The 55,487-nt window shown below is 51.0% G+C and carries 55 protein-coding genes and 2 tRNA genes (1 of these 57 cut by a window edge); 28 read left to right on the top strand and 29 right to left on the bottom strand.

Annotated features, from left to right (window positions below; genetic code table 11):
* From HMPREF2700_RS10050 to HMPREF2700_RS10030, 5 genes are all read left to right on the top strand, one after another.
* Positions 1-1,183: the 3' portion of an MFS transporter gene (locus tag HMPREF2700_RS10050; RefSeq protein ID WP_070591874.1), read on the top strand. It extends 242 nt beyond the left edge of the window; 1,183 of the gene's 1,425 nt are visible here — the last part of the coding sequence; its start codon lies beyond the left edge, outside the window; it ends in the stop codon at positions 1,181-1,183.
* A 221-nt stretch (positions 1,184-1,404) separates the two neighbouring features.
* The gene (locus tag HMPREF2700_RS10045) at positions 1,405-2,373 is read left to right on the top strand and encodes an SEL1-like repeat protein (protein WP_070591872.1); all 969 of its coding nucleotides are present in this window, start codon (positions 1,405-1,407) and stop codon (positions 2,371-2,373) included.
* Positions 2,374-2,580: 207 nt separating this feature from the next.
* Positions 2,581-5,868 (top strand): DUF2339 domain-containing protein, encoded by a 3,288-nt coding sequence (locus HMPREF2700_RS10040; RefSeq protein WP_141745853.1) that lies wholly within the window; start codon positions 2,581-2,583, stop codon positions 5,866-5,868.
* Positions 5,869-6,128: 260 nt separating this feature from the next.
* Positions 6,129-6,509 (top strand): putative zinc-binding protein, encoded by a 381-nt coding sequence (locus tag HMPREF2700_RS10035; protein ID WP_003748129.1) that lies wholly within the window; start codon positions 6,129-6,131, stop codon positions 6,507-6,509.
* Positions 6,510-6,996: 487 nt separating this feature from the next.
* Positions 6,997-7,797 carry a sulfite exporter TauE/SafE family protein gene (locus HMPREF2700_RS10030; RefSeq protein WP_003748132.1) on the top strand — a complete coding sequence of 267 codons (801 nt, stop codon included), beginning with the start codon at positions 6,997-6,999 and terminating at the stop codon, positions 7,795-7,797.
* A 68-nt stretch (positions 7,798-7,865) separates the two neighbouring features.
* Here HMPREF2700_RS10030 and uvrD read toward each other — a convergent pair whose 3' ends face one another.
* Both uvrD and gap read right to left on the bottom strand, forming a co-directional pair.
* Positions 7,866-10,073 (bottom strand): DNA helicase II, encoded by a 2,208-nt coding sequence (gene uvrD / locus HMPREF2700_RS10025; RefSeq protein ID WP_070591869.1) that lies wholly within the window; start codon positions 10,071-10,073, stop codon positions 7,866-7,868.
* Positions 10,074-10,173: 100 nt separating this feature from the next.
* Positions 10,174-11,202, bottom strand: coding sequence for a type I glyceraldehyde-3-phosphate dehydrogenase (gap, locus tag HMPREF2700_RS10020; protein ID WP_003682614.1), 1,029 nt, complete (start codon positions 11,200-11,202; stop codon positions 10,174-10,176).
* Between the two features lie 776 nt (positions 11,203-11,978).
* On the opposite strand from gap, the gene HMPREF2700_RS10015 reads away from it, so the two are divergent.
* Together HMPREF2700_RS10015 and HMPREF2700_RS11540 are read left to right on the top strand one after the other, a co-directional pair.
* Positions 11,979-13,514 carry a sodium-dependent transporter gene (locus HMPREF2700_RS10015; protein ID WP_083303988.1) on the top strand — a complete coding sequence of 512 codons (1,536 nt, stop codon included), beginning with the start codon at positions 11,979-11,981 and terminating at the stop codon, positions 13,512-13,514.
* The gene (locus HMPREF2700_RS11540; protein ID WP_036472778.1) at positions 13,514-13,606 is read left to right on the top strand and encodes a methionine/alanine import family NSS transporter small subunit; all 93 of its coding nucleotides are present in this window, start codon (positions 13,514-13,516) and stop codon (positions 13,604-13,606) included. Before HMPREF2700_RS10015 ends, HMPREF2700_RS11540 begins: the two co-directional genes overlap by 1 nt.
* Positions 13,607-13,685: 79 nt before the next feature.
* Here HMPREF2700_RS11540 and HMPREF2700_RS10010 read toward each other — a convergent pair whose 3' ends face one another.
* Entirely contained in the window at positions 13,686-14,381 is a 696-nt protein-coding gene (locus HMPREF2700_RS10010; RefSeq protein WP_070591864.1) for an LrgB family protein, read from the bottom strand.
* Positions 14,382-14,396: 15 nt separating this feature from the next.
* The gene (locus tag HMPREF2700_RS10005) at positions 14,397-14,870 is read right to left on the bottom strand and encodes a CidA/LrgA family protein (RefSeq protein ID WP_070591862.1); all 474 of its coding nucleotides are present in this window, start codon (positions 14,868-14,870) and stop codon (positions 14,397-14,399) included.
* A 14-nt stretch (positions 14,871-14,884) separates the two neighbouring features.
* Here HMPREF2700_RS10005 and HMPREF2700_RS10000 point away from each other — a divergent pair, with 14 nt between their 5' ends.
* The 3 genes from HMPREF2700_RS10000 to HMPREF2700_RS11845 all read left to right on the top strand — a co-directional run bounded on the left by HMPREF2700_RS10000 (position 14,885) and on the right by HMPREF2700_RS11845 (position 17,832).
* Positions 14,885-15,778, top strand: coding sequence for a LysR family transcriptional regulator (locus tag HMPREF2700_RS10000; RefSeq protein ID WP_070591860.1), 894 nt, complete (start codon positions 14,885-14,887; stop codon positions 15,776-15,778).
* A gap of 242 nt (positions 15,779-16,020) precedes the next feature.
* Positions 16,021-17,493: a magnesium transporter gene (gene mgtE / locus HMPREF2700_RS09995; RefSeq protein ID WP_070591858.1), complete on the top strand. Its 1,473-nt coding sequence runs from the start codon at positions 16,021-16,023 to the stop codon at positions 17,491-17,493.
* A gap of 174 nt (positions 17,494-17,667) precedes the next feature.
* The gene (locus HMPREF2700_RS11845; RefSeq protein WP_168162743.1) at positions 17,668-17,832 is read left to right on the top strand and encodes a hypothetical protein; all 165 of its coding nucleotides are present in this window, start codon (positions 17,668-17,670) and stop codon (positions 17,830-17,832) included.
* A 30-nt stretch (positions 17,833-17,862) separates the two neighbouring features.
* On the opposite strand, the gene HMPREF2700_RS09990 is transcribed toward HMPREF2700_RS11845, so the two are convergent.
* The gene (locus HMPREF2700_RS09990) at positions 17,863-18,438 is read right to left on the bottom strand and encodes a cold shock domain-containing protein (protein ID WP_070591856.1); all 576 of its coding nucleotides are present in this window, start codon (positions 18,436-18,438) and stop codon (positions 17,863-17,865) included.
* Between the two features lie 310 nt (positions 18,439-18,748).
* On the opposite strand from HMPREF2700_RS09990, the gene thiE reads away from it, so the two are divergent.
* The 3 genes from thiE (at position 18,749) to HMPREF2700_RS09975 (ending at position 20,510) form a co-directional block, all read left to right on the top strand.
* Complete coding sequence (gene thiE / locus HMPREF2700_RS09985) at positions 18,749-19,366, top strand: thiamine phosphate synthase (RefSeq protein WP_070591853.1); 618 nt, start codon at positions 18,749-18,751, stop codon at positions 19,364-19,366.
* Positions 19,367-19,408: 42 nt separating this feature from the next.
* Positions 19,409-19,603 (top strand): sulfur carrier protein ThiS, encoded by a 195-nt coding sequence (gene thiS, locus HMPREF2700_RS09980; protein WP_070591852.1) that lies wholly within the window; start codon positions 19,409-19,411, stop codon positions 19,601-19,603.
* A 118-nt stretch (positions 19,604-19,721) separates the two neighbouring features.
* Positions 19,722-20,510 (top strand): thiazole synthase, encoded by a 789-nt coding sequence (locus tag HMPREF2700_RS09975; protein WP_049332237.1) that lies wholly within the window; start codon positions 19,722-19,724, stop codon positions 20,508-20,510.
* A gap of 71 nt (positions 20,511-20,581) precedes the next feature.
* Here the strand turns inward: HMPREF2700_RS09975 and HMPREF2700_RS09970 are convergent, their stop codons facing one another.
* The 9 genes from HMPREF2700_RS09970 to HMPREF2700_RS09930 all read right to left on the bottom strand — a co-directional run bounded on the left by HMPREF2700_RS09970 (position 20,582) and on the right by HMPREF2700_RS09930 (position 26,457).
* Positions 20,582-21,349 carry a uracil-DNA glycosylase family protein gene (locus HMPREF2700_RS09970; protein ID WP_070591850.1) on the bottom strand — a complete coding sequence of 256 codons (768 nt, stop codon included), beginning with the start codon at positions 21,347-21,349 and terminating at the stop codon, positions 20,582-20,584.
* On the bottom strand, positions 21,343-21,786 hold the full coding sequence (rimI, locus tag HMPREF2700_RS09965) for a ribosomal protein S18-alanine N-acetyltransferase (RefSeq protein WP_070591848.1): 444 nt from the start codon (positions 21,784-21,786) through the stop codon (positions 21,343-21,345). The genes HMPREF2700_RS09970 and rimI overlap by 7 nt, the downstream gene beginning before the upstream one ends.
* On the bottom strand, positions 21,783-22,457 hold the full coding sequence (tsaB, locus tag HMPREF2700_RS09960) for a tRNA (adenosine(37)-N6)-threonylcarbamoyltransferase complex dimerization subunit type 1 TsaB (RefSeq protein WP_070591845.1): 675 nt from the start codon (positions 22,455-22,457) through the stop codon (positions 21,783-21,785). Before tsaB ends, rimI begins: the two co-directional genes overlap by 4 nt.
* 162 nt (positions 22,458-22,619) lie before the next feature.
* Positions 22,620-23,294, bottom strand: a complete 675-nt coding sequence (locus HMPREF2700_RS09955) for a glutathione S-transferase family protein (RefSeq protein ID WP_070591842.1) — start codon at positions 23,292-23,294, stop codon at positions 22,620-22,622.
* Between the two features lie 8 nt (positions 23,295-23,302).
* Complete coding sequence (locus tag HMPREF2700_RS09950; RefSeq protein ID WP_070591840.1) at positions 23,303-23,698, bottom strand: DarG family dialkylresorcinol biosynthesis protein; 396 nt, start codon at positions 23,696-23,698, stop codon at positions 23,303-23,305.
* The gene (locus HMPREF2700_RS09945) at positions 23,699-24,865 is read right to left on the bottom strand and encodes a beta-ketoacyl-ACP synthase III (RefSeq protein ID WP_070591837.1); all 1,167 of its coding nucleotides are present in this window, start codon (positions 24,863-24,865) and stop codon (positions 23,699-23,701) included.
* Between the two features lie 19 nt (positions 24,866-24,884).
* On the bottom strand, positions 24,885-25,130 hold the full coding sequence (locus HMPREF2700_RS09940) for a GNAT family N-acetyltransferase (protein ID WP_070591834.1): 246 nt from the start codon (positions 25,128-25,130) through the stop codon (positions 24,885-24,887).
* A gap of 34 nt (positions 25,131-25,164) precedes the next feature.
* Positions 25,165-26,073 (bottom strand): hypothetical protein, encoded by a 909-nt coding sequence (locus HMPREF2700_RS09935; protein ID WP_070591832.1) that lies wholly within the window; start codon positions 26,071-26,073, stop codon positions 25,165-25,167.
* A gap of 308 nt (positions 26,074-26,381) precedes the next feature.
* Positions 26,382-26,457 (bottom strand) — tRNA-Phe (locus HMPREF2700_RS09930).
* A gap of 204 nt (positions 26,458-26,661) precedes the next feature.
* Between HMPREF2700_RS09930 and HMPREF2700_RS09925 the strand changes: the two genes are divergently transcribed.
* On the top strand, positions 26,662-27,222 hold the full coding sequence (locus HMPREF2700_RS09925; RefSeq protein ID WP_049351626.1) for a hypothetical protein: 561 nt from the start codon (positions 26,662-26,664) through the stop codon (positions 27,220-27,222).
* Positions 27,223-27,269: 47 nt separating this feature from the next.
* On the opposite strand, the gene coaD is transcribed toward HMPREF2700_RS09925, so the two are convergent.
* The 3 genes from coaD to HMPREF2700_RS09910 all read right to left on the bottom strand — a co-directional run bounded on the left by coaD (position 27,270) and on the right by HMPREF2700_RS09910 (position 29,014).
* On the bottom strand, positions 27,270-27,782 hold the full coding sequence (coaD, locus tag HMPREF2700_RS09920) for a pantetheine-phosphate adenylyltransferase (RefSeq protein WP_003684656.1): 513 nt from the start codon (positions 27,780-27,782) through the stop codon (positions 27,270-27,272).
* A gap of 106 nt (positions 27,783-27,888) precedes the next feature.
* Positions 27,889-28,575, bottom strand: a complete 687-nt coding sequence (locus tag HMPREF2700_RS09915; protein WP_070591830.1) for a Bax inhibitor-1 family protein — start codon at positions 28,573-28,575, stop codon at positions 27,889-27,891.
* Positions 28,576-28,738: 163 nt separating this feature from the next.
* A complete protein-coding gene (locus tag HMPREF2700_RS09910; protein WP_003682648.1) occupies positions 28,739-29,014 on the bottom strand; it encodes an oxidative damage protection protein in 276 nt (91 codons plus the stop codon).
* A 129-nt stretch (positions 29,015-29,143) separates the two neighbouring features.
* On the opposite strand from HMPREF2700_RS09910, the gene glnE reads away from it, so the two are divergent.
* Positions 29,144-31,828 (top strand): bifunctional [glutamate--ammonia ligase]-adenylyl-L-tyrosine phosphorylase/[glutamate--ammonia-ligase] adenylyltransferase, encoded by a 2,685-nt coding sequence (glnE, locus tag HMPREF2700_RS09905; protein ID WP_070591827.1) that lies wholly within the window; start codon positions 29,144-29,146, stop codon positions 31,826-31,828.
* Positions 31,829-31,919: 91 nt separating this feature from the next.
* Entirely contained in the window at positions 31,920-32,432 is a 513-nt protein-coding gene (locus HMPREF2700_RS09900; RefSeq protein ID WP_070591825.1) for an SH3 domain-containing protein, read from the top strand.
* A 112-nt stretch (positions 32,433-32,544) separates the two neighbouring features.
* Here the strand turns inward: HMPREF2700_RS09900 and HMPREF2700_RS09895 are convergent, their stop codons facing one another.
* Entirely contained in the window at positions 32,545-32,766 is a 222-nt protein-coding gene (locus tag HMPREF2700_RS09895) for a cell division protein (protein ID WP_070591823.1), read from the bottom strand.
* Between the two features lie 312 nt (positions 32,767-33,078).
* Here HMPREF2700_RS09895 and HMPREF2700_RS09890 point away from each other — a divergent pair, with 312 nt between their 5' ends.
* From HMPREF2700_RS09890 to HMPREF2700_RS09875, 4 genes are all read left to right on the top strand, one after another.
* The gene (locus HMPREF2700_RS09890) at positions 33,079-34,173 is read left to right on the top strand and encodes an FAD-dependent oxidoreductase (protein WP_070591820.1); all 1,095 of its coding nucleotides are present in this window, start codon (positions 33,079-33,081) and stop codon (positions 34,171-34,173) included.
* A gap of 167 nt (positions 34,174-34,340) precedes the next feature.
* Positions 34,341-36,404, top strand: coding sequence for a glycine--tRNA ligase subunit beta (gene glyS / locus HMPREF2700_RS09885; RefSeq protein WP_070591817.1), 2,064 nt, complete (start codon positions 34,341-34,343; stop codon positions 36,402-36,404).
* Positions 36,405-36,566: 162 nt separating this feature from the next.
* On the top strand, positions 36,567-37,646 hold the full coding sequence (gene apbC, locus HMPREF2700_RS09880; RefSeq protein WP_070591815.1) for an iron-sulfur cluster carrier protein ApbC: 1,080 nt from the start codon (positions 36,567-36,569) through the stop codon (positions 37,644-37,646).
* A gap of 59 nt (positions 37,647-37,705) precedes the next feature.
* Positions 37,706-37,781: transfer RNA gene (locus tag HMPREF2700_RS09875), tRNA-Lys, on the top strand.
* A gap of 189 nt (positions 37,782-37,970) precedes the next feature.
* On the opposite strand, the gene HMPREF2700_RS09870 is transcribed toward HMPREF2700_RS09875, so the two are convergent.
* The 5 genes from HMPREF2700_RS09870 to HMPREF2700_RS09850 all read right to left on the bottom strand — a co-directional run bounded on the left by HMPREF2700_RS09870 (position 37,971) and on the right by HMPREF2700_RS09850 (position 42,906).
* Entirely contained in the window at positions 37,971-39,224 is a 1,254-nt protein-coding gene (locus HMPREF2700_RS09870) for an ABC transporter permease (RefSeq protein WP_070591813.1), read from the bottom strand.
* Positions 39,221-40,135: an ABC transporter ATP-binding protein gene (locus tag HMPREF2700_RS09865; RefSeq protein ID WP_070591928.1), complete on the bottom strand. Its 915-nt coding sequence runs from the start codon at positions 40,133-40,135 to the stop codon at positions 39,221-39,223. The genes HMPREF2700_RS09870 and HMPREF2700_RS09865 overlap by 4 nt, the downstream gene beginning before the upstream one ends.
* A 28-nt stretch (positions 40,136-40,163) precedes the next feature.
* Positions 40,164-40,907, bottom strand: coding sequence for an SH3 domain-containing protein (locus tag HMPREF2700_RS09860; RefSeq protein WP_070591811.1), 744 nt, complete (start codon positions 40,905-40,907; stop codon positions 40,164-40,166).
* 80 nt (positions 40,908-40,987) lie between these two features.
* Positions 40,988-41,986, bottom strand: a complete 999-nt coding sequence (locus HMPREF2700_RS09855; RefSeq protein ID WP_070591809.1) for a BtrH-related acyltransferase DarH — start codon at positions 41,984-41,986, stop codon at positions 40,988-40,990.
* A gap of 71 nt (positions 41,987-42,057) precedes the next feature.
* Positions 42,058-42,906 (bottom strand): RnfABCDGE type electron transport complex subunit B, encoded by an 849-nt coding sequence (locus HMPREF2700_RS09850; protein ID WP_210389904.1) that lies wholly within the window; start codon positions 42,904-42,906, stop codon positions 42,058-42,060.
* 187 nt (positions 42,907-43,093) lie between these two features.
* Between HMPREF2700_RS09850 and HMPREF2700_RS09840 the strand changes: the two genes are divergently transcribed.
* The gene (locus tag HMPREF2700_RS09840) at positions 43,094-43,561 is read left to right on the top strand and encodes a YchJ family protein (protein WP_070591805.1); all 468 of its coding nucleotides are present in this window, start codon (positions 43,094-43,096) and stop codon (positions 43,559-43,561) included.
* A 264-nt stretch (positions 43,562-43,825) separates the two neighbouring features.
* Here HMPREF2700_RS09840 and HMPREF2700_RS09835 read toward each other — a convergent pair whose 3' ends face one another.
* On the bottom strand, positions 43,826-44,614 hold the full coding sequence (locus HMPREF2700_RS09835) for an inositol monophosphatase family protein (protein ID WP_003684681.1): 789 nt from the start codon (positions 44,612-44,614) through the stop codon (positions 43,826-43,828).
* A gap of 164 nt (positions 44,615-44,778) precedes the next feature.
* Here HMPREF2700_RS09835 and HMPREF2700_RS09830 point away from each other — a divergent pair, with 164 nt between their 5' ends.
* From HMPREF2700_RS09830 to HMPREF2700_RS09815, 4 genes are all read left to right on the top strand, one after another.
* Positions 44,779-45,504, top strand: a complete 726-nt coding sequence (locus HMPREF2700_RS09830; RefSeq protein WP_070591804.1) for a 16S rRNA (uracil(1498)-N(3))-methyltransferase — start codon at positions 44,779-44,781, stop codon at positions 45,502-45,504.
* A 107-nt stretch (positions 45,505-45,611) separates the two neighbouring features.
* A complete protein-coding gene (locus HMPREF2700_RS09825; RefSeq protein WP_070591802.1) occupies positions 45,612-45,902 on the top strand; it encodes an acyl carrier protein in 291 nt (96 codons plus the stop codon).
* Positions 45,899-46,957, top strand: coding sequence for a beta-ketoacyl synthase N-terminal-like domain-containing protein (locus HMPREF2700_RS09820; RefSeq protein ID WP_070591800.1), 1,059 nt, complete (start codon positions 45,899-45,901; stop codon positions 46,955-46,957). Before HMPREF2700_RS09825 ends, HMPREF2700_RS09820 begins: the two co-directional genes overlap by 4 nt.
* Positions 46,939-47,628, top strand: a complete 690-nt coding sequence (locus HMPREF2700_RS09815) for a hypothetical protein (protein ID WP_070591798.1) — start codon at positions 46,939-46,941, stop codon at positions 47,626-47,628. Before HMPREF2700_RS09820 ends, HMPREF2700_RS09815 begins: the two co-directional genes overlap by 19 nt.
* A gap of 100 nt (positions 47,629-47,728) precedes the next feature.
* Here the strand turns inward: HMPREF2700_RS09815 and HMPREF2700_RS09810 are convergent, their stop codons facing one another.
* From HMPREF2700_RS09810 to cyaY, 3 genes are all read right to left on the bottom strand, one after another.
* Positions 47,729-49,324 (bottom strand): hypothetical protein, encoded by a 1,596-nt coding sequence (locus HMPREF2700_RS09810; RefSeq protein WP_070591796.1) that lies wholly within the window; start codon positions 49,322-49,324, stop codon positions 47,729-47,731.
* A 184-nt stretch (positions 49,325-49,508) separates the two neighbouring features.
* A complete protein-coding gene (luxS, locus tag HMPREF2700_RS09805; protein WP_070591795.1) occupies positions 49,509-50,015 on the bottom strand; it encodes an S-ribosylhomocysteine lyase in 507 nt (168 codons plus the stop codon).
* A 54-nt stretch (positions 50,016-50,069) separates the two neighbouring features.
* Positions 50,070-50,393, bottom strand: coding sequence for an iron donor protein CyaY (gene cyaY / locus HMPREF2700_RS09800; protein ID WP_049323082.1), 324 nt, complete (start codon positions 50,391-50,393; stop codon positions 50,070-50,072).
* A 71-nt stretch (positions 50,394-50,464) separates the two neighbouring features.
* On the opposite strand from cyaY, the gene HMPREF2700_RS09795 reads away from it, so the two are divergent.
* Together HMPREF2700_RS09795 and lysA are read left to right on the top strand one after the other, a co-directional pair.
* Positions 50,465-50,635, top strand: a complete 171-nt coding sequence (locus HMPREF2700_RS09795) for an LPS translocon maturation chaperone LptM (protein WP_036493473.1) — start codon at positions 50,465-50,467, stop codon at positions 50,633-50,635.
* A 16-nt stretch (positions 50,636-50,651) separates the two neighbouring features.
* Positions 50,652-51,872 (top strand): diaminopimelate decarboxylase, encoded by a 1,221-nt coding sequence (gene lysA, locus HMPREF2700_RS09790; protein WP_070591793.1) that lies wholly within the window; start codon positions 50,652-50,654, stop codon positions 51,870-51,872.
* 102 nt (positions 51,873-51,974) lie between these two features.
* Here the strand turns inward: lysA and HMPREF2700_RS09785 are convergent, their stop codons facing one another.
* Together HMPREF2700_RS09785 and HMPREF2700_RS09780 are read right to left on the bottom strand one after the other, a co-directional pair.
* Complete coding sequence (locus HMPREF2700_RS09785) at positions 51,975-52,202, bottom strand: SlyX family protein (protein WP_004518924.1); 228 nt, start codon at positions 52,200-52,202, stop codon at positions 51,975-51,977.
* 1 nt (position 52,203) lies between these two features.
* On the bottom strand, positions 52,204-53,577 hold the full coding sequence (locus HMPREF2700_RS09780; protein WP_070591792.1) for a Na+/H+ antiporter family protein: 1,374 nt from the start codon (positions 53,575-53,577) through the stop codon (positions 52,204-52,206).
* A 363-nt stretch (positions 53,578-53,940) separates the two neighbouring features.
* Here HMPREF2700_RS09780 and HMPREF2700_RS09775 point away from each other — a divergent pair, with 363 nt between their 5' ends.
* On the top strand, positions 53,941-55,260 hold the full coding sequence (locus HMPREF2700_RS09775) for an MFS transporter (RefSeq protein ID WP_070591790.1): 1,320 nt from the start codon (positions 53,941-53,943) through the stop codon (positions 55,258-55,260).
* Positions 55,261-55,487 lie beyond the last annotated feature (227 nt).

The raw sequence follows: 55,487 nt of genomic DNA, 5'->3' as shown, positions 1-55,487 counted from the left end.
TTTGATTATATGCAAGTTAGCTAATAGACTTGGTAAAAAAGAATATTTTTCATATCTAGTTGAAAAAGAAATTTATAGTATTCAACAAAATTTCGTTTTTATAGATGAAGAATTATTAGAATCCATTAAAATCAGTTCAACCTATAAAGAAATTAAGAAAAAGATATCGGATATTCAAAGTAATGTCAGCTTAAAATTCTTACGGGACGAGCTAGACTGTTTGGTAAGAAATTTAAATGAAATATCTAAATCTGAAGAATTGTTAAATGATAAAACCAATTTGGAGAAGATTTATTTTTATGCCACAATATTTTTAGCAAGTCTTCCTATACTATCGGTGTTAGGTTTTCTATTCTTACTTATATATCTTTTCAGAATAAACTCATCTATATTTTTTACAGCTATCTTAGCGGATAGTGGAATTAATGGGATCTTATTTTTTGCTGCAGTCGTTTTCTTCTTTGGGGTAACGCTACTTCTCTTACCTTATGCCGTTATTTTCACACAAAATAATAAATCTAATGTGTTTGACAAATTTATAACCACAGTATTAATTATAATATCTTTATTTTTTTCGTGGATAGGATTTTGGAGTATCTCTACTGTTTTTGGGGCATTTATTACTGCCATATGTTGGACAGGTGTGGTCTTGTTAGTTAGATATGGATACAAAAGGAAAGGAATCAGAAGAGGAGACTCAAAAGCTACTGTTGCTACCATATTAATCATGCCGATTTTATTAGTGGTAGTGGCATTGATTTCATCTTCAATACTACAACTTTCTGGTTCGTCTGTTGGGTTAAGATTAGAAAATATATTCCGAATAATAGGCTTTGTCCAAAAGGATTATTCATGGTTTAAAGTCAATAAACCTTATTTTGAGCGTACAGGGTTGAAGCTTTCTAATTTAAAAATAAAGGAAGAAAAATTTACCAATGATTATTCAAAACTGACTTTGGATCGTAACGAAAATGATGTATTCCTTTATGGAAAATTATGGATAAATGCGAATAATCTGAAAATTTTATGTCCTCCTTCAAAAATAGAACTGCAAGAAAAAGAGGATGGTACAAAAACATATACGCCAATGGATATTAAAGCAGAGGAAGTGGATAAAAAATGTCTTGTCTTTCAAGCCGATGATTTACAAAGCATAATGGGGTTTGTTGAGCAGTCTAACTAGTAAGCTGCAGCCTGAATCCACTGACTAACTACTTGGATAGCACGCGGCACTTTAAACCTAAAACATATCCAAGGTCGTCTGAAAGCCTTTAAAGGTTTTCAGACGACGCTATATTCAGCATTACTAGATTTTAAGAATTTGATTTAATGGCAGCCGCTATTTCAATGGGTGTAATTAAAAAATAGTTAAAATAAAAAAATGAATAAGACTGGGAATATAAGATGAAATTGTTACTCGCTTGTTTTTTAATAGCTATCGCGATTTTTCTTTTCAGGCTTATGAGGCGAAGTACGGCTAAGGAATATGCTCCTGTCGATACTCCTGATCCTATTCAAGCTATTACTCAGTTGGCAGAAGAAGGAAATGTCCAGGCTCAATATGAATTAGCTGGGTTATGTTGTAATAAAGAGCCTAAAGATTATCGAAAGGCAGTGCATTGGTATATGAAAGCGGCAGAGCAGGGGCATCTTGATGCGCAATACCTTTTGATAAAGGAGTATTCTAGTTTTTTGACCAATCAGGATTATGAGCAGTTGAAACAGTGGCTGCATGTGAAGGCAGAGGAGGGTATTGTCCAAGCTAAATTCTATTTGGGTGAGCTGTATTTCCAACTGTCAGATTATGAGCAGGCATTGTATTGGTATCGTTTGGCTGGTAATCAGGGATATGGTCCTGCTATGTGCCGATTGGGGCAGATGTATGAGAATGGAACGGGTGTTGCGCAAGACTATAAACAGGCAGAAGAATGGTTTATTAAAGGTGGGCCATATGGTGATGCTCAGTGGCATCTGTTGACGATGTATGAGCATATGGCAAATGAAGGAGATATAGAGGCTCAATACAAATTAGGTTTTCAGTATCGATACGGTGGAAGTGTAGATCAATGGGATCCTTCTTTTGGTATTGATTATAAGCAGGCACTGTCTTTGTTTCGTAAATCGGCGGAACAAGGACATGCCGATGCTCAGTTTCAATTGGCTCAGATGTACAATGATGGGGTAGGCGTGACGCAAAATGATGTGTTGGCGATTTATTGGTATCGTAAAGCAGCAGAGCAGGGAATTGCATCGGCTCAGTTTTGTTTGGGCACTAAGTATAAACTCGGCCAAGGTTTTCAACAGGATGACACGCTGGCTCAGGAATGGTTTGAGAAGGCTTATAGTAACGGGTATCCTCGTGAGGAGTCTTAAGTTTCAATAAATAGTTGCTCAATTAACCTGACAATATTATTAGGCCGTCTGAAAATCTCTAAACATTTTCAGACGGCCTTTTTATGCCGATTCTCTATATTCTATTTGCCGTATGCTTTTATTATCAGCCTTTTATCTCTTTTTTTCATAAATAATGTTGCCGGTGTTACAATCGGCATATTCTTATTGTTATCAAACAGGTGTTTTATGCAGTTTTTCGGCCTGCTTATTCCTATTATTATCGGCTATTTTGCTGATGAGATGTTCACCGGCGTGATTATTGGGTCGTTGTTTTGGCTGGTTGCTTGGTCAATCGCCAAACAACGCCAAGAAGAGCGTCTGGCTGAATCTGCTACGGCAGGCGATAGAATGCAAAAGCTGGAGCAGGAAATCGAGCTGCTGAAACAGCGTTTGTCGGTGTTGGAGCATGAAGCTGTCCGTGATGAGGCGAAGGTAGGGCAGGGGCTTGAGGCTCGGCCTGTTGCCGATATTCAGACGGCCTCTGAGCCGCTTCATGTTCGGGTTGAGCCTGAGGCGGAAGCTGCGCCTGTTAAGCAGAAGATTGAAGAGGCGTTTGCTCCTTCTTTTTCTATACCTATTGATCCTGTTTCTGCCAAGGCTTCTGCTTCGCCTGAGCCTGTTGTGGAATCGGAAGTTATCGAGGCGGTTGCTCCGGTTGCTGCTGAACAAGAAGAGCTGCCTAAGGAAGAGGCTGTTGTTGCTTCGATGCCGTCTGAAAGCGAAGAAGCGCCATCGCGTCAATTCGTTATCCATAAAGAACAGGCGGAAGGCGGAGAGTACAAGTTTTCCGACAATCCGGTTGTTGCTTGGTTCTTGCGCGGCAATCCGCTGTTGAAAACCGGTATTGTGGTGCTGTTCCTCGGCTTGGCGTTTTTGTTGCGCTATGCCTCCGAGCGGGTTCATGTGCCGGTGGAGCTGCGTTATCTGACGGTGGCTGGCGCGGGCTTGGCGGCGGTAGTCGGCGGTTGGAAGCTGCAAAGCCGTAAGCGTGAATATGGCTTGGTGTTGCAGGGTTTCGGCGTGGCGGTGATGTATTTGACGGCGTTGGCGGCGTTGAAACTGCATCCGCTGTTGCCTGTGTCGGTCGTGTTCGGGTTGATGGTGGCGATGGTTGTGCTGATGGCGTGGCTGGCGGTAAGGCAGAATGCGCAGATTATGGCGCAGGTTGCTTTAATCGGCGGTATGGCCGCGCCTTTGTTGACTTCAGACGGCAGCGGCAATTATTTGGTGCTGTTTTCTTATCTTGCCCTGCTCAATGGCGGTGTGGCCGCGATTGCGTGGTTTAAGGCATGGCGTCCGCTGAACCTGACGGGCTTTGCCGCTACTTTTGCCATTGCCGCGCTGTGGGGCATGCGAAGTTATACGCCGCAACATTTCGCCACTACCGAGCCTTTCCTGATTTACCACTGGCTGCTCTATACCTTTATCGCGTATCTGTTCGCACGCCGTAAGCTAACGGAAAACAGCGAAGACAGTGTTACGCCGATTGCCGACAATGCGACTTTGGAGGAGATGGGCAACAGCATTTATACACATGGCCTGCGTGTGCATGTCCTCGACCATACTTTATTGTTTGGCACGATGGCGGCGGCGTTCGGCCTGCAATACCGCATGGTGGAGCATTGGCCGTCTGCGGATGCGCTTTCCGCATTGGGTTTTGCCACTGTGTACGGACTGGCCGCGCTGCTGAAACGTCAGCAGGGTTTGTATATTTTGCGTCAGGCGTTTTTTGCATTGGCGGTGTTGTTCCTCACGATTGCCGTTCCGCTTTATTTTGAACCGAGCAATACAGTCATTTTGTGGAGTGCTGAATCCGCATTGGTTTATTTCTTCGGTCTGCGCCAACAGCGTCCGCATATCCGTTTGGGTGCGCTGATGGTTTATCTCTTGGCGACGCTGATTCAGCTGGGCAATTATCAGGGATTCGGCACGGATACCGTTCTGGAAGGGCAGTGGTTTACAACGGTTGTGGTGTTGCTTGGCGGAGCAGCGATTTACTTGCTGTGGTATTTCTCGCGTCGCGAAGGTTCGGCGCAATGGGAAAAATCCGTTCAGACGGCCGTGTTGTCTGCCGCCTTGCTGTACATCTCTATTTTGCCTTTGCTCTTCTTGGCCGACCGCGGCAGCATTGTTGCGCTTTCCGCTTTGGCGGCGGCGTGGGCATTCTGCCGGCGCAAACACGAGCCGAATGTGTTTATCACTTTTGTCTTGGGCAATGTATTGTTTGCTCTGTTATTGCAAAGCAACATTATTTATGAATCCAAAGGCTTTCTGACCCATCTGTACCTTATTGCCGCTACGCCTTTGCTGTTTACGGCTGCCTACGCGCTGCAATATCCGCGCGTGCCGGTTGCAAGCGAAAAGCCGGAAGGAAACGAGGTTTATTTTGCGCAGGTTTCAGGCTGGATCATCCTGCTTACTGCGTTGGCAACAGGCAGCTACGCCCTTTATATGCAATGGACAGGCGAGGAAACCCTGTTTATCGAGTTGTGGATGTGGCCGATATTTGCCGGCTTACTGCTGTTTGCCAAACGTTTGAAATGGGAAGAGCTGTTGCAGGCAAACTTGGCATTCCTGCCCGTGTTTGCCCTGCATTTCGTCTTCTATCATACCGAACACGCATGGACAGCCGCCGCAGCCTTGCCGCTTGTGGCCGCCACCGTGTTGAACTTCATTATTTTGAACAACTATCCTCGCCCTGATCTGATTTGGTTGCACAAACTCAATATCACGATACTTGGCGTACTTTGGACGCTTTGGACCGCGCTGTATGTCGGCGGCCTTCTCTCCGGCGTTTGGTCGCAGCTCTCATGGCTTGTCGTGCCTTTGGCGATGTGGATTGTTCTCCATACGCAGCGCCAGCGCGAATTTTTCAGACGGCATCAAGCCATTTATCAGCATTTTGCTATGCCGTTGTGCGCCCTTGTCGCTGCCTGTTGGATGCTGTGGACCAACTTCTCCACGCCGTTCCAACCTTCGCCGTTGCCGTATATTCCCGGGCTTAACCCATTGGAACTTGCCAGCGCCGGCATGCTTTGGTTTGCCCTGAAATCTCTGCCCGAAGCCTTACCGCCCGACCTTCGCCGTACCACGGCAACCACAGTTTCCGCCTTGGCATTTATGCTGATCAGCGCAGGCGTGATGCGCGTATGGCATTTCTACGACGGCATCACTTGGCGTCTTGACATCATGCTCCAATCCTTCGGCCTGCAAGCCAGCCTCTCCGTTGTTTGGGCGGTAACCGCCATCATCTTGATGGTACTCGGCAACCGCCGCAAACAGCGCTCCTACTGGATGACAGGCGCGACGCTGATGGGCATCGTGGTTGTCAAACTCTTCCTGATCGAGCTTTCCAACAGCGGCGGTATCGCGCGCATCGTCTCCTTCATCATCGTCGGCCTGTTGCTGCTTCTGGTCGGCTGGTTTGCCCCCGTTCCGCCCAAAGCAGAGAATGATGGCGAACCTAAAGCCTAATCATTAACTTCAAATAAAAAGGCCGTCTGAAAAAGCAGCGTTATCTGTTTTCAGACGGCCTTTATTTTTTAGAAGGTGCCATCTGCTTTGTTCTAGAATGTCTAATCGTATTGAGTTATGATGCCTTTTAATATATAAATGGATAAGCCGTAGGCCGTCTGAAAAAAGAAAACGGGTCTGCATACCACGCATGATGCGCCCGACAGATTGACTATGGATGGCAATATAAAGATAAAAACCGCTACCGAAGGAAATAGAAAATGCCTAACCGCAATGAACTTCCCTTAATTTATTCTTGTTCCGGATGTTCCGATGTGGCGCAGCTGGCCAACAACACAGCCGTGGCGCTTGACCATGCCGGAGAATTTGAAATGTCGTGCATTTCCGGCGTAGGCGGCAAAGTCGCGCCGTTGGTACGCAAAGCGCAGTCCGGACGGCCGATGTTGGTTATTGACGGCTGTCATCTGCATTGCGCTAAATCGTGTTTGGAAAATGTGGGCGTTGAAATCCCGGAAGGGCATCATGTGAAACTATACGAACTGGGCTACAAAAAACGCTTTGGCAAAAGCTATGACGAGGCTACGGTAGAAGAAGTTTATCAATATGTTTTGACGAAGAAGGGCGATGTATTGAGCAGTTAACGACTTTTATTTGCCTGATTGTCCCCAGAATATCGGTTGAGAATCTAAACCATGGGACTGTAAGTTTTACATATACATGATTTGGAACGTGAGACAATAAAAATTTTAGGCCGTCTGAAAACCTATTTAATTTTCAGACGGCCTTATCTTTTTTAAAAGTTGTATAGAGTATATGATCTGCAATCTGCCTTATCTTAGCATGCTTCAAACGATTTTCTTAAATAAGAATTTTCTTGATTAAATTAACTAACTCATAGTATATTTTTACATAAATTAATATTGTTGACAAAATCGACAATATTAATCACATATTAAAAATTTCTTTAGTTATTATTATATGTATTTAAGATTGCGAGGAGGGTGTGGAGTCTGAAGTACGTTACCCGACACATTGAGTTTAGGGTGTTTGGGATAACTATTTCTCAGATGTTTCGTGCAAACACCAAATGCATACAAAAATTTAAATTTAATCAAGAGGAAACAATCCATGGAACAATTATTTATTCCCGGCAGCATTATTGCCGATTATTTTTATCTCGGCCTTTTCTTGCTGGTTGCCGCGTCTTTAATTGCGGGTTACGTTGATGCTATTGCGGGCGGAGCTGGGCTGATTTTGATTCCCGCATTTTTGATGGTAGGTTTACCGCCGCAGGTCGCGTTGGCACAGGAAAAATTGGTGAGTACCATCGGTACGGTGGCTGCGATTAAAAACTTTATGAAGAGCAGTTCGATCGTATGGCATATTGTGCCGGTTGGTATTGTTGCGGCTTTAATTGGGGCATTTGTCGGTGCAAAAGTCATTTTGATTCTTCCGGTGGAAACCATCAATTACATTATTCTTGCGTTTTTGCCCATAGGCTTGCTGGCAACTTTGTTCAAAGGCGTTTTGCTGAAAAAAGAAGACGAGCGTGGCGAGATAAAAAAATCCGTTATCGCCGTATTTTTAACTTGTCTGATTGTTGGTTTTTATGATGGTTTTTTCGGACCGGGCACGGGCAGTATTTTCATCATTGCTTTGTTTGTCATTAACAAATTGTCGTTGTTGCAGGCTTCGGCTACTTCCAAGATTTTCAATTTTGCTTCTAATATCGGGGCATTTGTTGCTTTCTTGATAGCAGGGAAAATGGCGTTCCTAATCGGAATCCCGATGATTTTGGCAAATTTGTTGGGTAACCATTTTGGCAGCCTCCATGCTATCAATTCAAACGGGGAAGTTATTCGTAAGGTTTTGGTCGTAACGGTTTTGCTGATTATCGTTTCAATGGCATATAAGGCTTTTTCGGCTTAATAGGTAGATGTTAAAAGGTCGTCTGAAAAATGTTCAGACGGCCTTTATCATTCCAAGCATTCTAATTTCTACATCTCTTCCAATTTCGCAAACTTGGTATCCAGCTCTTTTACACCCTGTTTGCCGAAGTTGATGGTCAGTCGGGCGGATTCGCCTTTGTCCACGGCATCGATGATGACGCCGGTGCCGAATTTGGCGTGGCGGACGTTTTGGCCGATGCGGAAGCCTGCGTAGGTTTGCGGCTGTTTGAAGTCTTCAATGATTTTGTCTTTGAACGTGGCGGTTTGGCGCGTGTTGCCGTAGCTGTCGTAGGCCGGTTTTTTGACCGACAGGTAGTGCAATACTTCGGGCGGGATTTCTTCGACGAAGCGGGAGACGATGCCGAATTGGGTTTGTCCGTGCAGCATGCGTTGTTGCGCCATGGTGATGTAGAGGCGTTTGCGGGCGCGGGTGATGGCGACGTACATGAGGCGGCGTTCTTCTTCGAGGCCGCCGCGTTCGGCAAGGCTCATTTCGCTGGGGAAGCGGCCTTCTTCCATGCCGGTGAGGAAGACGGCGTTAAATTCCAAGCCTTTGGAGGCGTGGACGGTCATGAGTTGGACGGCTTTTTCGCCTGCGCCTGCTTGGTTTTCGCCGGATTCGAGGGCGGCGTTGCTCAAGAAAGCGAGGATGGGGAAGGCGGGGTCGTCTGAAATGTTTTCAGGCAGGGTTTCAAAGTTGCTGTCTTCGGGTTTGAACTCGATGGCGGCGTTGACGAGTTCGTCTAAGTTGTCGAGGCGGTCTTGGTTGTCGCCTTTTTGGGTTTTGTAGTGTTCGGTCAGACCGCTGTCTTTGAGGATGCCGACGATGATTTCGGACAGGGGCATTTGTCCGACTTGGTTGCGCAGGGCTTCAATTAGGCGGACGAAGGCGGCAATTTTGGTGGCTTTTGCGCCGGCATTGCAGGCTGCCTGCCAGAGGGTGATGCCTTGTTCGTTTGAGGCCGTCTGAAGGTTTTCGATGGTACGTGCGCCGATGCCGCGCGGTGGGAAGTTGATGACGCGCAAGAGGGCGTTGTCGTCGTCGGGATTGACGGCGAGGCGCAGATAGGCGAGGGCGTGTTTGATTTCTTGGCGTTCGTAAAAGCGCAGGCCGCCGTAGATTTTGTAGGGGATGCCGCTGCGGAACAGGCTTTGTTCGATGACGCGCGATTGGGCGTTGCTGCGGTAGAGGACGGCGATTTCGTCCAAATCCCAGCCTTCGCGTTCGAGGGCTTTGGTTTCGTCCACGATGAATTGGGCTTCTTCGAGGTCGGTAAAGGCGGAGTAGTAGCGGATTTTGTCGCCTGCTTCGGCGTCGGTGCGCAGGTTTTTACCGAGGCGTTCGTCGTTGTTTTCGATGACGGCGTTAGCGGCGGCGAGGATGTTGCCGACGGAGCGGTAGTTTTGTTCGAGTTTGACGGGCGTGTCGATGTGGAATTCTTCCATTAGCGCGGTCATGTTGCCGACGTTTGCGCCGCGGAAACGGTAGATGCTTTGGTCGTCGTCGCCGACGGCAAAGACGGCGGCGTGGTTGCCGGCAATCAGTTTCAGCCAGGCGTATTGCAGCTTGTTGGTGTCTTGGAACTCGTCAACCAGAATGTGGTTGAAGCGGTTTTGGTAGTGTTGGCGCAGGATTTCGTTGTTTTGCAGCATTTCGTAGCTGCGGAGCATAAGCTCGGCAAAATCGACCACGCCTTCGCGTTGGCAGATTTTGTCGTATTCGGCGTAGCACTCAATCATGCGGCGTGTGTGCGGATCGGGCGCACTCAATACGGAAGCGCGCAAGCCGGATTCTTTTTGCGCGTTGATAAAGCCTTGCAGCGAACGGGGCGCGATGATTTCTTCGGCGATGTTGAGGCTTTTGAGCAGGCGTTTGATCAGGGAAAGCTGGTCGCCGCTGTCGAGGATTTGGAAGGAAGAGGGCAGGCCTGCGTCGCGGTGGTGCAGGCGCAAAAAGCGGTGGCAGAGGCCGTGGAATGTGCCGAGCCACATGGCGCGGACGTTGACGGGAATCATTGCGCCCAAACGGGTCTGCATTTCTTTGGCGGCTTTGTTGGTGAACGTTACCGCCATAATGCTGTGTACGCTGGCTTGTCCGCTTTGCAACAGCCAGGCGATGCGTGTGGTCAGCACGCGCGTTTTGCCGCTGCCTGCGCCTGCCAAAACGAGGGCGGATTGCGGCGGCCAGGTTACGGCAGAGAGTTGTTCGGGGTTTAAGCCTTGCAGGAGGTTGGGGGCGGATTCGTTGGAAAACATGAAGAGGCCGTCTGAAAATAAATGGGAATGCGATATTTTAAAGGAAATACAAAAGGCCGTCTGAAAAGATGTTTCAGACGGCCTTTGTGTTGGAAGCCGATTAGAACGGACGTACTTCCAAACCGAACATACGGCGCGCGGTGTTCAGCATTTGGCAGCTGAAGCCCCACTCGTTGTCGTACCATGCGAACACTTTAACCATTTTGCCTGCGGTTACTTTGGTCAGCGTAGAGTCAAATGTGCTGGCTTGGGTAGTGTGGTTGAAGTCCATGGAAACTAACGGCAGGGTATTGTAGGCCAATACGCCTTTCAGACGGCCTTCTTCGGAAGCGGCTTTCATCAGTGCGTTGATTTCTTCGGCAGAAGTGTCGCGGCCTGCTTGGAAGCTCAGGTCAACCAGGGAAACGTTGACGGTCGGTACGCGGATGGCGAGGCCGTCGAGTTTGCCTTTCAGGTCTGGCAATACCAAACCGACGGCTTTTGCAGCACCGGTTTTGGTCGGAATCATGTTTTCCACGCCGCTACGCGCACGGCGCAGGTCTTTGTGGCGTACGTCGGTTACGGTTTGGTCGTTGGTCAGCGCGTGGATGGTGGTCATCACGCCGTTTACGATGCCGATGTTTTCGTTCAATACTTTGGCAACAGGCGCCAGGCAGTTGGTGGTACAAGACGCGTTGGAGATAACGGTCATGTCGTCGGTAATCACGTCGTCGTTTACGCCGTAAACAATGGTTGCGTCAACGTCATCGCCGCCGGGAGCGGAAATCAGCACTTTTTTCGCGCCGCTTTCCAAGTGGATTTTGGCTTTCTCTTTGCTGGTGAACGCGCCGGTACATTCCATTACCAAGTCAACGCCCAATTCGCCCCATGGCAATTCGGCTGGGTTGCGGGTAGAGAAGTAAGGGATTTTTTTACCGTCAATGATGAGGTGTTTCTCATCGTGGGAAACTTCAGAGTTGAAGCGGCCGTGAACAGTGTCAAATTTGGTCAGGTGAGCATTGGTTTCGATGCTGCCGCTGGCATTGATGGCAACGATGTCGAGTTGGTCTTGCAGTTTGTAGTCAAAAATAGCGCGCACTACTTGGCGGCCGATACGGCCGTAGCCGTTGATGGCAACTTTGATACCCATGGCTTTTCCTCTTCTTTTGGGTTTGGGTTGTGGAGTGAATGGTGGCAATTATAGCAAAAATGTAGTGCTGTGTAATTAATGTTTTATTGAAATTTTTAGGTTTGATTATTTTTGATTGTAGATGATTAGAGTAGAAATACAGGTTTAAATTTAATGTTATTTAATATTTCTTGAAATTTTATTTTTTATTAACCATATTTTTAGTGTTTTATGCTCGTTTTAAATCATAGCAATGAAGAAAACGGGAAAAGGCGGATTGTTTTTGTTTATATTAAACAGAATGTGAGTGTGGCTTTTGATTACAATATACAACAGTGTAATTTTCAGACGGCCTAGGTTTAATCGAGCAAAAGTAAAAGGCCGTCTGAACATTTTTGATAACATGGAATTTAAATGACTTGGATTCCCGATTTTCCTTGCCGGATAAGGGGAAGGCGGTTTTTAGCAAAGGGGAAATGGTCGGAGCAAGAGAGGGAAAAACGGGGGGATTGGGCTGTGTTCGGGTGTTATATAAATAAGTGTATGAAGGTTTTAGTCGTAGTGTATGAAGATTTTGCTTGTGATTTAAATTCAATACTGACTTGCCAACAGTGTTAAATTTTTTTACGATAAGGTCAGATTATGTTTGCATGGTCATAAGCGGTGCATTCTCTATACCGGATATTATCCTTGTCCGAATATCTACTTTAACCGCCCGGCTTGCCCGGCCTGATTCCTAAATATATACGCGCAAGGCTGAACGGCCTTGGCGACACTCGATTTTTAAGAGGTTCATCGTGTCAAATTCTCAATCCAGCGAACGCGCGACGTTTAGCAGTCGCCGCGCCTTTATGTTTGCTGCCATCGGCTCGGCCGTGGGTTTAGGCAACATTTGGCGATTCCCTTACATCGCTTTCGACAACGGCGGCGGTGCTTTCGTCCTCCCTTACTTGGTTGCGCTGCTGACGGCAGGTATTCCGCTGTTGCTGCTCGACTACGCCATCGGCCACCGTTACCGCGGTTCGCCACCTTTGGCCTTCCGCCGCCTCGGCCGTTTGTTTGAGCCGATGGGTTGGTGGAACTTCCTGACCAACGTCATCATCTGTATCTACTACGCCGTGATTGTCGGTTGGGCGGCAAGCTATGCTTATTATTCTTTGACTTCGGCATGGGGTACGGATCCGCAGGCATTCTTCTTCAAAGACTTCCTGCAAATGGCTGATGCCAAAGACTTGGGCTTGGATTTTGTCGGTAAAGTTGCCGGCCCGCTGATTGCCGTCTGGGTGTTTACGCTGGCGATTATGGCTTTGGGCGTGCAAAAAGGTGTGGCCGGTGCGTCCACATTCTTCATGCCTTTGTTGGTGGTGATGTTCGTCATCATGGTGGGCATTGCGCTGACTCTGCCGGGCGCGGCAAAAGGTTTGGACGCTTTGTTTACGCCTGACTGGAGCCGATTGTCCGATCCGAAAGTCTGGGTAGCCGCATATGGCCAGATCTTTTTCTCGCTCTCCATCTGCTTCGGCATCATGATTACTTACTCTTCTTACCTGAAGAAAAAAACCGACTTGGGCGGTACAGGCTTGGTTGTCGGCTTTGCCAACAGCAGCTTTGAGTTGCTCGCCGGTATCGGCGTATTTGCCGCATTGGGCTTTATGGCTCAAGCTGCAGGCAAAGAAGTCAGCGAAGTGGCATCCAGCGGTATCGGTTTGGCGTTTATTGCGTTCCCAACCATCATCAACCAAGCGCCGATGGGCGCGTTGATCGGCGTGTTGTTCTTCGGCTCGCTGGTGTTTGCCGGTGTCACTTCCATGATTTCCATCGTTGAAGTGATTGTGGCCGCGATTCAAGACAAAATGAACCTCGGCCGTGTCAGCGCGACGCTGATTGCAGGCGTGCCAATGGCGATTATTTCCACCTTGCTGTTCGGTACGACCACCGGCCTGCCTGTGTTGGACGTATTGGACAAATTCATCAATACCTACGGCATTGTGGCTTCCGGTTTTCTTTACGTTTTGGCGATTGTTTTGTTGCGCAAACTGCCCGAACTGCGCAATCACTTGAACGCACTGTCTTCCATCCGTGTCGGCATTGTATGGACTGCCAGCGTGGTGGTAACTGTCGCCATGCTCGGCTATATGCTTTATCAAGATACCGCCGGCCTCTTACAAAAGAATTACAGCGGCTATCCTGACAGCTTCCTCAATATCTTCGGTTGGGGCATGGTGGGCGCTCTCTTGGTATTGTCTGTCCTGCTGTCGTTCTTGCCATGGAAACATGGTCAGAACTTCAATGTCAAAGACGAACATGAACACGAACGTGAAGGAGACGAATAATGAGTACTTCAGCTATTATTATGATGCTCGTCGCATTGATCGTCATTTGGGGCGGATTCATCGTCTCCGTCCTGCGCCTGCCTAAAGAATAAGGTTTGAGCAAATGAAAAGGCCGTCTGAAAGTCATTTTTCAGACGGCCTTTTTATGTATCAGCAAGAATGGAGAAAAGGTTAACTCATCATCCAAATCACCAAATGCACCATGGTCGGGCCAAACAATACCATAAACAGTCCGGCCAGAATCATGGTCAGGCTGGCCATGACGCCTTCGGTTTCGTGGCGTTGTCCGGCGCGCGATGTGCCGAAGCCGTGGGCGGCATTGCCGAATGCCACGCCGTTGGCGGTATGGAAACGGATGCGGGTGAAGGCCAGAAACAGATCGCCGAATATCATGCCGACAAAGCCGGTGATGATGGTGAACAGGGAAACAAGTGAGGCGGAGCCGTGGATTTCACTGGCAAGGACGACGGCAAATGGGGTGGAGATGGAACGCGCCATCAGACTGTTGGTCACTTCGTTGTTGAAGTGGAACATATGGCTCATGAGAAATGCGCTGACTACGCCGACAAACATGCCCACCATAATGGCGATGGACAAAATAGGCAGTTGGCGGCGGATGACTTCGCGGTTTTCATAGATGGGAACGGCAAAGGCAACGGTAACCGGAGTGAGCAGGAAGACGATGCCTTGGGTGTATCGATGGTAGGTGTCGTAGCTGATGCCGAATGCCAGCAGCAGGAGGATGGTACTGACGGAGACGGTAACGACGGGGGAGAAAATCATTAAGGGTTTTTTGCGGTGGATTTTTTTGGCAACGACGTAGGCGAAACAAGTCCAGATGAAGCAGGCGAGGGCGGTGTAGTCCATTTTTATTCTCTATTTTTAGGAGTGGAGTTTTTTGTAGAGGCGGCGTTTCCAGCGGTAGCAGAAGTCGAGGGTGAGGGCGGTGCTGATCATCACAAGCGCGGTGCCGACGGCGATGGTCAAAATCAGCTGCCAACCTTCGGACATCAGCAAGTCTTGATATTGCAAGACGGAAACCATGATGGGAATGAAGAAAAAGACGAGTTCTCCCAATGTCCATTTGGCGCCGTGTTCGACCATGCCGGGGCGGATAATGCGGCAGCCTAACAGGGCGAGCATGAGGAATAGACCCAATACGCCTGAAGAAACAGGCAGATGCGTGAAGCGGACAATGAGTTCGGAAACGCCCCATACCGCGCCGATGATGACAAGTTGCAAGGCCGTCTGAAAAAATCTGGTGAAGGAATCCATGATGCCGGTGTGTGTTGAATGAAAGGCTTGATTATAGAAACCTGGTTTCTGCATAATATGAATTATTAAATGAATAATCATGCCTTAGAGGAATAATGGATTTCAAAAATCTGCATTGTTTTGCCGAACTCATCCGCCTGCAAAGTTTTTCGGCCACTGCTTCCGCGTTGAACGTTACACAACCGACGGTTAGCAAAATCATTCAGGCTTTGGAAGAGGAATTGGGCGTACCGCTTTTGTGCAAAGAAAACGGACGCAAAAAGCGGCAGGTGCAGCCGACCGCAATCGGCGAAGAAGTCTATCGCCACGCTTTAAACCTTTTGCACGAACGTGATTTATTACTTGCCCGCATTGACGATTACCGCCATGTCAAAAGCGGGACGCTGCGTTTGGGTTTAGCCTTGTTTGGCAGCGATTTGCTCAGTCATGCGCTGTTTGATTTCCACCAAAAATGGCCGGACATCGAATTGTCGTTTTTGGAACAAGGTTCGCTCGCCATCGAGCAATCCCTGCGTAACAACGAACTCGATGCCGGACAACTGCTCGCGCCGGTTCACGAAGACTTCGACAGCATCACTTTGTGCGACTATCCGCTGGTTGTCTTGATGCCGAAAAATCGGGCGAGACACGATGCGCTGACGCTTAAAAGCCTGCAATACGAGCCCTTTATCCTTTTCGGTGCAGGTTTTTCCCTTAATGAAACCATTCAGACGGCCTGCCGCAATCAAGGTTTTACGCCCAATGTTGTCTGCCGTACCGGACAATGGAATTTGGTCGCCGACATGGTGGCGCACAATATGGGCATTGCCTTGTTGCCCGAATACTATGCCCGAAAAATCAATCCCGATGTCTTTGCCGCCATTCCTTTGGTTGAACCTGAAATTCGCTGGCAGCTCACTATGGCATGGAAAAAACACCAACGCCCGACGCCGGCCTTAAGGGCTTGGTTGGACGTGGTCAGGGAAGCGTTTGGCAGGCGGAACAAATAAAATCAAATCATCAGGCCGTCTGAAAAAGGGGATCGATATCACCCGATTTCAGACGGCCTTTCCCGTTAAAAATGGTAAAACGGCCTAAAAAAGAGTAGAATATGCACTGTTTGCAACTCTTCGCCTCTCAGTAGGCTTGAATTATGGACCTTCCCAGTTCGCCTTTGAACTTCCCATCTGATACACAACAACAATAATCATCCCGCCGAAATGCCTTCCCGCGTCCGGCGGGCGGAGCATTTATGAGCATCGAACAAACCCCTCCGAATCTCGACAATACCCCCGACAATGATGTGGTAGAAGACCGCATTTCTGACGATCGCATCTCTGACGATATCGACCGCATCCATGCCTTATGCGAAGTCCTCGAGCCGGCCTTTGAACAAATCGAAGCCGGTGTGCCGATTGAAGACGAAAGCCTGCGCGACAAGTTTACCGAGCTGACCGTCCTCTTAGCCGAGTTGCACCCTGCCGACGTGGCCGCCGTCTTGGAATCCCTGCCGCCGCGCGAGCGTAACATCGTTTGGCTTTTGGTCGCCCCTGAAGACGACGGCGAAGTCTTGCTGGAAGTATCCGACTCCGTGCGCGAAATGCTGATCGAGTCCATGGACAAAGACGAGCTGTTGGCCGCCGTCGATGATTTGGACGCAGACGAATTGGCAGAACTGGCAGACGACTTGCCGCACCAAGTGGTGTACGAAGCGCTGCAAACGCGTGATGAAGAAGAACGCGAGCAGGTCAAAGCGGCGATGTCTTACGAAGACAACCAAGTCGGCGCGATTATGGACTTTGAATTGGTCAGTATCCGCGCCGATGTGGCGTGTGAAGTCGTATTGCGCTACTTGCGCCGTTTCGACAGCCTGCCCGACCATACCGACAAGATTTTCGTGGTCGATGAAAACGACGTGTTGCAAGGCGTGCTGCCTATCCGCAAACTCTTGGTCGCCGACCCCGAAGACATGGTGGCAGACGTGATGGCCACCGAAGTCGTGCGCTTCCGTCCGGAAGACGACGTGGAAGAAGCGGCGCAGGCATTTGAACGTTATGACTTGGTAACTGCGCCGGTTGTCGATGAAAACAAAAAGCTGATCGGCAGGATCACCATTGACGAAATGGTGGACGTGATCCGTGAAGAGTCCGAAGCCGACATGTTGAACATGGCCGGTTTGCAAGAAGAAGAGGATCTGTTCGCCCCGATTTGGGATTCGGTGAAAAACCGCTGGATGTGGCTCGCCATCAACCTGTGTACCGCCTTTATCGCCAGCCGCGTGATTGGTGCATTTGAAGGTAGTATCGAGAAAATCGTCGCACTGGCCGCGCTAATGCCTATCGTCGCCGGTATCGGCGGCAACTCCGGCAACCAAACCATCACCATGATCGTCCGCGCCATGGCGATGGGGCAAATGACCAGCACACAGGCAGGCCGCCTGCTGAAAAAAGAAGTCGGCGTCGCCCTTGTCAACGGCATTATTTGGGGCACGGTCATGGGCGTGATTTCATGGCTGCTCTATGGCAACATCGGCATCGGTTTGGTCATGGTGGCCGCGATGACCTTGAACCTTTTGCTTGCCGCGACCGTCGGCGTCCTTATCCCCGTCATGATGGACAAAGCCGGACGCGACCCGGCATTGGGCAGCTCGGTGCTGATTACCGCGGTCACCGACTCCGGCGGTTTCCTGATTTTCTTGGGATTGGCAACCATGTTCCTGTTGTAATAGGAAAAAAGGACGTGTTCGACACGTCCTTTTTCAAACCGTTTAAAAGGCCGTCTTAAACTTTAATTTTCAGACGGCCTTTGCTGTTTTTTAAAGCTTTACACCATGAGGGCGTTTAGTTTTTGATGATGTTTAGGGCGTAATCGGTACAATCCAATAGAGAGAGGGTACATTATGAGCATTGCCCATATTGTCATTGAAATTGAAGAATCTGGGACTTTAGATGACTGCAATGTACGGTTAAGTTTCAGTGGTGGTACAGAATTGCAGTCAGATGAGACAAAGACTGTGTTTTATAAAACCCTTGAAGCAATTGAGGGGGTTTTAGAAGAAGACTAGATGAAAAATAGGCAGCTCAAGCTGCCTATTTTAATCAGATAAATGCCAAATATTTCTCGGATTATGTGAATAGGAAGGATTGCGCCGACGCCTATCCTCCCAGAAATCGTTTAACCAATCATCATCAGAAACAACATCTGCGTCAGCCTCTAGCTTCATATTCCTGAATATCTTATTGAGAAAGATTGTTAGCACGGAAAATGTTATTGCAGGGAAGACAAACAGCAAAACTATGTTAGTCTCCCTATCAATATCAAAAAAGCCGGCTAAGATGTAGAAAAAACCAGCTGTCATGAATATAGTTAAACACAGCGATACTATGGCTGCAGAAAGCAAGTTGTCTTTTTTAGCCATGGATTGCTTTTCAACTTTCTGAAAGTCTTTCCATAAGGTCTGCATTTTTTGGATCTGTTCAGGATCAGGATTATGTATCTCACTAACCTTTCGCGCTCGCAGCCCACGACTATGCTCAAATGGTTCGAAATTCACTATCTTTCCTTGTATATCTGAACCGGTGGTTTTACGGAAAAAGTATTCATGACCATCTTCACCAAAGATAAAGCCAAAATCTTTTTCATAGCTATACCATTTTACGAATCCGATCATGATACTTCTCCTTTATTTATAGGTTACTTGAATGCTATCACTTGTAATCCAACGTTGGAAGAGGCGTTGCGGTGGGCTTGGGCGCGCATCATAGGGGCTAACAAGAGAAATTTTTTCATGTGTTGGGTCTCCGAATGTGGGCGCCAATATAGCACTCATTCTAATGAAACCATCAATATTTTCATATTTTTATAAAGCCAAAGCCGAATCAGGCAATGCCCTTCTTTGTAATCAGGCCGCCTGAAAACAAATATTATTCAGACGGCCTTTTCTGATAATATAACAACGAATTATTCCTTTCGGAGCCGTCATGACCTTCCCGCCACTCAAATCCCCGCTAAAATTTTACGCCGTCGTTCCCACCGCCGATTGGGTCGAGCGCATGGTCAAAGCAGGTGCTGACACGGTGCAACTGCGTTGCAAAACCTTGCATGGCGACGAGTTGAAACGTGAAATCGAACGTTGCGTCGCCGCCTGTCGGGGCGGCCGCACGCAGCTTTTCATCAACGACCACTGGCGCGAGGCGATAGAAGCAGGCGCATACGGCGTGCATCTCGGACAGGAAGACATGGACACCGCCGACCTCGCCGCGATTGAAGCTGCCGGTTTGCGTTTGGGTTTGAGTACGCACTCCGTTGCTGAACTCGACCGCGCCTTGTCTGTACACCCCAGCTATGTGGCCAGCGGCGCGATTTTCCCGACCACGACCAAACAAATGCCCACAGCCCCGCAAGGCTTGGATAAACTGCGCGAATACGTCAGACAGGCACGTGGCACGCCCGTCGTTGCCATTGGCGGCATCGATTTGAACAACGCCGAAGATGTGCTGGCAACCGGCGTTTCCTCACTCGCCGTCGTCCGCGCCGTGACCGAAGCGGCAAATCCCGAAGCGGTGGTTAAAGCGTTTCAGGCTTTGTGGAATGAATAAGGCCGTCTGAAAATAAGAAGTCTGACAAGAGGAGCAAACATCATGAAGATTATATTGAATAATGAAACCATCACATTAAACGGCACAACCGTTGCTGACCTCATCGCCCAAACCGCGCCGCAAAAACCGTTTGCTGTTGCCGTCAATACCCATTTTGTTGCCAAAGGCGCGTATGCAGAAACGGTTTTGAACGAAAACGATAAAGTGGACATCGTGCGCCCCGTAGTCGGCGGATAAGCGGTTTGCAATCAACAGGCCGGGTATTTGCGCCCGACTTTTGCCTGTTTGAATATCGGGCAGGGTTGCCCGATTGCCTTATGCTTAAAATCTAAGAAACAATACAAAGGAATCCATCATGTTTACCCTATATGGAGAAACTTTCCCTTCTCGGCTGCTGCTCGGTACGGCTGCTTATCCGACGCCGGAAATCCTCAAGCAGTCAGTCCAAATTGCGCAACCGGCGATGATTACCGTTTCGTTGCGTCGTGCCGGCAGCGGCGGCGAAGCGCACGGGCAGGGTTTTTGGTCGTTGTTGGAAGAAATGGGCGTGCCTGTGTTGCCCAATACCGCAGGCTGTCAAAGCGTGCAGGAAGCTGTGACCACTGCGCAAATGGCGCGCGAAGTGTTTGATACCGATTGGATCAAGCTCGAACTTATCGGCGATGATGACACGTTGCAGCCTGATGTATTCCAACTTGTTGAAGCGGCGGAAATCCTGATTAAAGACGGCTTCAAAGTGCTGCCTTATTGCACCGAGGATTTGATTGCCTGCCGCCGACTGCTCGACGCAGGTTGTCAGGCGTTGATGCCGTGGGCGGCGCCGATTGGCACGGGTCTGGGCGCGGTTCATGCTTATGCGCTGAAAGTCCTGCGCGAACGCCTGCCCGACACGCCGTTGATTATCGACGCGGGTTTGGGTTTGCCTTCGCAGGCGGCGCAAGTGATGGAATGGGGCTTTGACGGCGTGTTGCTGAATACCGCCGTTTCTCGCAGCGGCGATCCGGTCAATATGGCACGCGCTTTTGCACTTGCGGTCGAGTCGGGTCGTCTGGCTTATGAGGCGGAACCTGTGGAGGCGCGTGAGAAAGCGCGCGCCAGTACGCCGACGGTGGGTCAGCCTTTCTGGCATTCGGCGGAATATTGATAAACGTCAGGGCGTGTCGAACACGCCCTTTTTTGTTGGTGGAAAACCTGATTTCAGGTTGAACAGAATGTTCAGACGGCCTTGGCTAAAAGCTGTTTCAATAGCTTTAAGATTTGCCATGCCTGCGCTTTGAGTTGCGGCTGCATCAGCAGGCGGGCGGGGTGGGGAATGACGAAATGCGGCCGCTCTGCGCACAATTCGTTCATCAACCCGATCATGTCGGGGCTGTCGAAGATTTTGCCGAGAAACAATACTGCGCGTGCTTGTGAAGCGGTCAGCTCGTTTTGCATTTCGGCAAGCTCGGAACGGATGTGTTCGGCATCGGGCAGGGCGGTAAACACAGGCGCGGTTTTGACCCATGCGGTTTTGTGCGCCTGCTCGGGCTTGAGGCCGATGGCGGCGAGGATGTTGTCGAGAAGCGTGCCGACGTCGCCGCTAAACAGCGTACCGTGCAGGCTGTCTTCGGTGGACGGGCAAATGCTGACCACCATGATTTCAGACGGCCTGATGGTTACGTCAAGACGGGGCAGATTGTCTGAATGCGCGGCTTTTTCTGTTTTTGCCGGTGTTTCGGCAATGGCTTTGGGTGCTGTTTCGGGAACGCGGACAGCAGGTTTGGCCGTTTGCGCTGTGGCAATGGCGGCAGTGCGTGCCTGATGGGCACCTGCGGATAAAGTACGCACGGCTTGCGCGGTATCGGCAGCAATGGCTTTGGGGCGGACGGGTGCGGCTGATGCTGCAGCTTGAGGCGCGGCATGGATGATTTTGGCGTTTCGGTTCAGCCACATCGGGCCCAAGCCCAAGGCTTCGTGCAGGTGCAGATAGCGGCTGCTTAACATGATTTCTCCATCAATACGGCATCTTCGCTGCCACCGTCGGGCAGGGCGTAGTAGTTTTTGCGGCGACCGCAGGTTTGGAAGCCGTGTTTGCGGTAGAGCTGTTGCGCGGTTTCATTGCTTGCGCGGACTTCGAGCAGTAATCGGGTTGCGTCTTGCTGTTGCACTGCGTTTTGCCAGTGTTGCAGCAGGGCGGACGCAATGCCCTGGCGGCGGTATTCGGGCGCGACGGCAATCAAATGTAGCTCAGATTCGTCAAATACGGTTTGCCACACGATAAAGCCGGTAATTTGGTGGTCGGTTTGGCTGAGCCAAACGCTGTCGGGATGGTGTTGAACGGCTGATTCAAACTGCTGCACCGTCCATGACGAAGGATTGCCTTGTGCGTCGATGGCGGAAAGGGTGGGGCAGTCGGCAAGTAAGGCTGGTCGCAGGTTCACGGTTTGGCCTTTTGTTGGGCTTGCTCTTGTGCGGTCAGGGCAATTTTGTTGCGGACGTAGAGCAGCTCGGCGTGCGCCGCATCGGTGGCAGCATAACGGCCGCTGCGGGCAAGTTTAAGATAGTCGGCGGCGGTCGGCATATCGGCTTGACCGTCAAACGGCGGTTTGTCGGTGAGGGCAAAGGCATTGCCGATGCCGCCGCTAGGCGTTTTGCCTTCGGGTGCGGTAACGGCGGCGGCTTTGCCAACCGTGTAATCGCTCAAGCGGACGTGGTTTTGCGTATCAAACCATGCGTAGAACACTTCGCCCATACGCGCATCGGTGGCCGCCAGTATGCAGCTGGACGGCGGTAACAGTGAAGCGGCGGCATCGAGGCAGGGAATGCCGATCATGGGCGTATCAAACGGCGTGGCCAAACCTTGTGCAACCGCCGCGCCGATACGCAGGCCGGTAAATGCGCCGGGGCCTTGTGCATAGACGATGCAGCCCAAATCGGCGGCAGTGATGCCTGCTTCTTTGAAGAGAAGTTCGATTTGCGGCAGGATTTGTTCGGATTGCTTGGTGCCGACGTTTTTGTGAAACAGGCGGATTTCGCCTTGATGTTCCAATGCGATGGACAGAAAGGATGTGCTGGTGTCGATGGCAAGAGTCGGGCGGTTGTCGGTTGGCATGGTGTTATTTTTTAGAAGGATATGGGTTGCCATTATAGTGGAACGGCGAGGGGGAACAAAGCACTCGGGCGGCGCTTGGGTAAAAACGTCGTTTACCGCAAAGCTATTCGATAAGTGAACCAAGGTTTCAGGCCGTCTGAAAACGTTTCAGACGGCCTTGTTTTATTGGTCGAGTTTCAATAAAGGCGAACCTGCTTTTTCAACGGCGCGGCGGTAGGCTTTATGCGCTTCGATGCGCTGCAAATAGGCGCGGATATTGGGGTAGTCGGCAAAGTCGAAGCGGTCGGCCGCGGCTTGTAGCGGATAGCTCATCATGATGTCGGCACCGCTGAGGCTGTTGCCGACCAACCATTCGCGGTTTTCCAACTCGCTGTCGACGTGGGAAAGATGCAGGGCGGCTTGCGGATGGATAAAGCTGCTTTTGACGCTGCCGCTGATTTTGCGGGCAATCGGTTTAACGAAAAACGGCATGGGCGCGCTTTCAATCCGGCGGAACACCAGTCCGAGCAGCAATAACGGCATCAGCGAACCTTCGGCATAATGCAGCCAGCGTTGATATTGCCAGTATTCGCGGCTGCTGCGTTCGGGCATCAGACGGCCGTTACCGTAGGTTTGAATCAGATAGTCGGTAATCGCGCCGCTTTCCGCCAAGATAAAGCCGTCATCATCCAATAGAGGCGATTTGCCCAAGGGATGGATGGCTTTGAGTTCGTCAGGGGCGAGCAAAGTGTCGGGATGACGGCGGTAGGTTTGCAGGCGGTAAGGCGTACCGAGGATTTCAAGCAGCCAAACAATGCGCAGAGCGCGGGATTGGTCGAGCGAATGCAGGGTAATCATGAGGGGCTTTAAATATCGGTTTGTTTGAGGTCGTCTATGCTGATTTGGCAGGCATCGGCGTATTTTTGCAGGGTTTTGGCCGGTAGTTTGGCGAACACTTTGGGACGGAAATGACGACGAAGCTGCCATTTCCATACGCCTGCCGCCATGGCCAAGCCGGTTTCATCATAACGGCAGCGGAACATATGGTAGTACAGCGGAGAATATTCGCCTTTTTCGACGGCTTCGCGCGCGGCCTGCGTTTGGGCATCGAGTTCGCACACCGCCATTTCGGTGGCGTAGGCTTCATCCTGCCAACCGTTGCTGGTGGCCGCTTCGTAGTGGCCGTCGCGGGTGCCGTAGATAACTTTGCGGTGGCCGTGGTAGCTGGCGCTGTTATCTTGAGGGATGTCGTCAATCTTCATTCAGACGGCCTTTACTGCTTCCAAAAGCATGAAACATGTTGAAAAGCGTCCGCTTTCCGGAACGTAACACAGGATTTTTTGGCCGTGTTCGATGGGGAAAGTGCGCATAAATTCTTCAAGGATGATGTAAATCGAGGCCGAACCCGTGTTGCCCTTGCTGTGCAGATTGGTAAACCATTTTTCCTGCGGAATGTCGAAGCCGATGTTTTTTAGGCCGTCTGAAAGGCGGTCGCGGAAAAAGCTGGAAGAGTAGTGGGGTAGGAACCAATCGATTTCTTCGGCGCGGATGCCGTGTTTGGCGGCGATTTGGGAGAGGGGTTTTTCCACTGTATAGCGGACGATGTTTTCGTTCAGCAGTTTGACGTCCTGCTTGACTGCCATCAGACTGTGGCGGCGGCCGTAATCGGCATCGGCGTGTTTCCAGCCTTCAAATACGCCGTCGCGGAATTCTGCGCCGGCATACATGCAGGGCGGCATTTCGTTGGCGTAGGAAAGCAGGTCTATCCAATGGATTTTCAGGCTGAAGCCGTCTGAATTGGGGCGGTCGGACAGATACACCGCGCCTGCGCCGTCAGACAGCATCCAGCGCAAAAAGTCTTTTTCAAACCCGATTTCGGGGGAAGCGTTTTCCAGTTTTTTATGGTCGGTTTCACTTTGGAACACTTCGCCGCGCATGACCGCCGAGGCGTTTTCGGAAGCAACGGAAACCGCATGTGCGTGTTCTCCGGTACGCACGGCGTTGTAAGCGTGTTTCATCGCCGCCATACCTGCCGCGCATACGCCTGCCATGCTGAACACTTCGCAAGGCGGCATATCCAGCAAACCGTGCACCATCACGCCGTGTCCGGGCATGGTTTGGTCGGGATAGGAAGTGGCGCAGGCTAGGCTGCCGATGGCTTCTGCAGGAACGCCTTGGGCAAACAGACCGTTGACCGCTTCGGCAGCCAATTCGGCATTGGTGTGCGTCGTGCGGCGGCTTTCGGGGTCGATGGCGTAATGGCGTGACAAAATGCCGTTGGAACGCAAAATCATACGGCGCACGCGTGACGGCACATCGCCTGCCATGCCGAGGACGGCTTCCATTTCGTCATTGCCGACGGGGGCATTGGGCAAGAAGGCAGAAACGCGGTTGAGATAAACGTCTTTGAGTGTGTTATTCGATGTCATGATGTGTTTGTCAAAATAATCAACCGATAAACCGTGCCGCGTAGTCGCAGCTTGCAGTCAACGGGATGTGGTGTGTTTCGGCGTACTCCATCAGCGTGCTCACCAGCAGTTTGGCAATGCCGCGATGACGGAAGTTGGGCGAGACCACGGTATGGTTTATGTCCCAGCCGCCGTTGTGTTCGGTATAGCTGATGTAGCCTGCTTCCAAACCGTCAATATCGATTTGAAAACGATGGCGTTCGGGGTAGTAGATAACTTCGGGCATGATGGATTCCTAGTTTGAGGCCGTCTGAAACAGATTATCTGCCTGACGGTTGTTCATAATAATCCGCCAGCTTTTTCAGACGGTCTTTGAGCAGCGGATGCAGCAGTTTTTTCAAAATTACACTGATGGGTAAAACCACCAAAATCATCGCCAATAAAAAGACGATGTAGAAGCACAGCAGCGCACGGCGCAAAAGCGGAGAAATACGGCCTGCCGCCATCAAAAGCTTGCCCCAGACGAAGAAGCTACGACCGGCGGCGCGTTCGCTGAAAATCAGTTTTTCATTGACCGTCACTGCGCCCATGTTTTGAAACAGGGTTTCGTCCAAAGGTTGTTGGTTCAATAGTGCATCGCGCAATTTCGTACCAAACCGCGCCGCATCCGCCAATTCTTCTTCAGTAATGCCGGCAGAGGGTAGGGAGCGGAAATAGCGCTTGTCGCCGGTCAGCATCCATGCGGGCGTGGTAATGAAACTTGCCGCGCTGTTGCAGGCATCGATTTTTACGATGTTGCCGATGAGTTTGGCTCCGTTTTGTTTCAGCAAAGATTTCATTTTTTCCTGCGCGCCCAGCCACATATTGCGGCAGCCGATAAGCGTGATCACCGGTTTGCCGTCCAGCAGCCGGCGCGTTTCTTCGCGTTGCAAAAAGGCGGTCATCGGTTGCGAAGGAGAGAGGAACCAAACGGTGTAGGCAATGACCACCACATCGTAATCTTCGGATGGGATTTGCGGCGGCAGAATCGGGGCGGGTTTTAAATGGACGGTTTCAGGAAAGGTATCGAAAAAACGCCAAAACGGCCACGGAAACGGAAATGCCTGCTCCGGTACGATATTGACGCAATCAACCTGTACGCCGGCTGTTTGCAACGGCGCGGCAAAATTTCGCGCCAGGCTGGAGAGCTGTCCCGTTTGCGAGTAATGCACAATCAGCACTTTTTTCATTATCTTCCCTGCAATGAGTAAGTTATGGTTGGTTTGGACAGTATTATATAGTAAACCGACCGGCCTTGAACTTTATTCATATTCAGTATGTTCGCGAAGGTTTCAGCCGATTTGGATGGAAGCACCGTATTCTGTCGGAATGGGGCGGTGAAGCGGATTTTTATGCCATGCCAACATAAACAACGGCCGTCTGAAATTTTTCAGACGGCCTTGTGTGGAAATCGGGACGCATGGTCTGGAACGGGATTTGCGCTAAGTATGGCGTGCAAATCGTATAGATAAAAAAATAACCGCTTCAAGGCGGTTGGTGGTGGCCAGAGGCGGAATCGAACCGCCGACACACGGATTTTCAATCCGTTGCTCTACCAACTGAGCTATCTGGCCTTCGCGTGTTTCGTTGCGAGATGTGAATTAAACCAAATTTCGTTGCCTTGTGCAAGCATTTGTAGGCTTTATTTTTGAGGCGGTAAATTAAGATTTTGTTTTGTATTGAATTATTTTTCGTTTTAATTGGCGGTTTTTAGGTTTGCCGGTTTGATTTTCAGACGGCCTAAGATACAATCGACTTTTTTGCTTTGGATTTATGCCATGCTGTATGTGTTTGTTCGTGATATGTGGGATGTTTTGCGTTTGCGCTATCGTTCGCCGGAGACGTATTTGTATTCGCCTTTGGTGATGGCGGCGGTGCTGCTGCTTTTGGGTGTGGTAAACGCGGCCAGCATGTCTCCTTTGTTTGGCAGCGGCGCGGCGGCGGTGTGCCTGTCGGTAATTTTGGTAATTGTGAAATGGTTGGTGTTGAGCCGCTCGATGCGCAAGGTGCTGCATTATTACGGTGCGCCCCGGCTGCCTTTGTGGGGCTTTATTTTGGTGTCTGAGGCTTTGCTGCTGCCGCTGTTGCTGGTGTTGTATGTACCGGCGTTGGCTGCGTTTGCGCTGTTGTGGCAGGCTTGGGTTTTTGTGGTGCAGGTACGCGGTTTGATGTGGATGGGGAATGCAACGGTAGGCCGTGTTTTGGTGGGCTATCTGTTGTATGGTATCGGCGTGTTGTGCGTGGGTACGGTGATTTTGATGCTGTTTATTGCCGCCGGCTGGTTGGACATGGAAACGTTGAATCAAAACCTGCAGGCGTTGATGTCCGCCCGTAAATAATCAATGGAAATTGGAAGGCCGTCTGAAATGTTCGGACGGCCTTTGTTTTATGCGTTTGTTTCGTGGTCTTGCAGGATTTTTTGATAGACGGGGTCGGGGAGGTAGCGGCCTATCATGTCGCGCCAGCCTTGTGGGCCGACCAAGCCTTTGACCATGGTGGAGGACACTTCGGCGATTTCGCGCGGCGGCATCAGGAAAACGGTGGAGATTTCGGGGGCAATGTCGCTGTTGATGTAGCGCATCGAGCGTTCGTATTCGTAGTCGGCGGCGGAACGGATGCCGCGGACGATGAAATTGGCGTTGGCTTCGCGGGCATAATCGACCAAAAAGCGGTTTTCAAACACGCTAATGCGGACGTTGGGGAACGGGTGGGTAATGGCATCGAGCATGGCGCGGCGTTCTTCTATGGTGTAGGTGCTGCGCTTTTCGGGATTGGTGCCGATGGCGACGATGAGTTCGTCAAAGAGGGATTGGGCTTCCTGTATCATCCACAGGTGGCCGAGGGTGGGAGGGTCGAAGCTGCCTGCGTACACGGCACGGCGCGGAGTGGTCGTGGTCATTTTGAGTTGGGAATGGGATTTGTGTACGTTCAGGATAGGGGAGTTTGCAGGTGATGTCAAAAATCAAAAAGGCCGTCTGAAATTTCAGACGGCCTTTGCGGCTTTATCAGTCGTCACCGCTAATAGAGATGAGGATTCTCAAGAGGCTGCTGAAAATGTTGTAGATGGAGATGAAGATGGTCAGCGCCGCGCTGATATGGCTGTCTTCACCGCCGTCGATAACGGCACGCACCTGCCACATAATCATCAGGGAACTGAAGACAACGAAGCCGGCCGCGATGGTCAGGCTCAGGGCTGGGATGTTGAGGAAGATGTTGGCCACAACGGCAATCATGAGCACGATCGCACCGGCACCGAGGAAGCTGCCGAGTTTGTTCATGTTCATTGTGGTGCGGCGTGCCATGGCGGACATGGTGAAGAATACACCGGCGGTCATGGCGGCGGCCGTACCGACGATTTGCGCGCCGTTGTTAATCGCTAAGGCGTATTGCAACATAGGGCTGATGGCAAGGCCCATGCCGAAAGTGAAGATCATCAACAGGGCTACGCCGACGTTGCTGTAACGGTTTTTCTCGATCAGGAAGGTCATGCCGTAGAAGAAGCCGAAGAAGGCGGCCAGGGCAATCCAATATGAACCGAACATGGAGAAAATGTTAAAGCCTGTTTTGGCGGAAAAGAACGCGCCGGCAACGGCAGGAATGAAAGACAGGCCGAGCAGGCGGTAGGTTTTTTGCAGGACGGTATTTTTGGCAACCGAGCCTTGCGAGGTATAGTCGTAAACGTCGTTTTGCATGGCGTTTGCTCCAGTATGGATTGAAAATGAATGAAATTTGGATTTTAACAGAGAATCATGGGTTTGTATGATTTATCTGTTCTATTTGCCTAATATGCGGGGCAATCGGGAATTTTAAAGGCCGTCTGAAAATTGGGTTCAGACGGCCTTGGCTTTTCAATGCTTATTTAGGCTCTTGCGGAACGTAGCCTTGTACGGCATCTGCGCCGTCGCCGAAGAAGTATTGTTCCATCTGCTGGGCGAGGTATTCGCGTGCGCGCGGATCGGCAAGGCTCAAGCGGTTTTCGTTAATCAGCATGGTTTGGTGACGAGTCCAAGCCATCCATGCTTCTTGGGAAACGTTTTCAAAAATGCGTTTGCCCAATTCGTTGGGCAGCGGCGGAAATTTCATGCCTTCGGCTTCTTTGCCGAGTTTGACGCAGTGAACCATACGGGTCATGGCGGTTTCCTTATGTGGGGGTTGTAAAGGTTGGTATTTTAGCCGATTGCACGGATAGGGGAAAGCGTGGGTTTCAGACGGCCTGAAACCTTGCTATGATGGTCTTTTCTGTTTATTCAGGCAAAGATTATGAACCGCCTCGATACTGCCCGCCGTTATTCCCTTTTTCTCGCCCGCAACCTTGATTCCGGTAAACTCAAGCCCGAAATTTTCCTGCCCATGCTGGATAAGGTGTTGACCGAAGCTGATTTTCAAGCCTTTGCTGACTGGGACAAAATCCGCACGGAAGAAAACGAGGAGGAATTGGCGCGGCAGTTGCGCGAGTTGCGCCGTTATGTCGTGTCGCAGATTATCGTGCGCGATATCAACCGCATCAGCGATTTGAACGAAGTGACCCGCACGATTACGCTGTTTGCCGATTTTGCCGTCAATACTGCGTTGGACTTTGCCTACGCCTATTATCAGGACATGTACGGCACGCCGATCGGGCGTTATACCAAATCGCCGCAACATTTGAGCGTGGTGGCGATGGGCAAGGCGGGCGGCTATGAGTTGAACGTGTCTTCCGACATCGATTTGATTTTCATCTATCCCGAATCGGGCGATACCGACGGCAGGCGCGAACGCGGTAATCAGGAGTTTTTCACCAAAGTCGGGCAGAAACTGATTGCGCTGCTGAACGACATTACCGCCGATGGGCAAGTGTTCCGCGTCGATATGCGGCTGCGGCCGGACGGCGATTCGGGCGCGCTGGTATTGAGCGAAACCGCGCTGGAGCAATATTTGATTACGCAGGGGCGCGAATGGGAACGCTATGCGTGGTGCAAAGGCCGTGTGGTCACGCCGTATCCGAACGACATCAAATCGCTGGTGCGCCCCTTTGTGTTCCGCAAATATCTGGATTACAGCGCATATGAAGCAATGCGCAACCTGCACCGCCAAATCCGCAGCGAAGTCAGCAAAAAAGGCATGGCGGACAACATCAAACTCGGCGCAGGCGGCATCCGCGAAGTCGAATTTATTGCCCAGATTTTCCAAATGATACGCGGCGGCCAAATGCGTGCGCTGCAACTGAAAGGCACGCAGGAAACGCTGAAAAAGCTAGCCGAGCTGGGCATCATGCCGTCTGAAAACGTCGAAACCCTGCTTGCCGCCTACCGCTTCCTGCGCGACGTCGAACACCGCCTGCAATACTGGGATGACCAGCAAACCCAAACCCTGCCTACCTCGCCCGAACAGCAGCAACTGCTCGCCGAAAGCATGGGTTTCGACAGCTACGCCGCCTTTTTAGACGGCCTCAATGTTCATCGGAACAAAGTCAATCAGTTGTTCAACGAAATCTTGAGCGAACCCGAAGAACAAACGCAAAGCAACAGCGAATGGCAATGGGCATGGCAGGAAAAACCCGATGAAGAAGAACGGCTAGGCCGTCTGAAAGAATATGGGTTTGATGCCGAAACCATCACCACGCGGCTCGATCAAATCCGCAATGGGCATAAATACCGCCACCTTTCCGCACACGCCCAGCCGCGTTTTGACGCGATTGTGCCGTTGTTGGTACAGGCGGCAACCGAGCAACCCAACCCGACCGATACATTAATGCGGCTGTTTGACTTCCTCGAAAACATCAGCCGCCGCTCCGCCTATCTCGCCTTCCTCAACGAACATCCGCAAACCTTGGCGCATTTAGCACAAATCATGAGCCAAAGCTCATGGGTGGCGGCGTATCTGAGCAAATACCCGATTCTGCTGGACGAACTCATCAGCGCCCAGCTTTTGGATACTGCGTTCGACTGGCCGGCACTTGCCGCCTCGCTTTCAAACGACCTCAAAGCCTGCGGCGGCGACATTGAAGCGCAAATGGACACCCTACGCCGCTTCCAACACGCCCAAGTCTTCCGCCTCGCCGTTCAAGACCTTGCCGGATTGTGGACGGTTGAATCACTTTCCGACCAACTCTCCGCCTTGGCCGACACCATTCTCGCCGCCGCCGTGTCATGCGCGTGGGCGGATATGCCCAAAAAACACCGCGACACGCCGCAATTCGCCATCATCGGCTACGGTAAACTGGGCGGTAAAGAGCTCAGCTATTCCTCCGACCTCGACTTGGTCTATCTTTACGACGATCCGCATCCCGATGCAGGCGACGTGTACAGCCGCCTTGCCCGCCGCCTGACCAACTGGCTTTCCGCCGCCACCGGTGCAGGCAGCCTCTACGAAACCGACCTGCGCCTGCGCCCCAACGGTGATGCAGGTTTCCTTGCACACAGCATCGCCGCCTTTGAAAAATACCAGCGCGAAAACGCATGGACGTGGGAACACCAATCCCTTACCCGCGCCCGATTTATTTGTGGCACGCCTGATGTTCAGACGGCCTTCGACCGCATCCGCGCCGAAATGCTGACTGCCGAACGCGACCAAACCGTTTTAGCAGGCGAAATCATCGAAATGCGCGAAAAAATGTTCCCCACCCATCCGCCGGTTGACAGCAACGTCAAATACGCGCGCGGCGGCGTGGTCGACGTCGAATTTATTGTCCAATATCTGATACTTGCCCATGCCCGCCAGTATCCGCAACTCTTGGACAACTACGGCAACATCGCCCTGTTGAACATCGCCGCCGACTGCGGCCTCATCGACAAAACCCTCGCCGAACAAAGCCGCACCGCCTACCGCTTCTACCGCCAGCAGCAACACAATACCAAACTGCGCGATGCCAAAAAAACCGAAGTAACGGACGAATTGCTGACCCACTACGGCAATGTGCGAAAACTATGGCAGGAAGTATTCGGGGTAGAAGTGAAGTTCGGATAAGTAGGTGGGCGTATTCGGCGTCAAAAGCCTGCACGGCAACACAATTTACCGCCACAACAAACTCACTCTAAACATATAAGGAAAACCAACCATGAAGAAAATAGCACTGTTTTTAACGGTTTTACTGTCGTCGGCTGCAGCCCAAGCCGCTGATTACTTTTTGCCTTATACCGAATGCGATGGCTCTGCAAACGTCCGTTCCGCGCCTGATACACGCAGCAAAATCATGACCGTACTGGATTATGAAAGCAAAAAACATAAAATACTCAGTAAACAGGGTAAATGGTTTCATATTCAATTAGACGGGCACCGTACAGGCTACGTCCATCAGAGCCAAGGCTTTATCGTGCACAATTATGTTGTCGCCAGCCCTGACGGATCGGCAAACGTCCGCAGTATCGACTATTTCAAAGGACCGATCGGACAAGCCGAAATCATTAAAACGCTTCCTAATGGTACTTATGTACAAATTGTCCCGTCTTTAAGAAAAGGCGACTGGCTTTTGTATGACAATCAGGGGGCTTACACAGAAAAAAACGAGTATGGTCATCATGTTTCGATTCAGGGTTATATCCACAAAAGTCAACTTCGACGCGTGGAGTAATGAACAAGCAATTTATCCGATTAAGGCATACTTTCGGACATAAAGTAGGTACTGTTTTGCCGAAGATATAAAAAAGGCCGTCTGAAACTTTTCAGACGGCCTTTTATGGTATTTATTCTTCTTCCTGTTCTGCTTCTGCCTCTGCAGGTTTTTCAAGGAAGTTGCCTGCTAACCACAGTAACGCACCACTGCCCGTAATGCCTGCTTTAATCCATAGGGCGGTATCTTCGCCCCATTCGTAAATCCAGGCTAAAACTTTGGGTACGGCGTTCATATAATTCAAACCGAATGCCAATACGCCGAGGATAAATAAAGTACTGCCCAAGCTTTTCATCATTATTCCTTATAAAATCAAATAGGTGCTTCAGGACCAATCAACAGGTGCAATGATGCTGAGTGAATGTAAATATATCAAAAGATGGCATTATAGTAGGTTTTATGTAAAGAGGATATTTTTATAAAAGCTGATTGGCAGCTTGAAGCGGTTAACTGTCGGGGATGGAGGGAGAATTTTTGTTTGCTTATTACTGATTTAGCTTGAGCATGATCTGCCAAAACTGTTCTAATTTTCTGTCGATATTGTGATACAGCAAAACAAGTTCTAAAATATGCTGCTTATTTATATATTAAAAACAAGGAGAAACTGATGTCTAAGGTTGCGGTACTCGGTGGCGGTCTTTCTGGCCGTTTGATGGCATTCCAACTGGCGGAGCAGGGCATTTCGGTCGAGTTGTTTGAGAAAGGCGAACGCGACGGCGCGCAAGCCGCCGCTTATGTTGCCGCGGCTATGCTGGCGCCGTCTGCCGAAGCAGTGGAGGCAACGCCCGAAGTCATTCGTTTGGGCAAACAAAGTATTGCGCTTTGGCGCGCGATTGTCGGCCGTCTGAATGCGCCGGTGATGATGCAGGAAAACGGCAGCCTGATTGTTTGGCACACGCAGGACAAGCCGCTTTCTGCCGAGTTCGCCCGTCATTTGAAGCGCGGCGGCGTGGCGGAACATGAAACCATACGTTGGAACGCGGATGAAATCGCAGCAAACGAGCCGCAACTGGCCGGGCGGTTTTCAGACGGCCTGTATCTGCCGACTGAAGGGCAGCTGGACGGACGGCAAGTATTGAATGCGCTTGCTGATGCTTTGGAATCAATGAATGTGGCGTGCCATTGGTCGTGCGAACGTGAAGTTGAAGATTTGGCGGCGCAATACGATTGGATAATCGACTGCCGCGGTTATGGTGCAAAGAGCGCGTGGAACAGGCCGTCTGAAAGTGTTTTACGCGGCATACGCGGCGAAGTGGCACGCGTTTACGCACCCGAAATCGAGCTGTCCCGCCCCGTGCGCCTGCTGCATCCGCGCTATCCTTTGTATATCGCGCCGAAGGAAAACCATATTTTTGTGATTGGTGCGACCCAAATTGAAAGTGAAAGCCAAGCGCCGGCCAGCGTGCGTTCCGGTTTGGAACTTTTGTCCGCGCTGTACGCCGTGCATCCGGCATTTGGCGAGGCGAACCTTTTGGAACTGGCCACCGGCCTGCGCCCAACTTTAAACCACCACAACCCCGAAATCCGCTTCAACCGCGAACGCCGCCTGATTGAAGTCAACGGCCTGTTCCGCCACGGTTTTATGATTTCTCCTGCCGTGACCGGTGCAGCCGTGCGTTTGGCCGGTGCGCTGTTTGCCGGAAATGACATTCCCGAATACGACGAAACCAGTGGTTTGCCGTATATCCGCGCCGCAAATTGAAGACGTTGCGTACGAAGTTGCTTGAAAATCGGGCAAATTGTTTGTGAAAGACAGCCACAGGCCGTCTGAAAATGATAAAATCGCCGTCAATTCAATTAACCTTGCGTCTGAAAACCGCATGATGCCGTATTCAGACGCCAACCAATTTCCTATTTAACGATAAGCACATGACAACCCAAACCCTTTTAATCGAACTTCTCACTGAAGAACTCCCGCCAAAAGCCCTCAATAATCTGGGCAACCATTTTGCCGCTTCCGTTGCCGAAGGCTTGGAAAAGGCGCAACTGATTGACGGCGCAGCCGAATACACTGCCTACGCTTCTCCGCGCCGTTTGGCCGTTCAAGTCAAAAACGTGAAAGCCGTTCAAGCCGACCAAAAAATCGTGAAAAAAGGCCCGGCCGTGGCAAATGCCATGAAAGACGGTGCGCCGACTAAGGCTTTGGAAGGTTTTGCGCGCGGTGCGGGTGCGAAAATCGAAGACTTGACCGTCATCAACGACGGCAAGCAAGACGTGTATGCCTACGAATACGTCCAAACCGGCAAACCGCTGGGCGAGCTTTTGGAAGACATCATCAATGCCGCTGTGAAAAAACTGCCGATTCCTAAAGTCATGCGTTGGGGCAGCAGCACATTTACCTTCGTGCGCCCTGTACACAGCCTGATCGTGCTGCACGGCGGTGACATCGTAAACGTCAGCGTTTTGGGTCTGCAAAGCGGCAACAAAACATTGGGTCACCGCTTCCTTTCCAGCGGCGAAATCGCCATCAAAAATGCCGACAGCTACGCCGCACAAATGCGCGAGCAAGGCAAAGTAGAAGCCTCGTTTGCCGAACGCAAAGCCGCCATTCAGACGGCCTTGAACGAACAAGCAGGCCGTCTGAACGCGACCGTTGCCGCCGATGAAGCATTGTTGGACGAAGTGACCGCATTGGTCGAATGGCCTGTGGTATTGGAAGCCGGTTTTGAAGAACACTTCCTCACCGTACCGCAAGAATGCTTGATTCTGACCATGCAGCAAAACCAAAAATACTTCCCGCTGCTCGACCAAAACGGCAAGCTGATGAACCGCTTCCTGCTGGTGTCCAACCTGCAAACCGAAGACCCGTCACACATCATTCAAGGCAACGAACGCGTATTGCGCGCGCGTTTGTCTGATGCCGAGTTCTTCTACAAACAAGACCAAAAAGCGACTTTGGAAAGCCGCCTGCCGAAATTGTCCAGCGTGGTTTACCACAACAAAATCGGTTCGCAAGCCGAGCGCATCGAGCGTCTGCAAAGTATTGCCGCCCATATCGCCAAAGCGTTGGGTGCGGATGCCGCCGCAGCCGAGCGTGCCGCACGTTTGGCCAAAGCCGACTTGGTAACCGAAATGGTCGGCGAGTTCCCAGAATTGCAAGGCACTATGGGTAAATACTATGCCCGCTTGGACGGCGAAACCGAAGAAATCGCCGAAGCCATCGAGCAACACTACCAACCGCGTTTTGCCGGCGACAACCTGCCGAACGGCAAAGTGGCAACCGCCGTTGCTTTGGCCGACAAACTGGAAACCTTGGTCGGCATTTGGGGCATCGGCCTGATTCCGACCGGCGACAAAGACCCATACGCCCTGCGCCGCTCCGCATTGGGTATTTTGCGGATGCTGATGCAGTACGGTTTGGACGTAAACGAACTGATTCAGACGACCTTCAACAGCTTCCCGCAAGGTTTGCTCAACGAGAAAACGCCGTCTGAAACCGCCGATTTCATGCAGGCGCGTTTGGCCGTGTTGCTGCAAAACGATTATCCGCAAGACATCGTTGCCGCTGTATTGGCGAAACAGCCGCGCCGTTTGGACGACGTAGTGGCCAAACTGCAGGCAGTTGCCGCGTTCAAACAGCTGCCCGAAGCCGCCGCATTGGCCGCAGCCAACAAACGCGTACAAAACCTGTTGAAAAAAGCCGATGCCGAGTTGGGTGCGGTTAACGAAAGTCTGCTGCAACAGGACGAAGAAAAAGCCCTGTACGCCGCCGCGCAAGGTTTACAGCCGAAAATCTCCGCCGCCGTTGCCGAAGGCAATTTCCAAACTGCTTTGTCCGAGCTGGCTTCCGTCAAACCGCAAGTCGACGCATTCTTCGACGGCGTGATGGTGATGGCCGAAGATGCCGCCGTGAAACAAAACCGTTTGAACTTGCTGAACCGCTTGGCAGAACAAATGAACGCAGTTGCCGACATTGCGCTCTTGAGCGAATAAGGCCGCGTTTTAGTTGACCCTTTTTTCAGGCTGCCCGATGTTTCAGGCAGCCTGAAGTTTTTCGGGCGTATCCCTTGCGTGGCGTTCAAGGGTATAATTCGGCAGATTTGTCGCACGACAAATCGCGCACATAAACAATTTCCCACATTCAAGAGGCAGATTATGAATATCCCAGCCATCCGAACCGCACTCGATGCCGTATTGATTCCCCATACAATGCGCACCTTAGGCAGCGAAAAAGCCGTTACACTCCTTGAAGAGCGTTCAGACGGCCTGCATATCGGCCTGAAATTCGCGTTCCCAGTTGCCCATATCGCCGCCGACATTGCCAACGCCCTCCAAGAAGCCGTCATGGCACATACTGGCGACACGCATATCCATTTGAGTATCGATACCGAAATCGGTACGCACAAAGTCCAACCCGGCGTGGCGACCATCAAAGGCGTGAAAAACATCATCGCCGTTGCATCGGGCAAAGGCGGCGTCGGCAAATCAACGACCACAGCCAACCTTGCCACCGCAATGGCCAGAATGGGTGCACGTGTCGGCGTACTTGATGCCGACCTGTACGGCCCAAGCCAGCCCACCATGCTCGGCGTACAAGACCGCAAACCCGACCAACAAAACAAAAAACTCATTCCCGTTGAAGCCGAAAGCGGCATTCAAGTAATGTCTATCGGTTTCCTGGTCGATACCGACCAAGCCGTCGTTTGGCGCGGCCCGATGGTCAGCCAAGCCTTGCAACAGCTGATGTTCCAAAGCGAATGGGACAATGTTGATTATCTCTTCATCGACCTGCCGCCGGGTACAGGCGATATCCAATTGACCCTGTCGCAAAAAATCCCCGTGACCGGCTCCGTTGTCGTCACCACGCCGCAAGACATCGCCCTGATTGATGCACGCAAAGCCGTGGATATGTTCAACAAAGTCAATATCCCGATTTTGGGCGTTTTGGAAAACATGTCTGTCCATATCTGCTCCAACTGCGGCCATGCCGAAGCAATCTTTGGCGCAGAAGGCGGTAAAAACTTGGCAGAGCGTTTGAACGTACCGTTGCTCGGCCAGCTTCCGTTGAGTCTGCCTGTACGCGAAGCCATGGATAGCGGCACATCTTCGGCCTTGTTTGAAAACAACCAAACCATCGCCGACATCTACACCGAAGCCGCCTTCCAAATCGCGCTGGCCATTGCCGATAAAGGCAAAGACTTCAGCAGCCGCTTCCCGAAAATCGTCGTCGAATAAAAAAGTTTAAAAAAGGTGTTGACAGCCGTGTGCCCCATCTCTATAATGCACAGCTTATCGGGTCGTTAGCTCAGTCGGTAGAGCAGCGGACTTTTAATCCGTTGGTCGAGCGTTCGAATCGCTCACGACCCACCAAATATGAAAACCTGCTTTGAAAAAAGCAGGTTTTTTTACGTTTGGATTTTAGGATTTTGTTGAGTATTTTGTTATTGAAACAATCCATAGCACATCAAGCATCAGGCCGTCTGAAAGATATTTTCAGACGGCCTGAAGTTTTATAGGAATAGTTTTGAGAAATAAGCTTTCTACCTGGCAGACAAACGTTTAAAACCTTACCTGCGTCTGCAACTGCCTACGATAAACCAATACGGCAGCAGTCAGCGTGGCAAAAGCAAAGGCAGACAATAAAAGCAGATAACGGCCGATTCCGTCCAGCCCACTGCGGTTGAGCAGCAATTCCTGAAAAGCCTTCAAGCCCCAAGCCATCGGGGAAATCCAAGTGAGTTGCTGCATGGTTTCGGGCATGACGTGGGCGGGGACCATAATGCCGCCGATTGCTGCCATCAGGATAATGCCGCCACCACCGAGTACGACGGCGTGTTCGGTGGATTTGGCGCAGACGCTGATTAACAGCGCGTAGCCGAGTGCGGCGGCGCTGACGGCGGCGGACAGCAGTGCGTAGGGAATAAGGCTGCCGTTGAGTATGAGGGCGGGCACGCCGATTTCGGGCAGCAGGTAGCGGCCGAGTAGCAGCATTCCGATAAACTGAAGCTGGTTAATCAGGAAATAGGGGACGAGTTTCGCGGCAATCAGGCCGGACGCGGAGGCGCGGGCGAGGCGCAGGCGGGTAATGGTGTTGGTCTGGCGTTCCAGCGCCATGACGTTCGACAGCGGTATCATGATGAAAAACATACCGAAAATCAGCCATGCGGGAACGCTGTGCTGTACGGCGTTGGGTTTTTCCACCGTGCCGCTGCCTGCGCTCAGATAGTGTTCTTCCAGCATTTTTTTATCTAAAAAGCTGCGCACGGCGGCGAATTGTTCGTCGTTTTTTTCATCCACTTTTTTCTGGATGTCTTTGCGGATGGCGCGGGGCAGTTTTTTATTGTCGATTTTGATGCCGTCGTTGTTGTCGAAATAAGCGTCCAGCCGCGTTTCGGTGTAGTGCTGCTGCAAAACGCCTTTGACCGCTGCCAGCCATGAAGGCTCGGTATCGGGCGGTACATAGATTTGCAAGGCTTTGTCATCAGCGATTTTGCCGGAAGCGGGGTTCGGGTTGTGCAGTACCAGTTGGAAACGCTTGTCGTGCAATCCATTTTGCGCATCGGTCAGTTTTTCAGACGGCATCAGCGTGACATGAATCTGCTCTTTTCCCAGTGCGGCGGCCAGCGCGGTATTGACGCTGTCGTTTGCCGCGCCGACCAGCGCAATGCGGCTGTCGGTGTGCGGGTCTTGGTCGCGGCTCAGTGCTAACGACATAATCAGCATAAAGGCGATGGGCATCACAAACAACACGGCCAAACCGTGCAGGTCGCGGCAGAGCAGTTTGAGTTCTTTGAGGAGGGAGGAAGTCGTCATTGTGGGTTTTGCTTATCTGTTGCCGGTTCGTCTTTGCGCAGGAAATCAAGGTAAAACGTTTCCAACGAACCGTGTCCCTGCTGGAAGTAGCGGATTTGCGCGCCGCTTTGTTGCAGGGCGGCGTAAACGGCGGCGGCATCGTGCGTCGTTTCCATCATGCCGCGGCTGTCCACTTGCTTGGCACCCAAAGCGGCCAGCGTTTGAGGCAGTAATGGTGGATCGACAGTAAAACGCACGACACCGGTTTTCGTGCTTAAAAGCTCGTCCAAACCGCCGTGGTACACCAGCTTACCGTGTTGCAGCAGCGCGATTTTGTCGCAAAGCTGCTCGATTTCCGACAGATAGTGCGAGGTGTAAACCACTGTTACTCCCTGTCGCGTCAAATCCGCCACGCTGTCGAGGATAAAGCGGCGCGACTGCGGGTCGATGCCGACCGTGATTTCATCAAGGAATACCAGTTGCGGCGTGTTAATCAGGCCGATGGCAAAATTCAGACGACGTTTAAGCCCGCCCGACAGATGCTTCGCCGCCTTGTTTTTATGGGCGGTCAGGTCGGTCTGTTCCAACAGCGCGTTCAGACGGCCTTTGTCGCGCACTTTGTAAAGCGAGGCGAAAAACAGCAGGTTGTCCCAAACCGAAAGCTGCGGATAAAACGCGAAATCCTGCGGCACCAAACCGATTTTCTGCCGCTCGCTGCGGCTCAACAGGCGCAATGGCTTGCCGTCAAACAAAATCTCGCCCTGCCGCACTTCCTGCAAGCCTGCCAAAAGCGACATCAGCGTCGTTTTCCCCGCACCGTTGTGACCGAGCAGCCCCAAACATTCGCCGTCGGCAATATCGAACGACACATTGTCCAGTGCGGCAGTTTCGGCTTTGGGATAACGGTGGGAGAGGGATTGGATTTGAATCATGGCTTCCAAATTGCCCTTTAATGAATATTTATAGTAATGCAGTCCACACATAACGTTGCCGGAATTTGCCATCTTTAAATACGAAACACATACCGAAAGAACCAGCATCATTATTCACCGAATTAAACAGATAAAGCGTTTTATCGTTGCGGCGGTAATAGGCTTCCCAGCCATCATACGCATTGCTGCTGCGTGCAGTGGCGGCAAAATCGGGCAAGAACAGCCCTTGCAGTTCTGCGGCAGGAACTGCTTGACCGTTTAGCGTGATCTGTTCTATTGCAAAGACGCTTTTCGGAATGGAGCCGTCCGTACCGTAAAACGGTTTGCCTTGATAGAGAGGTGCGTTGTCACTATTTGGGGCTGTACCTGAAAAGTCGCTGCGTTTGGGGTGGATACGGCGGGCAGTGATGTGTACCGTTTGTCCGCTACCGGACAAAGTCAGCGTATCGTCGCGACCGGATTGTTCGCGCAGGCGGACGAAGCTTTTATCGGCGGCGGGAAATATCAGACGGCTGTAATGGATGAAACCGTAGTCTTCGGCGGCAGGTTGTTGCAGCTGGGCAGTACAGAAACTCAGGCTGCCTTCGCCGCCATCACCCAGACATTCCAACGGCGTACCGTTGGGAATTTTTGCCAAGATTTTGGCATTCAAATCGGGGCTTTCGCGTAAGTTGGTGTGTCCGTCGGTATCATGAACCAAGGCAAAGCCGTCCGGCGGCGCGGCATAGGTTAAGGCAGAACACAATAATAAGACAGTAGCTAGGTAACGCATTTTTAATTTCTTTTAGTTTTCAGACGGCCTGAATGTCAAAATAATCCATGGTAGATTAATCGGGATCGAATAAATCCTGATTATTTCAATAATCCCCGCCATAATGTTTCTTCATCATCCGCAATTTCGCGCAGAAATTCGGCAATGTTACGGCAGCCGTTTTCGGACGGTTTTTTGCACTGTTTCACGCACATCGCCGCAAACTGCCGCCATTGGTCGCCGATGGCGGTCATTTGTTCCGAGGCCGTCTGAAACGCAGGTTCGTTGCAGATATGGGCGGCTTGTTCGAGGAAGTAGGCGTAGATATAGCGGAAACCTGCTCCGCCGGTACCGATTTCTTCCTGCATCCGCACCAAATGGCCAAGAAACAGTTTTTGGTATTTGTCGTTTTGTTTGGCAGGCAGGGATTCGATTTTTTTTGCCAGCGTGCGGATGCCTTTTACGCCGATGAAAAAGACCGGCGCGAGCATATGTTTGGCGTTTTTGCGTATGGCTTTGCGGATAATGGCAGGCAAGTCTGCCATGATTTTTTCAGACGGCCTGTTGTCTTCCAAGGTGTACATCATGCCTTTTGCCGCCAATACGCCTTTGGCAAAGCGCGCCCGTTGCAAATCTTCGGCAGCGCAGCGTTGTACGGTTTCAAATACGGGGTCGCTGATGAGGTAGTCGTTGCCGTCTTTGCCGTACACTAAAAGATTGTGTGCGTTGAAATGGAAGCGCATTTGCGGCGGGAAGTAGGGCAGCCAGAAGACGGAGGTTTGCAAACCGGCCAGTTTGCCTGAGGACAGCGCGGCATCCAATGCGGCTTGTCCGCTTTGTGCGTCGGAAAATTTGCGGACGGATAATTTCAGCCCCAATGCTTTGCAGGTGTTTTTGATGATGCTGCGCGGCGCGGTACGGTAGGAAACCAGCGGCATGCCGTTTAATTTGATCAGCGGCATCCAGACAAATGTCAGCGCGTGGGCAATGCCGAAAATCATGGCTTCGTCTAAATTGTGGCCATGGTATTTGAGCAGGGTGGACATCACACCGCTTTCGCAATGGGCGGTATGCTGGTGTGGAAATTCTTGTGTGGTCATAAAGTTATTGGTTTTCGTGCAATGTTTTCAGACGGCCTGATGCGGTCGGAATGGGTTTGTTGTTTTGGAAATCAGCGGGCTTCTTTGGCCGCTTCCTGCTCGGCTTTGTAGCGGCGCAGAAATTCGATGGCGGCGGCTTTTTCGGCTTCGTTGCCGTATTTGGCATCACGTTGGGCGCGACGAAGTTCGGCGCGTTCTTTGGCTTCTTCGATTTGGCGCGCTTTGAAGTCTTCGCGGTTGTCGGAGGAGACGAGTTTGTCCTGCTGCGATTGCGCTTTGGCCATGGCTTTGGCAATCAAATCCATAGGGTTGAATGCGGCGCTTGGTGCGGCTGTTTGGGCTTGTGCCTGTGCGGCCTGTTTGGCTTTGACGGCGGCTTCGCGTTGCGCCAGTAGGGCTTTTCGTTCGGCATCGTCGCGCTGTTTGCGCGCGGTATGGCGTTCAAAACGGCTTTGCGCGTGTTCGGCGGCGGCAAAGCGCGGTTCGGCAGAGGTGCTGAAACGGCGTGCGGACGGCAGGAAGGGCTGCGATACGGGAACCATGTCGATGCAGTCGACGGGACAGGGGGTAACGCACAAGCCGCAGCCGGTGCATTCGTCGCTGATGACGGTGTGCATCAGTTTGGATGCGCCCATAATGGCATCAACAGGGCACGCACGGATACAGGCGGTACAGCCGATGCAGACGGCCTCGTCAATCAGGGCTACGGCTTTAATTTGTGTTTTTGCCGGGGCGAGGTAGGGCTTGCCCAATAGGTCGGCAATGTCTTTCATGACGGTTTCTCCACCCGGCGCGCACAAGTTTACCGGTGCTTCTCCTGCCGACAGGGCACGCGCATAGGGTAAGCAGCCTTCATAACCGCATTCACGACATTGGGTTTGCGGCAACAGGCGGCTGATGCTTTGGATGGGAATGTTCATCATGGATAGTCAAAATCGAAAAGGTGCATTATATCAGATTGTTGCGTTTGTTTTGGCGAAACCCGCTTTGCTTATTTTAGTGAAACTCTCTACACTCGTTTTAGCGAAATTCGCTGCGCTCGTTTTCAGACGGCCTGAGTCGGGTTTGCGTTATAATTTTGAAATGGATTTATTCGGGTAATTAGGAATGACGGCTACACTTTGCCCCTGTCAGTCGGGGCATGTTTATACAGAATGTTGCGCACCGTTTCATGCGCGTGAGGCGGCGGCCTCGACGGCGGAAGAGTTGATGCGTTCGCGTTACAGCGCATATGTTTTGCAGGAAATCGACTATATTGTGGACACGACTGTCCCTGCGCAGCAGAATTTGTTGGACAAGCAGGATTTGGCGGCATGGAGTAGGCAGACGCAGTGGTCGGGATTGAAGGTTATCCGTCATGTGCCGTTTGGCAAGCTGCATGCTTTGGTCGAGTTTGAGGCGTATTTTGAAGAGAACAGGCAAACCGAGTGCCATCATGAATTGTCGGCGTTCGTGAAAATAGACGGGTGTTGGTACTTTATTGATCCGACCGTTGCGTTGCCGACGATGAAACAGCCTTGTGTGTGCGGTTCGGGCAAAAAGTTTAAGGCGTGTTGCGGACAGTTTTTCAAATAGTAGTGTAAACAGGCCGTCTGAATGTTCAGACGGCCTGAGCTGTTTTTGCAGATAAAAAAAACCATTCATACTAAGGGAGAAGTATGAATGGCCAATACATTGCGGGAAAACGTCTTACTTGCTGCACCGCCCAAAAGGGATGAAAGAGCGGTGTTGTGTCAGCGATTAATATTCTACCGTTTTTAGTATTAAATGCTGTTAAGAAGTGAAATAATTTCAATAAGTTGCAAGATAATCGTGATTTTTTGAAGATAAACGGTATTTTTACTGATTTTCTCGAATCCATTTCACCCATTGTTGAAACAGCTCGGGTTGCAATGCGGCGATGACGGAACGCTTGAATACATGTTCGCCGCTCCAAAAATCGTCGCCCTCCAAAGTGGTCAGGCAGCCGCCGGCTTCTTCAAAAATCAATGCGCCGGCAGCGTAGTCCCACAGCTTTTGTCCGCCATGGATGTAAATATCGTAGCGGCCGCTGGCAAGGTAGCACCAATCGAGCGTACTGCTGCCCATGCTGCGGATTGTGCCGAATGGGGCGAGGGTATTCATGCGGCTGGCGAGTTTGCCCGAACGCAGGTATTTGATTTCCACGCCGGCAATGGATTCGTTGAGTTTTTTGTTTTCCGAACGCAGCGGCAGCGGCGTGCCGTTGAGGAATGCGCCTTTGCCGCGTTCGGCGTAGAAACATTCGCCGCTGACCGGATTGTAAATCACGCCTAATTCGGCATGGCCGTTTTTAACCAGCGCGACGGATACGGCAAAATGCGGCAAACCGTTGACGAAGTTGTTTGTGCCGTCGATAGGGTCGACAATCCACAGGCCGTCTGAATGTTCGTTCCACAAACGGGTTTGCTCCTGAACGCTCATCTCCTCGCCCAACATCGGACAATCCTCCAATAAGGGCAGGGCGGCGGCAAAAGCGGTTTGTGCGGCCAAATCTGCTTCACTCAAAACCGAGCCGTCTTCCTTACGTCGTGACGGCGTGTTCAGAAAACGCGGCATGACTTCGGTTTGGGCGATGTGGCGGACGACTTTCTGTAAACGATATAGCACGGCGTATCCTTGTTTTTTGCAGTTTTGCGTGACAGTGGATTAAAATTCGGGAAGTTTTCAAATTATAGTGGATGAAATCGAAATCAGGCAGGCAAGTGTATGTTGCCGTGTTTCAACTTCGTTCACGAAAGTTCAAATTATATACATGAATAAAGCAGGAAACCATGCCCCGATTTTATGTTGATTTTGCCTTAAGCCCCGACAGCGTGATCGAATTGCCCGATAATGTGGTGCACCATCTGAATGTATTGCGCGTGAAAAACACAGAAGAAATCGTGTTGTTCAACGGCAATGGCAAGGTATATCCGGCTTTGCCCGAAGTTTTGGAAAAACGTCGCGCCAGCGTGCGGATTTTGCGTGAAGAGGCAACGGACAACGAATCGCCGCTGAACATTACGTTGGTACAGGCGGTATCCTCCGCCGAGCGCATGGATTTCACTTTGCAGAAAAGCGTGGAATTGGGTGTGGCAGAAATCCGCCCGGTCATCAGCGAACGCTGTGTCGTCCGCTTGAGCGGTGAACGCGCTGAAAAGCGGGTGGCGCGTTGGCAGGAAATTGTCGTTTCGGCGTGTGAACAAAGCGGCCGCAATATTGTGCCGAAGGTTTTGCCGCTGACGACTTATGCGCAGGCTCTGCAACAGTTGCCGCAGGAAACGACCAAACTGTTAATGAGCTTGAATCGCGCACAAAAACTAAGCGATGTTCAGCCGCAATCCGGTAAGGTCGTGTTTATGGTCGGTCCGGAAGGCGGCTGGACGGAGAAGGAAGAGCAGCAGGCATTTGATGTCGGTTTTCAATCCGTTACGCTTGGAAAACGGGTGTTGCGTACCGAAACCGCCTCACTTGCGGCCATTGCCGCCATGCAGACGCTTTGGGGCGATTTTGCATAAAGTTTAGGCCGTCTGAAAACGAGCGTAGCGAGTTTCGCTAAAACGAGCGTAGCGGGTTGCACTAAAACGAGCTGTTGCTTCATGATATAAAAATGGGAGTTTAAAAAATGTCTTACACCTTTACACTGGCTGAGCACGAGCTGGAAACGGAATTGAAAAAGTTAATCGTACAAGAGGCCGATAAGGCCGACGATGTGGATATGGATGATTTCACCGACGATGCACTTTTGTTTGGCGATGGCAGTCCGGTCGGTTTGGATTCGCTTGATGCACTGCAAATCAGCGTTGCCTTGCAACAGTATTTCCAAGTGCGCCTGCAGGGCGACCGGATGGTGCGCAAACATATGATGTGCGTACGCGATTTGGCGGCGTTTATCCGTGCGGAGCATGGCGTGTGAGTTGGGTTTGTGGTACGGCGGCCACTTCTGCCTTGAATCCGCAAACGGATTTCAGACGGCCTGATGCGGTGTCTTATACGTTTTTAAACCAGCCACAGCAGGCTGCTTATTTTCGTGCATTTGCCGGCGACAGTTTGGGGCGGAAGGAATTTGCGGATATTGCCGAACAACATTTGCGCCGAGCTGCTGAAAATGCAGGCTGGCCGTCTGAAAGCTGGCATGATGCGCCGGTGTTTATCGGTTCCAGTTCCTATTCCATCTCCGAATATGAAAACCGCCATTTTGCGGGCAATAGGGTGGTAGAAGAACACGATTTGCTTTATCTCGCCGAAGATTTGCGCCGGCGCAGCGGCAATCAGCAAATTTTCAGTTTCGCTACTGCCTGCACTTCATCTGCCCATGCGCTGATTCAGGCGGATAACTGTTTGCACGGCATGGCGGAGCGTGCCTTTGTGCTTGGCATTGAAAACCTCAACCGGCTGACCTTGCTGCATTTTCACAGCTTGGGTTTGCTGGCCGAACAGTATCAGCCTTTTGGCGGAAACGGTTTGATTTTAGGCGAAGGTGTTGCCGCGCTTGCCTTATCTTCCGCTGCTCCCGAATCTTCTTCAGGCCGTCTGAAACTTATCGGACACGCCGCCAATACAGGCAATGACCTGATTCAAAGCGATGGCCAAGCGCAAGAGCAGGTGATGCGTCGAGCTTTGGATATTGCAGGCATCGCTCCTGAAAGCATTGCAGCCGTTAAAACACACGGCATTGGCACGGCTGACAGCGATGCCGCCGAATTGGCCGCACTGGAAAATATATTCGGTACACTGCCGCCTCTGATGGCGTTCAAACCGCAAATCGGACACACGCTTGGCGCAACGGCAGCCCTTGAAACGGCTTTGCTTTTATCCGCTTTAAAACAAGGCGGAAGCAGCGATTATCAGGGGTGGGAAATTCGTTTTTCCGAATGCGCTGCTTCACAAAAAGGCGGCTTTTTCTGTTTGGCCAATCAGTTTGGTTTTGGCGGCAGCAACACATCTTTAGTATGGAAATGGCAACCGTAAATCCTAATATCCGCATTACCGCCGCCGTGCGTTTTGATACTGACGCCGGTACCGGCGGTAAAATTCTCAAACAAACCTTAAAGCAGCAAAGCGGTATAGATACCCGCCGCCTCAGCCGCTTGAGTTTGATTGCCGCGCTTGGTGCAGGGCAACTGAAAGAGCAGTGCGAAATTCGTTCTGATTGCGCTGTTTTTCTCGGTACGCCGTTTTCTTCGCCATCCGTATTTGAAAAAATGGCAGACAATGTGCTGAACCATCACGCCGCGATGCCGTTTGACTTTATTGCCAATCTGCACAATTCCCCCGTTTTTCATGCCGCGCAAGCGTTAGGAACGCGTGGTGCAACTTTGGTTGTGGCTGTCGACAACAATGTAGATACCTGCTTTCATCCATTATCTCTGGCGATGCAGTCTGTGCAAAATGGCGGACAAGCTGCGGTTGGCTGGGCGTATGAACATCAAGTAGCCCGTGCCGATACCCATGAAGGCAGTATCTGGATTGTGCTTGAAGCCGGTGCAGAGCAGGGTATTCCCGTTGTGTTGAATGATGAAGGTACTCAGACTGATAGGCCGTCTGAAAAGCCGCAATATTATTGGCAAAATATCGCTGATTGGATAGAAGAAGTAATGGCGCACGAGGGTAGGGATGTGAAGAAATGTACTTTGGCGTGATTTTAGATAAAGTATTTGTCTATTGAATAAAAAAGGTTTACGTGATTAAAAAGGCCGTCTGAAAATATTTTCAGACGGCCTTTTGGTATCAAAAAAACAATCAACGAGACATCTCGCCTTGAATAGCGCGGATATTCGCTTTACGGGCGTTGATGGTACGGGTCAGTTGTTGGATTTTAATCTGGTCGCCTTTTTGTTTGGCCGCATTCAGCTGTGTTTGAAGGCGGGTAATAGCAGCCTGTTCATTGCGTACTTCGGTCTGCAATATCTGTTTGCGGGTTTCTTTAGGGCTTGGCTTAGGAGCCGGCGTAACTACAGGAGCAGTACGGATAACAGGGGCTTTGTATTTGCTGTATGAAGAACTGCGTGATTTGTTCTGACGGTTGCGCAGGGTAATATTGAGGCGCGGATTGGCAGCTTCGGCTGTGTTGGTCACGCTGGTAATCGGTACATTCGGCAGAATTTTGATATCGCTGTCATTATTTCCTTTATCCAGCAAAATGTCGGCTGCCGGTTTGTATGCTTGTGGGAAAGGTGTTGGGACAGTGGTTTTGTCATGTTCTACCGGAGTGGCAGTTGCCAGCGTGCTTGGTTCGATCGAAGCTGTGGCAATAGGTTTGGCTGCTTGTTCTTCGGATGCGCGGACAACGGCTGTTTTAGTACGGCTGACCTTGGCTTTGCGTCGAGAGGAGGTTTTGGCATAAGTTTTGCCTTTGCGCTTAGTCTCGACTTTGGCAGGTGTTTTATCGAGCGCTTCATCCTGAGCTGTTACTGCTTGGCTATTTGGGGTAGTTGAAGTTTGCGGCTGAGCTGCCGAGTTCTGAATAATCTCTTGTGGAATTTGGATTGCAGGTACAACAGGTTGAACAGCTGGTGTTTCATTAATAATAGCAATGCCGTTTGAAACTGTTTTCTCGGTAGAAACAGTAGGTTGGGCTTGTGCGGCAAGCATTACAGGAACAATACTGTTTTCTGTTTGGGTTGCACTAGACTGAGTTTGTACGACAGGAGTTGTATTGCGGACAGTAGTGTCGGCAACATAGTCTTCAGCTTTTATTGTGGGTGGCGCTTCCAGAGTAGGCGTATTGTTGGGAACGATTACGCTGTCTGCAATGGCTTTGTCGGCTGCAACGGTAGGTTGGGTTTGCGCTGCGAGCGTTGGAGGAACAATAGTGTTGTCCTCTTGAGCAGCAGTCGTCTGCGTTTGTACGACAGGAGTTGTGTTGTGGACAGTAGTATCAACAACATAGTTTTCAGGTTTTGCAACGGCTGGTGTTTCCAAAACAGGCGTATTGTTGGAAACGATTACGCTGTCTGCAATGGTTTTATTCGTAGGCACAGCTTGTCGAGTTTGTGCCATCGGAATGGAAATAGGTGCGGGAACACCGTATTCATTTCGAGTAACAACGACTGGGGTTTGTACCGCAGGCGTTGCTTGAGAAGTATGAACGTAGTCAGCGGCAGATGCTTTAAATTCTGTTGTTTGTACCGTTTTTAAAACCGGAGTGTCGCTTGGAATCGCAACGACGCTGTTTTCTGTTACATTGTTTGTTTCAACTATGCGACAGGCATCATTGATCTGGTATGAAGCATAAACGGTAATGCCTTCAACATTGCAGACATACTCGGCAGCATTCGCGGCGGCGGGGAGGGTCAGGCTGAGGGCAATGGCGGTTTTGCAGAAAAACGGTTTCATAAAGGCAATAGAATCAGGTTGTTTGTTTAAGGTGTAATTATACTATGTACACTGTCAGCATCCGCCAACTTATTTTTAGGCGGTGTAAAACTGTGGCTGAAAGGTTGAAAATTGGAATAAAAGGTCTTAGGCCGTCTGAAACTTGTCATATAGAGTTTCAGACGGCCTTTGCTGTCATGGCGGATTAAGCGTTCAACAGACTTTCGTCCAATGTCAGCTCTTCGTTTTTATTGACGGCGATTTTGTGTGCCAAAACGTTTTGGGCGATTTCGTGTGCTTCGGCAAGCGAGTGCATCAGGTAAGTACCGCATTGGTATTCGTTCAGCTCGGGGATTCTGCTTTGGTCTTGAACGGTCAAAATATCCTGCATTGAAGCTAGCCATGCGTCGGCTACTTTTTGCTCGTCGGGCGTACCGATGAGGCTCATGTAGAAACCGGTACGGCAGCCCATTGGGGAAATGTCGATGATTTCAACGCCGTTGCCGTTTAAGTGGTCGCGCATAAAGCCTGCGAACAGGTGTTCCAGCGTGTGAATGCCTTTTTCAGGCAGGATTTCTTTGTTGGGAATGCAGAAACGCAGGTCAAACACGGTAATGGTGTCGCCTTTGGGCGTGGTCATGGTTTTGGCCACGCGTACGGCAGGGGCGTGCATACGGGTGTGGTCGACTTTGAAACTGTCTAGTAGGGGCATTTGGGTATCCTTTGAGGTAAATAGATTTTTAGCGGGTGAGATTTAAAGATTCAATCACAATTCGGCAATATTGACTGCTTCGCCCGAAGCCGCGCTCAGTGCTTCGTTCAAAACATCGTAGAAATCCCGTCCGTCGCGTGTTGCCAGCCATTTGCCGTTTTGCTCGGCGAAATGGTAGCCACCGCTTTTGGCGGCAATCCACAATTCTTGGTTGGGCGTGTGGCGGTTGACGATGATTTGCGTGCCGTCTTCGGCTTCGATGGTCAGCACGTTTCCGGCAAACTGGCAGTCGAAATCCCAGCCGTTTTCATCGATTTGGTCTTCAATGTGTTCAAACAATTCTTCGCTCAGGCGGATGAATTCGCTTTCGGTCATCATGGCTTTTTGTGTGGTTTTTGTTTAAGATACCGAATCTTGCCACATTCGTAATGATGAAGAAAGTTTTACTGATGAAATACGGCGTATTTTTTGCAGCGGTAACGGCTCTGCTGCTCTCTGCCTGCGGCTACAAAGGCGATCTCTACCTGCCCAAAGAAGGCGACAAGGCGCGCTTCGGCGTGATTCAGACCGGCTTGAAATTTGATACGGCCAAAGAGCCGACCACTCAAACCAACGATTAAAAAAGAATTCACAAACATGACCTTATCCTGCGAACAAATCCCTTATTCCTACCTTGCCGAGGAATTCGGCACGCCGCTTTATGTGTACAGCAAATCTGCGCTGACCGAGGCGTTTGACAACTACCAAACCGCGTTTGCTGCTTTGAACCCGCTTGTCTGCTACGCGGTTAAAGCCAATGGCAACCTGAGCATCATCAAACACTTTGCTTCTTTGGGGAGCGGTTTTGACATTGTATCCGGTGGTGAGTTGGCGCGTGTTTTGGCGGCCGGCGGCGATGCGGCGAAAACGATTTTTTCCGGTGTGGGCAAGAGTGAGGCAGAAATTGAATTTGCGCTGAATGCGGGCGTGAAATGCTTCAATATGGAGAGCATTCCCGAAATCGACCGTATTCAGAAAGTTGCCGCGCGCTTGGGTAAAGTTGCTTCGGTTTCCCTGCGCGTCAATCCTGATGTCGATGCCAAAACCCACCCTTATATCTCCACCGGTTTGAAAGCCAATAAATTCGGTATTGCCTATGCCGATGCGCTTGAGGCCTATCGTCATGCTTCCCGACAAAGCCATTTGAAAATCATCGGTATCGACTGCCACATCGGCTCGCAACTGACCGACCTTAGCCCTCTTATTGAAGCCTGCGAACGAATCTTGGCCTTGGTAGACCAATTGGCAGCCGAAGGCATTGTGTTGGAACACTTGGACTTGGGCGGTGGTGTCGGTATTGTTTACCAAGACGAAAATGTGCCTGATTTGGGTGCGTATGCCAAAGAAGTTCAAAAACTGATCGGTACACGCCGTCTGAAACTGGTTCTCGAGCCTGGCCGCAGCTTGGTTGGTAATGCCGGTGCGTTGTTGACGCGCGTCGAGTTCGTCAAACATGGCGAAGAGAAAAACTTTGTGATGGTCGATGCGGCGATGAACGATTTGATGCGTCCGGCGCTTTATGACGCCTATCATCACATCGAAGCGGTCGAAACCAAAGACATTGAGCCTCTGACGGCCAATATCGTCGGCCCGATTTGCGAAACCGGCGACTTCCTCGGCAAAGACCGCATCATCGCTTGCGAAGAAGGGGATTTACTGCTTATCCGCAGTGCCGGTGCGTATGGTTCAAGCATGGCGAGCAACTACAACACGCGCAATCGTGCGGCGGAAGTATTGGTTGACGGCAGCGGATACAAACTTATCCGCCAACGTGAAACCGTCGAGCAGCAAATGGCCAACGAATTGGCTTGTTTGTAAGGTTGGATTGTTTAAAAGGCCGTCTGAAAGCTTGATTGACTTTCAGACGGCCTTTGCTATGAAAGAAAAGGGCATGTATCCAACACGCCCTTTTTCAGTTTATCAATAATGCGGCGGAATCTCGTCGCGCAGGCTGTACGGTTCGCGTTCGCCGTTTGCTCCTTTGTCCTGCATCCGTTGATACAGAAGCCGCAACTGGCCTTGCTGCAAATCCAAAGCCTGCTGCATCTTAGCGATGGTGTCGTTCAGGCTGCCGATTAAATCTTCCTGCAAGGCCGTCTGAATTTCCAGCTCCGTGACGCGGTGTTCCAATTCCTGAATATCGCTCATATTACAGCACCATCGCGGCAATCCAGCCGGCAGCCATCAGCGGGATATTGTAGTGGATAAAAGTCGGGATAACCGAATCGCGGATGTGGTCGTGTTGACCGTCGGCGTTCAAACCCATGGTCGGGCCGAGTGTCGAGTCGGAAGCAGGGGAGCCTGCATCACCCAGCGCACCGGCCGTGCCGACGATGGCGACGGTCGCCATAGGCGAGAAACCCAAGCTCATGCACAAAGGCACATAAATCGCGGTAATAATCGGCAAAGTCGAGAAGGACGAACCGATGCCCATGGTCACCAGCAAGCCGACGCACAACATGGTCAATGCGGCCATGCCTTTATTGCCGCCGAACAAAGCCATGCTGTGTTCGACCAAAGGCTGAATCTCGCCGGTCGCGTTCATTACGGCGGCGAAACCTTGTGCCGCAATCATAATAAAGCCGACCATCGCCATCATTTTGATGCCTTCGCCGAACACATCGCTGGCGGCGGAGCGGTTCATCACGCCCAACATCATAAACACGGCAAAGCCCAACATGGCGCCTAATACCAGCGAACCATCATACAAAAGTTGAATGGCAAAACACACGGCAATCGCCACGGCCGCCACCAAGCTGCGATAGGTTGAAGGCTCTTGTTGTTGCACTGCCGCACGGTTGTCTTCCGTGTCAGTGGTATTGTTTTGATAAATGCGCGGCTTGCGGTAGTGCAAAAAGGCCAGCAGCAAGCCGAATACCATGCCCAAAGCCGGAATCGCCATTGCGTGCATCACATTAATGCCGCCGGTGTCCATGCCTGCCGAGCGGATATTGCCCAACATGATGTCGTTCAAGAAGATGGCGCCGAAACCGTAAGGCAGGAACATATAAGTCGTTACCAAGCCAAACGTAATTACACATGCCACCAAGCGGCGGTCGAGTTTCAAACGGTTGAACACCAACAGCAGCGGCGGAATAATCATCGGGATAAACGCGATATGAATCGGCACAACGTTTTGGCTCATCACGCCCATGCACAAAATAATCGCCAGCAACAGCCATTTGACCGCGCCTTCGCCTTTCGCATTGCCTTCACCGCCGCTGAGTTTGCGGATAATCACGCCGGCGAGCTGTTGCGGCAGGCCGGAATGCGTGATGGCCATGGCAAACGCGCCGAGCATGGCATAAGACAGCGCGATTTGCGCCCCGCCTTTCAGGCCTTCGTTAAAAACAGGAATAATCCCTTGCTGCACCACCTCTCCGGCCGTGTTGGTTACATTCTCCAAAGGCATACCGGCCACCAAGCCGCCGACAAACGCGCCGACAGCCAAGCTGAGCACCACATGCACGCGCGATAAAGACAGCACAAGCATGATGATGACCGCAATTACAACCGCATTCATATCGTTCTCCGTTGTTCAGACGGCCTGTTATGTAAAAACAGGCAATCATCTGTTTACATATTACAAATAAACATCATAACCCAAGCATGAAGCCTTTGCAAAAAACGGCAGGCCGTCTGAAAACCAAACCATCGACTTTCAGACGGCCTGAAGTGATTTCTTGTTTCATGTTTCAATATGGTATGCGGTTTATCGCCAAGATTAAGATATTCAAAAATATCTAAAAAACACGCGCTTCCTATTCTTTGCATGTGGTACCAATGTTAAAATCGACACAATGTCTCGGTTTCAGGTTTGTCACTGAAATTAAAGCATTTATTGCTAAAACCCAATTCAATCATACACAAACAAAGGAAAGAAGTGATGGATATTCTGACGCGGCTGCACAATCTGCCGCCCTCCCGCTTTCATTACAAACTTCTGGTTTTGGTCGGCATAGGTTGGCTGTTTGATGCCATGGATACAGGCTTGGTGTCGTTTGTATTGCCGGCTTTGGGCAAAGATTGGGCGCTGGCTCCGGCGCAGTTGGGTTGGATTGTCAGCATTGCTTTTGTCGGCATGGCCTTGGGTGCGGTATTCAGCGGCTGGCTGGCGGATAGGTTCGGACGGAAAACCGTTTTTGCCGGCACGATGGTGGTGTACAGCATTGCCACAGGTTTGTGTGCGCTTGCGCCTGATTTGACGGTTTTGCTGGTGTGCCGCTTTTTTGTCGGCGTCGGCTTGGGCGGCCAGCTGCCTGTCGCCGTGTCGCTGGTCAGCGAATATGCGCCGCCGAAAGTACGCGGCCGTTTTATTGTATTGCTGGAAAGCTTTTGGGGCTTGGGCTGGCTCTCGGCCGCGCTGGTGTCTTATTTCTTTATTCCGCAAACCGGCTGGCACAGCGCGTTTTTATTCGGCGCCTTGCCCCTGTTTTATGTGCCGTTGGTGTTGAAATTCGTTCCCGAATCCGTGCCTTACCTGCTTTCCCGCGGCAAAACCGATGAAGCGCACCGTTTGGTATCCGCGCTGGAAATTCAATTGGGCATCACGCCGCCGACACAAGCAGTTGCCGCACCGGCCGCCCCGCGCGAACGCATCCGCTTCTTCCAACTTTGGCAACATCCGTTTGCACGGCGCACGCTGATGCTGTGGCTGGTTTGGTTCGGCATCGTGTTTTCGTATTACGGCATTTTCACTTGGTTGCCCAAATTGCTGGTCGAGCAGGGCAATACCGTGGTCAAAACCTTTGAATATGTGTTGGTGATGATTGTTGCGCAACTGCCCGGCTATATAGCCGCCGCGGCTTTGGTGGAAAAAATCGGCCGCAAAGCAACGCTGGCAGGCTTTCTGGCCGCTTGCGCCGCGTGCGCATGGTTTTTCGGGCAAAGCACCACTGCGGCCGAAGTCATGATCTGGGGCAGCCTGATGTCCTTCTTCAACTTGGGCGCATGGGGCGTTTTGTACACCTACACCCCTGAACTCTACCCCTTGCGCTTCCGTGCCTTCGCATCCGGCTGGGCAGGCGCCATCGGTCGCGTCGGCGGCATACTTGCGCCCATGGTAGTGGCGGCGATGGTGGGCAACAGCGGTGGCTTCGGCAATATCTTTATGATGTTTGCGCTGGTTATGCTGCTGATTGTGGCGGTAATCTTGGTATTGGGTGAAGAAACCAAAGGCCGTACGCTGGAAGACATCAGCCAATAAAAGGCATACATAAAAAAAGGCCGTCTGAAAAATATTTTCAGACGGCCTTTTTTGCCTTGCCAAGATCCCCGAGTGGAGAGGAGGTTTTTCAGAGGCCAAGGTAGTGGGTGATACCGCTAAGATGGTGTCTTAATCCCCATGTGGTGGGGAGGTTTTTCAGAGAAAGAGATAGCTCTGACTTCCGTGCACCTATAAAGTTTTAATCCCCATGTGGTGGGGAGGTTTTT

The sequence above is a fragment of the Neisseria sp. HMSC068C04 genome (assembly GCF_001810105.1).
GTDB classification, from domain to species: domain Bacteria; phylum Pseudomonadota; class Gammaproteobacteria; order Burkholderiales; family Neisseriaceae; genus Neisseria; species Neisseria flavescens_B.
This window is presented reverse-complemented; position numbering and strand designations above follow the sequence as displayed.

What these genes read in the sequence shown, in the direction of transcription:
- HMPREF2700_RS10045 (WP_070591872.1), top strand. Translation starts at nt 1,405, where the DNA reads ATGAAATTGTTACTCGCTTGTTTTTTAATAGCTATCGCGATTTTTCTT.
- HMPREF2700_RS10040 (WP_141745853.1), top strand. Translation starts at nt 2,581, where the DNA reads ATGCAGTTTTTCGGCCTGCTTATTCCTATTATTATCGGCTATTTTGCT.
- HMPREF2700_RS10035 (WP_003748129.1), top strand. Translation starts at nt 6,129, where the DNA reads ATGCCTAACCGCAATGAACTTCCCTTAATTTATTCTTGTTCCGGATGT.
- HMPREF2700_RS10030 (WP_003748132.1), top strand. Translation starts at nt 6,997, where the DNA reads ATGGAACAATTATTTATTCCCGGCAGCATTATTGCCGATTATTTTTAT.
- uvrD (WP_070591869.1), bottom strand. Translation starts at nt 10,073, where the DNA reads ATGTTTTCCAACGAATCCGCCCCCAACCTCCTGCAAGGCTTAAACCCC.
- gap (WP_003682614.1), bottom strand. Translation starts at nt 11,202, where the DNA reads ATGGGTATCAAAGTTGCCATCAACGGCTACGGCCGTATCGGCCGCCAA.
- HMPREF2700_RS11540 (WP_036472778.1), top strand. Translation starts at nt 13,514, where the DNA reads ATGAGTACTTCAGCTATTATTATGATGCTCGTCGCATTGATCGTCATT.
- HMPREF2700_RS10010 (WP_070591864.1), bottom strand. Translation starts at nt 14,381, where the DNA reads ATGGACTACACCGCCCTCGCCTGCTTCATCTGGACTTGTTTCGCCTAC.
- HMPREF2700_RS10005 (WP_070591862.1), bottom strand. Translation starts at nt 14,870, where the DNA reads ATGATTATTCATTTAATAATTCATATTATGCAGAAACCAGGTTTCTAT.
- HMPREF2700_RS10000 (WP_070591860.1), top strand. Translation starts at nt 14,885, where the DNA reads ATGGATTTCAAAAATCTGCATTGTTTTGCCGAACTCATCCGCCTGCAA.
- mgtE (WP_070591858.1), top strand. Translation starts at nt 16,021, where the DNA reads ATGAGCATCGAACAAACCCCTCCGAATCTCGACAATACCCCCGACAAT.
- HMPREF2700_RS11845 (WP_168162743.1), top strand. Translation starts at nt 17,668, where the DNA reads ATGAGCATTGCCCATATTGTCATTGAAATTGAAGAATCTGGGACTTTA.
- HMPREF2700_RS09990 (WP_070591856.1), bottom strand. Translation starts at nt 18,438, where the DNA reads ATGATCGGATTCGTAAAATGGTATAGCTATGAAAAAGATTTTGGCTTT.
- thiE (WP_070591853.1), top strand. Translation starts at nt 18,749, where the DNA reads ATGACCTTCCCGCCACTCAAATCCCCGCTAAAATTTTACGCCGTCGTT.
- thiS (WP_070591852.1), top strand. Translation starts at nt 19,409, where the DNA reads ATGAAGATTATATTGAATAATGAAACCATCACATTAAACGGCACAACC.
- HMPREF2700_RS09975 (WP_049332237.1), top strand. Translation starts at nt 19,722, where the DNA reads ATGTTTACCCTATATGGAGAAACTTTCCCTTCTCGGCTGCTGCTCGGT.
- HMPREF2700_RS09970 (WP_070591850.1), bottom strand. Translation starts at nt 21,349, where the DNA reads ATGTTAAGCAGCCGCTATCTGCACCTGCACGAAGCCTTGGGCTTGGGC.
- tsaB (WP_070591845.1), bottom strand. Translation starts at nt 22,457, where the DNA reads ATGCCAACCGACAACCGCCCGACTCTTGCCATCGACACCAGCACATCC.
- HMPREF2700_RS09955 (WP_070591842.1), bottom strand. Translation starts at nt 23,294, where the DNA reads ATGATTACCCTGCATTCGCTCGACCAATCCCGCGCTCTGCGCATTGTT.
- HMPREF2700_RS09950 (WP_070591840.1), bottom strand. Translation starts at nt 23,698, where the DNA reads ATGAAGATTGACGACATCCCTCAAGATAACAGCGCCAGCTACCACGGC.
- HMPREF2700_RS09945 (WP_070591837.1), bottom strand. Translation starts at nt 24,865, where the DNA reads ATGACATCGAATAACACACTCAAAGACGTTTATCTCAACCGCGTTTCT.
- HMPREF2700_RS09940 (WP_070591834.1), bottom strand. Translation starts at nt 25,130, where the DNA reads ATGCCCGAAGTTATCTACTACCCCGAACGCCATCGTTTTCAAATCGAT.
- HMPREF2700_RS09935 (WP_070591832.1), bottom strand. Translation starts at nt 26,073, where the DNA reads ATGAAAAAAGTGCTGATTGTGCATTACTCGCAAACGGGACAGCTCTCC.
- HMPREF2700_RS09925 (WP_049351626.1), top strand. Translation starts at nt 26,662, where the DNA reads ATGCTGTATGTGTTTGTTCGTGATATGTGGGATGTTTTGCGTTTGCGC.
- coaD (WP_003684656.1), bottom strand. Translation starts at nt 27,782, where the DNA reads ATGACCACGACCACTCCGCGCCGTGCCGTGTACGCAGGCAGCTTCGAC.
- HMPREF2700_RS09915 (WP_070591830.1), bottom strand. Translation starts at nt 28,575, where the DNA reads ATGCAAAACGACGTTTACGACTATACCTCGCAAGGCTCGGTTGCCAAA.
- HMPREF2700_RS09910 (WP_003682648.1), bottom strand. Translation starts at nt 29,014, where the DNA reads ATGACCCGTATGGTTCACTGCGTCAAACTCGGCAAAGAAGCCGAAGGC.
- glnE (WP_070591827.1), top strand. Translation starts at nt 29,144, where the DNA reads ATGAACCGCCTCGATACTGCCCGCCGTTATTCCCTTTTTCTCGCCCGC.
- HMPREF2700_RS09900 (WP_070591825.1), top strand. Translation starts at nt 31,920, where the DNA reads ATGAAGAAAATAGCACTGTTTTTAACGGTTTTACTGTCGTCGGCTGCA.
- HMPREF2700_RS09895 (WP_070591823.1), bottom strand. Translation starts at nt 32,766, where the DNA reads ATGAAAAGCTTGGGCAGTACTTTATTTATCCTCGGCGTATTGGCATTC.
- HMPREF2700_RS09890 (WP_070591820.1), top strand. Translation starts at nt 33,079, where the DNA reads ATGTCTAAGGTTGCGGTACTCGGTGGCGGTCTTTCTGGCCGTTTGATG.
- glyS (WP_070591817.1), top strand. Translation starts at nt 34,341, where the DNA reads ATGACAACCCAAACCCTTTTAATCGAACTTCTCACTGAAGAACTCCCG.
- apbC (WP_070591815.1), top strand. Translation starts at nt 36,567, where the DNA reads ATGAATATCCCAGCCATCCGAACCGCACTCGATGCCGTATTGATTCCC.
- HMPREF2700_RS09870 (WP_070591813.1), bottom strand. Translation starts at nt 39,224, where the DNA reads ATGACGACTTCCTCCCTCCTCAAAGAACTCAAACTGCTCTGCCGCGAC.
- HMPREF2700_RS09865 (WP_070591928.1), bottom strand. Translation starts at nt 40,135, where the DNA reads ATGATTCAAATCCAATCCCTCTCCCACCGTTATCCCAAAGCCGAAACT.
- HMPREF2700_RS09860 (WP_070591811.1), bottom strand. Translation starts at nt 40,907, where the DNA reads ATGCGTTACCTAGCTACTGTCTTATTATTGTGTTCTGCCTTAACCTAT.
- HMPREF2700_RS09855 (WP_070591809.1), bottom strand. Translation starts at nt 41,986, where the DNA reads ATGACCACACAAGAATTTCCACACCAGCATACCGCCCATTGCGAAAGC.
- HMPREF2700_RS09850 (WP_210389904.1), bottom strand. Translation starts at nt 42,906, where the DNA reads ATGAACATTCCCATCCAAAGCATCAGCCGCCTGTTGCCGCAAACCCAA.
- HMPREF2700_RS09840 (WP_070591805.1), top strand. Translation starts at nt 43,094, where the DNA reads ATGACGGCTACACTTTGCCCCTGTCAGTCGGGGCATGTTTATACAGAA.
- HMPREF2700_RS09830 (WP_070591804.1), top strand. Translation starts at nt 44,779, where the DNA reads ATGCCCCGATTTTATGTTGATTTTGCCTTAAGCCCCGACAGCGTGATC.
- HMPREF2700_RS09825 (WP_070591802.1), top strand. Translation starts at nt 45,612, where the DNA reads ATGTCTTACACCTTTACACTGGCTGAGCACGAGCTGGAAACGGAATTG.
- HMPREF2700_RS09815 (WP_070591798.1), top strand. Translation starts at nt 46,939, where the DNA reads ATGGAAATGGCAACCGTAAATCCTAATATCCGCATTACCGCCGCCGTG.
- HMPREF2700_RS09810 (WP_070591796.1), bottom strand. Translation starts at nt 49,324, where the DNA reads ATGAAACCGTTTTTCTGCAAAACCGCCATTGCCCTCAGCCTGACCCTC.
- luxS (WP_070591795.1), bottom strand. Translation starts at nt 50,015, where the DNA reads ATGCCCCTACTAGACAGTTTCAAAGTCGACCACACCCGTATGCACGCC.
- cyaY (WP_049323082.1), bottom strand. Translation starts at nt 50,393, where the DNA reads ATGATGACCGAAAGCGAATTCATCCGCCTGAGCGAAGAATTGTTTGAA.
- HMPREF2700_RS09795 (WP_036493473.1), top strand. Translation starts at nt 50,465, where the DNA reads ATGAAATACGGCGTATTTTTTGCAGCGGTAACGGCTCTGCTGCTCTCT.
- lysA (WP_070591793.1), top strand. Translation starts at nt 50,652, where the DNA reads ATGACCTTATCCTGCGAACAAATCCCTTATTCCTACCTTGCCGAGGAA.
- HMPREF2700_RS09785 (WP_004518924.1), bottom strand. Translation starts at nt 52,202, where the DNA reads ATGAGCGATATTCAGGAATTGGAACACCGCGTCACGGAGCTGGAAATT.
- HMPREF2700_RS09780 (WP_070591792.1), bottom strand. Translation starts at nt 53,577, where the DNA reads ATGAATGCGGTTGTAATTGCGGTCATCATCATGCTTGTGCTGTCTTTA.
- HMPREF2700_RS09775 (WP_070591790.1), top strand. Translation starts at nt 53,941, where the DNA reads ATGGATATTCTGACGCGGCTGCACAATCTGCCGCCCTCCCGCTTTCAT.